The 51,814-nt window shown below is 49.7% G+C and carries 35 protein-coding genes, 17 tRNA genes and 3 rRNA genes (2 of these 55 running past the window's edge); 11 read left to right on the forward strand and 44 right to left on the reverse strand.

Annotation, left to right across the window (positions count from 1 at the left end):
- Positions 1–353, forward strand: partial view of a chromate transporter gene (locus ABXS70_RS24160; RefSeq protein ID WP_342553874.1) — the 3' portion only. 235 nt of this gene lie to the left of the window's left edge; 353 of the gene's 588 nt are visible here — the last part of the coding sequence; its start codon lies off the left edge, out of view; it ends in the stop codon at positions 351–353.
- Position 354: 1 nt separating this feature from the next.
- Complete coding sequence (locus tag ABXS70_RS24165) at positions 355–900, forward strand: chromate transporter (protein ID WP_342553873.1); 546 nt, start codon at positions 355–357, stop codon at positions 898–900.
- A gap of 212 nt (positions 901–1,112) precedes the next feature.
- Here ABXS70_RS24165 and ABXS70_RS24170 read toward each other — a convergent pair whose 3' ends face one another.
- On the reverse strand, positions 1,113–3,485 hold the full coding sequence (locus ABXS70_RS24170; RefSeq protein ID WP_366291474.1) for an Ig-like domain-containing protein: 2,373 nt from the start codon (positions 3,483–3,485) through the stop codon (positions 1,113–1,115).
- A 248-nt stretch (positions 3,486–3,733) separates the two neighbouring features.
- On the opposite strand from ABXS70_RS24170, the gene ABXS70_RS24175 reads away from it, so the two are divergent.
- Positions 3,734–4,339 carry a class I SAM-dependent methyltransferase gene (locus tag ABXS70_RS24175; RefSeq protein WP_366291477.1) on the forward strand — a complete coding sequence of 202 codons (606 nt, stop codon included), beginning with the start codon at positions 3,734–3,736 and terminating at the stop codon, positions 4,337–4,339.
- A gap of 237 nt (positions 4,340–4,576) precedes the next feature.
- On the opposite strand, the gene ABXS70_RS24180 is transcribed toward ABXS70_RS24175, so the two are convergent.
- From ABXS70_RS24180 to ABXS70_RS24210, 7 genes are all read right to left on the reverse strand, one after another.
- A complete protein-coding gene (locus ABXS70_RS24180; RefSeq protein WP_342553870.1) occupies positions 4,577–5,065 on the reverse strand; it encodes an NUDIX domain-containing protein in 489 nt (162 codons plus the stop codon).
- 29 nt (positions 5,066–5,094) lie between these two features.
- Complete coding sequence (locus tag ABXS70_RS24185) at positions 5,095–6,231, reverse strand: glycosyl hydrolase (protein ID WP_366291480.1); 1,137 nt, start codon at positions 6,229–6,231, stop codon at positions 5,095–5,097.
- A 58-nt stretch (positions 6,232–6,289) separates the two neighbouring features.
- Positions 6,290–8,263 carry a glycosyl hydrolase gene (locus ABXS70_RS24190; RefSeq protein WP_366291483.1) on the reverse strand — a complete coding sequence of 658 codons (1,974 nt, stop codon included), beginning with the start codon at positions 8,261–8,263 and terminating at the stop codon, positions 6,290–6,292.
- Positions 8,256–10,565, reverse strand: coding sequence for a heparinase II/III family protein (locus ABXS70_RS24195; protein WP_366291486.1), 2,310 nt, complete (start codon positions 10,563–10,565; stop codon positions 8,256–8,258). Before ABXS70_RS24195 ends, ABXS70_RS24190 begins: the two co-directional genes overlap by 8 nt.
- Positions 10,566–10,624: 59 nt before the next feature.
- Positions 10,625–11,281, reverse strand: coding sequence for an SGNH/GDSL hydrolase family protein (locus tag ABXS70_RS24200; protein ID WP_342553866.1), 657 nt, complete (start codon positions 11,279–11,281; stop codon positions 10,625–10,627).
- Positions 11,282–11,428: 147 nt separating this feature from the next.
- Positions 11,429–11,758, reverse strand: a complete 330-nt coding sequence (locus tag ABXS70_RS24205; RefSeq protein ID WP_342553865.1) for an AzlD domain-containing protein — start codon at positions 11,756–11,758, stop codon at positions 11,429–11,431.
- A complete protein-coding gene (locus ABXS70_RS24210) occupies positions 11,749–12,423 on the reverse strand; it encodes an AzlC family ABC transporter permease (RefSeq protein ID WP_342556200.1) in 675 nt (224 codons plus the stop codon). Before ABXS70_RS24210 ends, ABXS70_RS24205 begins: the two co-directional genes overlap by 10 nt.
- A 235-nt stretch (positions 12,424–12,658) precedes the next feature.
- On the opposite strand from ABXS70_RS24210, the gene ABXS70_RS24215 reads away from it, so the two are divergent.
- Positions 12,659–14,659: a methyl-accepting chemotaxis protein gene (locus tag ABXS70_RS24215; RefSeq protein ID WP_342553864.1), complete on the forward strand. Its 2,001-nt coding sequence runs from the start codon at positions 12,659–12,661 to the stop codon at positions 14,657–14,659.
- Positions 14,660–14,824: 165 nt separating this feature from the next.
- Here ABXS70_RS24215 and ABXS70_RS24220 read toward each other — a convergent pair whose 3' ends face one another.
- Complete coding sequence (locus ABXS70_RS24220) at positions 14,825–16,096, reverse strand: DUF2087 domain-containing protein (RefSeq protein WP_342553863.1); 1,272 nt, start codon at positions 16,094–16,096, stop codon at positions 14,825–14,827.
- Positions 16,097–16,319: 223 nt separating this feature from the next.
- Positions 16,320–18,323 (reverse strand): methyl-accepting chemotaxis protein, encoded by a 2,004-nt coding sequence (locus ABXS70_RS24225; RefSeq protein WP_366291491.1) that lies wholly within the window; start codon positions 18,321–18,323, stop codon positions 16,320–16,322.
- Between the two features lie 254 nt (positions 18,324–18,577).
- On the opposite strand from ABXS70_RS24225, the gene ABXS70_RS24230 reads away from it, so the two are divergent.
- Positions 18,578–19,981 (forward strand): serine hydrolase, encoded by a 1,404-nt coding sequence (locus tag ABXS70_RS24230; RefSeq protein WP_366291494.1) that lies wholly within the window; start codon positions 18,578–18,580, stop codon positions 19,979–19,981.
- Positions 19,982–20,800: 819 nt separating this feature from the next.
- Here the strand turns inward: ABXS70_RS24230 and nagZ are convergent.
- The 7 genes from nagZ to ABXS70_RS24265 form a co-directional block, all read right to left on the reverse strand.
- A complete protein-coding gene (gene nagZ / locus ABXS70_RS24235; RefSeq protein WP_342553860.1) occupies positions 20,801–22,525 on the reverse strand; it encodes a beta-N-acetylhexosaminidase in 1,725 nt (574 codons plus the stop codon).
- Positions 22,526–22,630: 105 nt separating this feature from the next.
- Positions 22,631–23,800 (reverse strand): DUF1343 domain-containing protein, encoded by a 1,170-nt coding sequence (locus ABXS70_RS24240; protein ID WP_342553859.1) that lies wholly within the window; start codon positions 23,798–23,800, stop codon positions 22,631–22,633.
- A complete protein-coding gene (locus ABXS70_RS24245; RefSeq protein WP_342553858.1) occupies positions 23,797–24,513 on the reverse strand; it encodes a hypothetical protein in 717 nt (238 codons plus the stop codon). Before ABXS70_RS24245 ends, ABXS70_RS24240 begins: the two co-directional genes overlap by 4 nt.
- Positions 24,514–24,544: 31 nt before the next feature.
- The gene (gene ugpC, locus ABXS70_RS24250; protein ID WP_342553857.1) at positions 24,545–25,654 is read right to left on the reverse strand and encodes a sn-glycerol-3-phosphate ABC transporter ATP-binding protein UgpC; all 1,110 of its coding nucleotides are present in this window, start codon (positions 25,652–25,654) and stop codon (positions 24,545–24,547) included.
- A gap of 135 nt (positions 25,655–25,789) precedes the next feature.
- Positions 25,790–26,623, reverse strand: a complete 834-nt coding sequence (locus tag ABXS70_RS24255) for a carbohydrate ABC transporter permease (protein WP_342553856.1) — start codon at positions 26,621–26,623, stop codon at positions 25,790–25,792.
- 46 nt (positions 26,624–26,669) lie between these two features.
- Complete coding sequence (locus ABXS70_RS24260) at positions 26,670–27,590, reverse strand: sugar ABC transporter permease (protein WP_342553855.1); 921 nt, start codon at positions 27,588–27,590, stop codon at positions 26,670–26,672.
- Positions 27,591–27,633: 43 nt separating this feature from the next.
- Entirely contained in the window at positions 27,634–28,986 is a 1,353-nt protein-coding gene (locus ABXS70_RS24265; RefSeq protein WP_366291501.1) for an extracellular solute-binding protein, read from the reverse strand.
- A 346-nt stretch (positions 28,987–29,332) separates the two neighbouring features.
- Between ABXS70_RS24265 and ABXS70_RS24270 the strand changes: the two genes are divergently transcribed.
- The gene (locus ABXS70_RS24270; protein ID WP_366291504.1) at positions 29,333–30,304 is read left to right on the forward strand and encodes a BadF/BadG/BcrA/BcrD ATPase family protein; all 972 of its coding nucleotides are present in this window, start codon (positions 29,333–29,335) and stop codon (positions 30,302–30,304) included.
- A 23-nt stretch (positions 30,305–30,327) separates the two neighbouring features.
- Positions 30,328–31,233, forward strand: coding sequence for an N-acetylmuramic acid 6-phosphate etherase (murQ, locus tag ABXS70_RS24275; protein WP_342553852.1), 906 nt, complete (start codon positions 30,328–30,330; stop codon positions 31,231–31,233).
- Positions 31,234–31,597: 364 nt separating this feature from the next.
- On the opposite strand, the gene ABXS70_RS24280 is transcribed toward murQ, so the two are convergent.
- The 3 genes from ABXS70_RS24280 to ABXS70_RS24290 form a co-directional block, all read right to left on the reverse strand.
- Positions 31,598–32,437: a MurR/RpiR family transcriptional regulator gene (locus ABXS70_RS24280; protein WP_366296760.1), complete on the reverse strand. Its 840-nt coding sequence runs from the start codon at positions 32,435–32,437 to the stop codon at positions 31,598–31,600.
- A 112-nt stretch (positions 32,438–32,549) separates the two neighbouring features.
- Positions 32,550–33,794, reverse strand: coding sequence for an anhydro-N-acetylmuramic acid kinase (locus tag ABXS70_RS24285; protein WP_366291508.1), 1,245 nt, complete (start codon positions 33,792–33,794; stop codon positions 32,550–32,552).
- Between the two features lie 490 nt (positions 33,795–34,284).
- Complete coding sequence (locus ABXS70_RS24290; RefSeq protein ID WP_366291511.1) at positions 34,285–35,049, reverse strand: YheC/YheD family protein; 765 nt, start codon at positions 35,047–35,049, stop codon at positions 34,285–34,287.
- 202 nt (positions 35,050–35,251) lie between these two features.
- On the opposite strand from ABXS70_RS24290, the gene ABXS70_RS24295 reads away from it, so the two are divergent.
- A complete protein-coding gene (locus tag ABXS70_RS24295; RefSeq protein WP_366291514.1) occupies positions 35,252–36,061 on the forward strand; it encodes a DUF6492 family protein in 810 nt (269 codons plus the stop codon).
- Between the two features lie 17 nt (positions 36,062–36,078).
- Positions 36,079–37,455, forward strand: coding sequence for a sugar phosphate nucleotidyltransferase (locus ABXS70_RS24300; protein WP_366291517.1), 1,377 nt, complete (start codon positions 36,079–36,081; stop codon positions 37,453–37,455).
- Positions 37,456–37,948: 493 nt separating this feature from the next.
- Here ABXS70_RS24300 and ABXS70_RS24305 read toward each other — a convergent pair whose 3' ends face one another.
- From ABXS70_RS24305 to ABXS70_RS24320, 4 genes are all read right to left on the reverse strand, one after another.
- On the reverse strand, positions 37,949–39,592 hold the full coding sequence (locus ABXS70_RS24305; RefSeq protein ID WP_366291520.1) for an MBL fold metallo-hydrolase: 1,644 nt from the start codon (positions 39,590–39,592) through the stop codon (positions 37,949–37,951).
- Positions 39,589–41,187 (reverse strand): iron ABC transporter permease, encoded by a 1,599-nt coding sequence (locus ABXS70_RS24310; protein WP_366296762.1) that lies wholly within the window; start codon positions 41,185–41,187, stop codon positions 39,589–39,591. The genes ABXS70_RS24305 and ABXS70_RS24310 overlap by 4 nt, the downstream gene beginning before the upstream one ends.
- A gap of 164 nt (positions 41,188–41,351) precedes the next feature.
- The gene (locus tag ABXS70_RS24315; protein WP_366291523.1) at positions 41,352–42,428 is read right to left on the reverse strand and encodes an ABC transporter substrate-binding protein; all 1,077 of its coding nucleotides are present in this window, start codon (positions 42,426–42,428) and stop codon (positions 41,352–41,354) included.
- 118 nt (positions 42,429–42,546) lie between these two features.
- Positions 42,547–43,608, reverse strand: a complete 1,062-nt coding sequence (locus ABXS70_RS24320) for an ABC transporter ATP-binding protein (protein ID WP_366291526.1) — start codon at positions 43,606–43,608, stop codon at positions 42,547–42,549.
- A 421-nt stretch (positions 43,609–44,029) separates the two neighbouring features.
- Here ABXS70_RS24320 and ABXS70_RS24325 point away from each other — a divergent pair, with 421 nt between their 5' ends.
- Complete coding sequence (locus ABXS70_RS24325; protein ID WP_366291529.1) at positions 44,030–44,953, forward strand: LysR family transcriptional regulator; 924 nt, start codon at positions 44,030–44,032, stop codon at positions 44,951–44,953.
- A gap of 138 nt (positions 44,954–45,091) precedes the next feature.
- The gene (locus ABXS70_RS24330; RefSeq protein WP_366291532.1) at positions 45,092–45,952 is read left to right on the forward strand and encodes a hypothetical protein; all 861 of its coding nucleotides are present in this window, start codon (positions 45,092–45,094) and stop codon (positions 45,950–45,952) included.
- 230 nt (positions 45,953–46,182) lie between these two features.
- Here ABXS70_RS24330 and ABXS70_RS24335 read toward each other — a convergent pair.
- The 20 genes from ABXS70_RS24335 to ABXS70_RS24430 all read right to left on the reverse strand — a co-directional run.
- Positions 46,183–46,253, reverse strand: a tRNA-Gly gene (locus ABXS70_RS24335).
- A gap of 11 nt (positions 46,254–46,264) precedes the next feature.
- Positions 46,265–46,338 (reverse strand) — tRNA-Pro (locus tag ABXS70_RS24340).
- Between the two features lie 16 nt (positions 46,339–46,354).
- Positions 46,355–46,431: transfer RNA gene (locus ABXS70_RS24345), tRNA-Arg, on the reverse strand.
- Positions 46,432–46,437: 6 nt separating this feature from the next.
- Positions 46,438–46,512: transfer RNA gene (locus ABXS70_RS24350), tRNA-Gly, on the reverse strand.
- A gap of 8 nt (positions 46,513–46,520) precedes the next feature.
- Positions 46,521–46,608: transfer RNA gene (locus ABXS70_RS24355), tRNA-Leu, on the reverse strand.
- A gap of 12 nt (positions 46,609–46,620) precedes the next feature.
- Positions 46,621–46,693, reverse strand: a tRNA-Lys gene (locus ABXS70_RS24360).
- 8 nt (positions 46,694–46,701) lie between these two features.
- Positions 46,702–46,776, reverse strand: a tRNA-Gln gene (locus tag ABXS70_RS24365).
- Positions 46,777–46,789: 13 nt separating this feature from the next.
- Positions 46,790–46,865: transfer RNA gene (locus tag ABXS70_RS24370), tRNA-His, on the reverse strand.
- 93 nt (positions 46,866–46,958) lie between these two features.
- Positions 46,959–47,034: transfer RNA gene (locus tag ABXS70_RS24375), tRNA-Thr, on the reverse strand.
- 20 nt (positions 47,035–47,054) lie between these two features.
- A tRNA-Asp gene (locus tag ABXS70_RS24380) sits at positions 47,055–47,132 on the reverse strand.
- Positions 47,133–47,160: 28 nt separating this feature from the next.
- Positions 47,161–47,234, reverse strand: a tRNA-Met gene (locus tag ABXS70_RS24385).
- Between the two features lie 17 nt (positions 47,235–47,251).
- Positions 47,252–47,327 (reverse strand) — tRNA-Val (locus ABXS70_RS24390).
- 7 nt (positions 47,328–47,334) lie between these two features.
- Positions 47,335–47,406, reverse strand: a tRNA-Glu gene (locus tag ABXS70_RS24395).
- 15 nt (positions 47,407–47,421) lie between these two features.
- Positions 47,422–47,513 (reverse strand) — tRNA-Ser (locus ABXS70_RS24400).
- A 1-nt stretch (position 47,514) separates the two neighbouring features.
- Positions 47,515–47,590, reverse strand: a tRNA-Asn gene (locus ABXS70_RS24405).
- Between the two features lies 1 nt (position 47,591).
- Positions 47,592–47,667, reverse strand: a tRNA-Ala gene (locus ABXS70_RS24410).
- 27 nt (positions 47,668–47,694) lie between these two features.
- Positions 47,695–47,768, reverse strand: a tRNA-Ile gene (locus tag ABXS70_RS24415).
- 57 nt (positions 47,769–47,825) lie between these two features.
- Positions 47,826–47,942 (reverse strand): 5S ribosomal RNA (gene rrf / locus ABXS70_RS24420).
- 150 nt (positions 47,943–48,092) lie between these two features.
- Positions 48,093–51,038 (reverse strand): 23S ribosomal RNA (locus ABXS70_RS24425).
- A gap of 390 nt (positions 51,039–51,428) precedes the next feature.
- Positions 51,429–51,814: ribosomal RNA gene (locus tag ABXS70_RS24430) — 16S ribosomal RNA — on the reverse strand; it runs 1,169 nt beyond the window's last position.
- The 16S, 23S and 5S rRNA genes sit together here with 17 tRNA genes alongside, the layout of an rRNA operon.

The raw sequence follows: 51,814 nt of genomic DNA on the forward strand, positions 1-51,814 counted from the left end.
CTATTGTGTCCGTACTCGCTCATATTTTGCCGACCAGCATAGCGATTATTGCTCTGCTCGGTTCAATGTACGCCCTGCGCGAATCCAAGATTGTCGCAGGGATGGTTGCTGCCGTACGGCCTGTCATTTTTGTAATGCTCGGCATGATGGCCTATGAATTTGCGATGAAAGCCTGGAAAGGGCTGGGTAAGTGGTTTGCCATATTATTCGGTTTGATTGCGTTTGCCGCACTGCAGCTGCTGAATATTCATCCCGGAATAGTCATTACGATTTTTCTTGCCTATGGCTTCTTCCATTTTGGTCTGGTGCAGCGTTTAAAATCCAAAGGCAGCTCCGACAAGGAGGTGTCCTAGGATGCTTCAGACATGGTGGGAATTATTTTGGGGATTTTTTGTGGCGAACATCCTCGGATATGGCGGCGGTCCCGCCTCCATTCCATTAATGCAGGAAGAGATTGTGAATCACTACCACTGGATGACAACCGAACAGTTCGGTGACGTGCTGGCCATCGGTAATGCGCTCCCGGGCCCGATTGCCACGAAAATCGCTGCCTTTGTCGGATATCATGTCGCAGGCTGGTTTGGTGCTGTAATCGCCAGCTTTGCAACGATTGTACCGTCAGCGGCCGCACTTATCTTGTTAATTCGTTTGTTAAACAAACACCGGACTTCACCTAAAGTCAGAGGCATGACCCTGCTAGTACAGCCGGTTATTGCAGTGCTCATGATTCTGCTCACATGGGAATTCGGCCAAGTATCTACGGACTCCATCGGGATCTGGCAGACGCTGATTATCGCAGGAATCTCGCTCTGGGTCATGACGAAGACGAAGCTGCATCCGGCTATTCTGATCATTATCGCTTTTGCTTACGGGGCATTGGTGCTGTCGCATACGATGTGATAATACTTTTCTCTTATCCCGTAATGGTCAAATACATCAAAAAGGATCTGAACAATGGTTCAGATCCTTTTTGCATCATGCTGTTAAACTAATCATCAGCATGAACCCTGCTGCCAATCTACCAGCCGTGAGCATAAGCCCATAAGCCATCCAGCTGTCGGCCTTTTCAACCATGTCATACGTGACTGTACATCTCGTCCACCATGAACTTATTACTTGGCTTCAACCACTACGGTGATCTTCGTTTTTACTCCTGCATAGGAGACCGTAATCGTTGCTTTACCTTTACCAGTTGCTTGAATCACACCATCTTTTACAGTAGCTGTTGCGATCCGAGAGGATGTCCAGAGAGCGGGCTTGGATACATCGGCCTCGCTTCCATCCATATATGTTGCGGTAGCTTTAACCGCTGCCTTGTCTCCCGTTTTCATGGTCAATGTAACTTTGTCTGTCTGCAAATACTTCAGGGTATCTACATCCAGTGCAATCGTAACGCTTTTACTGCCATACTTTGCTGTGATTTTGGCTTTTCCTGAGTTCAAAGCTTTCACTTTGCCTTTATTCACTTGAGCCACTTTGTAACTGCTTGTTTTCCATTCTGCTTTGTCCGTAATATCCCGTTCGCTGCCATCACTCAAAGTCGCCGTTACTTTCAGATCAAAGGAATCACCCGATTTCAGGGAAATGGCCGGCTCGGATGCTTCGATCCGGGAGATGACATCGACTTCAACCTGAATCGTAATTTTTTGGGAACCATATTCGGCTGTGATATTCGCTTTACCACTGCTGTTTCCTGTAATTACGCCTTTTTTCACATCCGCTACGCGGGCATTACTGGATTTCCAGGTGGCATCTGCTGTAACGTCTTTCGTGTTACCATCACTATCCGTACCTGTAAGGATAACGGTTTGGGTTTCTTTGGCCGAAAGCACGACAAAGTTGACATCCGCCTCAAGACCGCTCGCCATACCAACCTCAACCAAGAGAGTCAACGTTTTACCTTCAATTTTGGCCGTAATCGTTGCTTTTCCTGTCGCTACCCCTGTAATAACCCCTTTGCTGTCTACCTCAGCGATTTTCTCACTGCTGCTGCTCCAGTCTGCATTTTCAGAAACGTCCTTAGAAGTTTCGCCATACATTGCAAGCACTTTGGCAGTAGTCGTTCCGCCTACAGCGACGGCTGCTTTCTTCTTGTCCATCTCATATTTATCAGCAACATCTACGCTTACTGTGAATTTCACTGTTTTGCCGCCGTATGCTGCGGTAATGGTAGCTGTACCTGATTTATAAGCGATCAATTCACCGCCGCTGGATACAAATACAACATCTGCGTTGCTGGAAGCCCACGTCGCTTTGGACGTCACATCTTCTGTGCTCGCATCAATGTATTCTGCATTTACAGTCAATTTTTTCGTTCTGTTTTCCCCAGTAACACTCATGGCAAGCTTGTCGTTCACATCTTTGATATCCAGATATCTCGCTGTATCTACATCCACAGCAATTTCCACCATTTTGTCGTTATAGACGGCCTTGATTGTGGCTGATCCCGTGCTCACTGCTGTAATTTGACCTTTGAACACGGTTGCCACCTTCTCATTGCTGGACGTCCATACTGCCTGATCGGTTACGTTCACATCACTGCTGTTTGGATAGGAAGCCGTAACCACAACATTAGTCGTTTTAGTTCCGCTCAAGCGGAAGAAAACATTCTGTTTGTCTGCACTCAGCTTGCTGGTCAGATCCACATCCACGTCTACCGATACCGACTTGGTACCGTATTTCCCTGTGATTTTGGCAGACCCTCCGGAGTAACCTGTAATTTTACCCTTCAGCACATCTGCAACCTTCTCATTGCTGGATGTCCATTCCGCCAGATTGGTAACATCCTTCGTAGTCCCATCCGGATAAGTGGCCGTCAATACCACACTCTCACTTTTATTGAGAAGCAGGTTCACCTGCTTTTTGTCCACATCTACACGTTTGACCACTTCAACATTGACTTCTACCGTCACGCTCTGACTGCCCAGCTTCGCTGTAATCAATGCTGTTCCTGCGCTCTGACCGGTAACTTTCCCGTTTACTACAGTAGCAACCTTCTCATCACTGGTCGTCCATGCTGCTGTGGTGGAGGCTGCTGCATTGGTGGTGTTGTCACTATAAGTGGCAGTCAGCTCAATGTCTTTGGTCTCCCCCATACGCAGATCAAGGCTCTGGACATCTTTCGAAAGAGCTTTGACCTTCTTCGTTACTTTAACTTGAACGTCCTGAATCAGTCCCTTGTACGATGCCGTAAGGGTTGCTGTACCTTCTTCCTTCGCTGTAATCGAACCGTTATATGCAGTTGCTATCGAAGGATTATTGCTGCTCCAGGTTGTGCTGATTGTCACGTTAGCCGAGGTATTATCCGAATATACCCCCGTCACAGTCACTGCTCCGGATTCGCCGACTTCGAGCGACATTTCATTTTTGGAAACTACAATTTTGGACAGTTCCTTCTCTGCCGCAGCGGCCAAGCCTACGTTGGAAATACTCAGCATCACTACCAGCATCATCACCATGTACTTGGTCAATCTTGGCTTTAACATTATTTCCCTCCGATTATTATCATTTTATGCCTACTACTTAATGTCGGCAGAGACTTTCCAGATGTTTAGTCTTTCAGGAAATTTTCAGGTAATTATATGGAAAATCATTCCGCATCGTCATCTAACGGAGCTTATATGTGGGTGGAAACCTGTGCAGGCATCAGGTTCATTCATAACACAGCCTGCGGTGCATAATCTGAATAGAAGCGGGGTGCGAATCCCATTTTTCAGAATTGGGGGAAATTCGAGTGGATCAGCCATTTGATTATATTGAATACTGGGAACAGACCTATCGTTCAGGGGAGACTTCGGGCAGAGGTTCGTATGGCGTATTGGCTGAGTTCAAAGCGGAGATTGTTAATGGACTAATACAGCGAGAGAATATTCATCGGATCATTGAATTTGGCTGCGGGGATGGCAACCAGCTGAAATATATGAGTTATGACCAATATCTTGGCATGGATGTAGCGGCCTCCTCTATTAAACACTGCGCGTCGCTGTATGCTGATGATCCTTCCAAAAGCTTCATGCTGTATACACCTGGTCTATGGATTAATCGCGGATTTCTCCAAGCCGACCTGACGGTGTGCCTGGATGTGCTGTATCACATTACGGATGAGACAGACTTCCGCGCTACCCTCAGCGACGTTCTCCACGCTTCAACCAAGTGGGTTGTTATCTACACAAGGCTGAGAGAGGAAGGCAGCTCCGGCGTGCAGACGATACAGGATCGGAACCTGTTTCATTACCTGTTTGATTATCCCGAGTTCAAGGTACACGAGATTATTCGTCAGCGATATCCGGAGCAATCCTCCGCCGATTTCGTGATCCTGAAACGTTCGCCTGCAAAATGAACTGTCTGCGAACGATTAGCGAATTGCTAAACATACTGCTGCGGAACACACGGATAAACACAGAACATACAGGAATACAGGAAAGACAGCGAAGACAACAAAATAGAACCGCCCTGTAAGGGCGGCCTCTTATCATTCCCGTTCGATATGCAGGACTCTCCCCAGCAGCATAACCGCTCTTGGCATAAAATAGGATACTGCGTGCAGGGAGCCAGCTGCACACGATGCCGCGGAGATCTAGATATGCCTATGGAGTTTGACATCCAGCTCTGTCGATGCTGCCGTGACGTACTCCAGATAATTGACAGAGCCATTAAAGTTCAAATAAGCTTCATAACGCTTCCGAATCCCGGGTAGAGTGATCCAATCCAGCACTTGATCCTTAGGCACCCACCTGCACTCGCTCGTTTCTTCAGAAACCGTTAATTCTCCTCCTGCAGCTCTGCATACGAAGTCAAACATGACTTTTGTAGGGACATCCGTCTCACCGTCGTACCACTTATGAATGGCTGTATTCGATACAATACTGATTAAATGACTCACCGTCACGATGATGCCGCTCTCCTCCTGGATTTCACGGATCACACCATCAATCAGGTTCTCCCCAACTTCTGTAATCCCGCCCGGGTACACCCATCCATCATCATGAGCTTTAACTAAGAGAATATTCCCCTTCCCATCTTCTACAATGCCGCCTGCAGATACGATATGTGTTGGAAAAGACATGCCGGCACCTCCTGATAAAATCGTCTCTGTTAAAATAAACCTTCACTTCCGCGCAGCTTCGCCAGCGCCTCCATATAGAAGTAATCGCCGTATATAATCGGCACATTAATTCCCCGCCCTTCGGGGTAGTGCACCGTTCCCTTCATGATCAGCCCTTCCTCCGCTGCCGATTTACCGGCGCTGAAGTGCTCATACAAGCCGCGGACGATACGCTCTCCCGCGGCAGCATAGATTTGCCCGCGCGGCGACAGCTTCGCGAGCTCTAACAGGCCGCTCGCAGCAATTGCTGCAGCGGACGAGTCCCACGCCGCCCGGTGCTCCGTAGGCGCGCGGAAATCCCACACCGGCACGATGTCTTCGCCAAGCATGGCGAGGAAGAAATCGGCCGCCCGCTCCGCTGTCTCCAGATATCGGGCTTCGCCCGTATACCGGAAAGACAGCGCAAACCCGTGCAGCGCCCAGGCGGTACCCCGCGCCCAGGCGGACCCGGGAGCATGGCCTTGGCCCCCATGCTCCCGCAGCTTCTGCCCCGTGTATGGATCAAATTCCACCACGTGGCAGATGGACCCGTCTGCGCGGACGAACTCGCGCGCCACGGTGTCCGCATGCGCTTCCGCCAGCCAACGGAAGCGGGGATCGCCGCTCTGCTCGGATGCCCAGTAGAGCAGCGGCAGGTTCATCATGCTGTCAATGATGGCGACGCCGCGCGTATCCATCGTTGACGAGCTGAAGTTCCATGCGCGGATGAACTCACCGCGCACGTGAAAGCGGGCAGCGAGCAGGTTCGCGGCAAGCATGCCGCGGCGGCGCCCTTCCTCGCTGCCCATCTGGCGATAGCTGGCTATGCCGCTAAGCAGCCAGATGAAGCCCAGATCGTGATCCACCGAATCCGGATCACGCAGGCAGTCTTCGAGCTGCCGCTCACAGCTGTCAGCGATGCGACGCAGCTCCGCTGCCGCTTCGCTCTCTGGGGCATCTCTGTGCACCAGCCATAACAGGCCGGGCCAAAAACCGGCCGTCCACCATTCGGGATCATTGCTGTCGTACATCCCCTGCACCGAAGTATGAGGAAAGGTATCCTTGATTCGTTTCGCATTCTGAATCGTCCTGCTCGCCCCTTGCTGCCATGCTTTTTCCACCCATGATGCCGATACGGATGTATTCATTTCCTGTCCCTCCCGCTTCTGAGTGATGTAATCCTTCTTTGCTGGGTCTTTTTTCTTCTTACATACGTCCCAATTGAATAGTAAATGTCAGCTGCTGTGCACCGTGGACTTCTATTCTTGCTTTTTTCAGCAGACCATTGCGGGAGGATGTCTCCTGCTGATCCAGCCGGATTACCGCCCCTGCATCATGCGCCGTAGATTCAACGTATGCTCCGCGGTATTCCGTACGCACACCCTGTCCGGTTTGCGTAATTACGGCCTGTTCCTGACCATCGCTGTACATGAGGGGAATCAAAGCCCCCGCCGCCTCAATCTCACCTTCGAAAACATAGGTTACCGTCAGCTGATCTGCCCGCTGCACATATCGGGAACATACAGAACGTATTCCAGGTAAAGGCCCCATCCAAGTCATATCAAATGCATTCTCCACAGTGTCCCCCGCAGCACGATCACCAGCCTTCGCATCAGCCGCCGGCACGGTATCACCTGTTTTGTTCGCTGCCCTAACCTTATTCGTCGGAGCAGCTGATTCAAATACAACCGAACCGCCGCCGCTGGCTGGATCAATCCCTGCATCGCGGTCATATACACTGCCGGGCGGGATACCTTCCGCAAGACTGTGCCATATCCCGTCTGCTGTCTTCCAGGCGGGGCAGTAACTCAAGGGCTGCACGATCCCCTCTGCAAATTCGGTAAACCCGGCCTGTACATGACTGGCTGCAGACGGACCAATCAACCCCGGGAGTTCTGCCTGCTGTATTCGTACCAGTCCCGGAATCGTATATGGATCATTCAATGCGGTGTGCAGGACCAGCTGCTGGCCTGGCACGGAAGCCAGCACGGTTTCAAACCATCCATCCGCCTGCAGTACCCTGCTCCCAATCTCGGAAGGAAGACTGTACTGGATGATATCTTCGCCCGGATCACGAAGACAGGCATGAGCCAGTGCGGCTGCCGTCCACAGATTGTAGCAGGTATGATTGGTGTAAATTTCATATCCGTGGCGTTTCTCCGGTGCATATTCATTGCGCACGATTTTCAAACGCCCGTCAGGCATCAGCCAGCGCTCCACTGCTTCAAAACAACGGTCCGCCGCTCTTGCAAATGCTCCGGCAAGCACCGAATCCCCTGCCTGCATTGCCAGTGAAGCATGCAGTGAGCATACGTATGCCGCGGCAGCTTCATTCCATTGATGCTGAGAGCTTCGACCACGCGGCGGTATTTCTCCAAGGGGAGACAGCATCAGCAGCGTGCTGAATGCACCGCTGCGCAGCTTCTCGCGCAATGCGTCGGCGACTGCCCCTTCATATCCTGCATCAAGCATTACTCCAAGGTGATAGCGGGTAGCAATGTCATAGGAAAACGGACAATTAGGGCGGTCCAGTGGACCATCCTGATACAAACCAAGCGCGGTAAACCGCGGCAGATGATAAGCTTCCAGATAACGATCCATCCATGCTGTATCTTCACTCGCCAGCTGTTCACCCCACCTCAGATACTCACCTGAGATCATAATGGCGTTCCAGTTAATCATGCGATTTGGGTTATTCATTCGGGTCATTGTAAATACATAATCCTGCTCAGGATGAATGGTTTTGAGTGCCTCAGCCCAGATCGCTGCCTGCTCAGGCAGATGAGGCTTCAGCAGCATATACGCCCGCATCATCAGCACAGGGTAAAAATCAGGATGATTGTCCGGTGCACTTCCTTTCACCACAGCATCAATGCTCTGTGACAGAGCATTCGATGCGGAATCCAGCAGTTCCATGTGCCCTGCATCCACCAACACAGCTGCCGCCATCGCATAAGCTGGTGTGGAATAGTAGCGTTCTGTACCGGAGTATGGATCGATAATGGCCCCGTCACCATGCTGATGCTTTTTGTAAGCGCAAACAATTTGTTTGACAAGTGTCAGCTTGCGCTCTATATTCCAGCCATCCGCAGGTACGGGACCCGCCTGCACTGCCGCAGTGCGATATCGATCAAGCTCATTTCTCCATGGATACGTCGCTGCAGCTGTATAACTATTCACGGGGACTCACCTCGGTTTCTCCTATACGCGGTTCAACAATAAAATCGACTTGGCACACGATCTCCAGCGGGACAGAATTACCTGCTCCATCCGTCTCGACACCTGCAGGGTACACAGCATCTCCATGATTCCTGCTTTCCTTTTTCCCAAGAAGTTTAAAATGATCTGGAGTTTCCGTGTTCTCAAGTTTCAGAGATTTCAGGGGTTCTGATAATTCTAACTTCTCTGTTCCCCTTCCATTCTCGTACTTCGTTACGGTCTTTTCCGTTCCCTTCCATATAAGTGATGTACGATAAAAGGTGACAGGCATCTCATCGTGATCCACGGCATGCACAGACTCCACCTGCGCCTCCCACTGGACTGCATCATATGTCATGTACATGTTGGCGCGTGAAGCCCGCCATTGAACAAGTCCCTCCTCTTTCACAACCGGACATATCCGGCTGATCCAGCGCTCAACAACTGGTGAAGGGACAGCATACCGCTCATCCGCCGAGAACTTCACAGCATCAGCACCTGGGTTCATATCCCATTGAAACCTGTCTGTGATTCGTAATGCTGCGACGTCCACATCCGCATTGATGATCCCGTTCATGCCGATGAATCCGAATTCGTGAATCCCGGCGTCATTCGTTTCAGCCCTCCAACATAGATGACGTGTATATCGCTGCAGGGATACAGCCTCAGGGTATGCACGTGTCAGGTCCAGAATGGCCTGCATTTCACTTCCGTCTTCTGCAAGTCTGAACTCCAGCACTTTGGCTTCGGCCTCTCTGCCAGGGCTCTGCTCACACCCTTCAATCAGCGGCACGTTATGCCCGGAGGACGAAATATGAAACAGCTGCTCACGTCCGGGAGCAAAATAGGCCTGGGTGTACAATCCTGCTCCGGGGTCACACAGTATATTTTCGCCGCCGCAGTGGATAATCACTTGTCCCAGATCAAGATGGTTATGAGGCTCATCGTTATGACCGCCTTTGAATGAACAAGCCGCTTGAACCCATTTACTGCCCGAACGCGGATGGTCTGTCTCCTCACGTTCATCCAGCCTTTGGAGAGCACTCTTGGCAACCATCCAACCGAGCTGATGAAAAATACCCCCCCTACTCGCCTGCACAGCTGCTTCGCCCCGCCCATGTCCAACCACTGCCGGATCGCTCCACATCACGTTCCGCAGCAGATGGGCCCACCTGCGGCAGGGATCGTCTGTCAGCCGGGGAACTCGCAGCGGCAGCTCCATCTGCAGCCCGAACCGGGCGGCTAAGCGGGACAGCAGCCCTGATGGGATCTCTTCCTGCTCTGCACTGTCCGAGTAATTGACATATGTACCTTCCGACAGATGAATACGCAGCGGGAAGGCCGCTATTGCCGCCGCTTTGGAGTCCGTCAGCAGATTCAACGCTCCCTCGCTGTAATCCAATAACATCTCGGCATAATAGATGAAGTAACCGAATCCATATACCCAGTACCCGATGCCTTCAGCACAGCCGCCGTCCTCGCCATAACCGCTCAGAAACGCCTCCATACAGTGGATTGTCTGCCGAGTGGACTCGCGCAGAACAGCTTCATCTTTCACCAGCAGCAGGGCAGCCATGCCGCAGCATCCTCCGCAGACTGCGGACCAGTTATGATCTGCAGTCTGCCAGTGATATGCCCGCTGTTCCCGATATAACGGGGTAAAAATACGCCGCTCTGCCTCCATCCCAATTCGTTCGACAATCAGAGGGTCCAGATGCTGACCGTGAAGGGTGGCAATCTCAGCGAGCATATGGACTGTCTCTGCGGCGAAGAGATCAATATGAGCTTCTACCTGTTCCGCTTCTCCTGTTCCCAGATGGGCCGGGAGACACCACGTATATTCATCACATACAGCCCACAGCATCTCTTCAAGCACGTGAAGTACATCGGGGCTGTTGTCATCAAGAGCGAGCAGGGAAACTGCTGCTAATCTCCCACGTCGGTCGAAGTACACGCGCTCGTAGGATTTGCGGTTCCCAGTTTTGCTGAATTGTCGAAACAGGTTGAATGTTAGAGGCGGCATTGGTTCACTTACTGCCTGTTCTCCATAAGCATTCAGGTCCGCAAGCAGCTCTCTCCATTCCGGCCTGTGAAGCTTCTCCCGAAGTCGGTCAACCTTGAATACCTTGTTTTCTTGATTGTGGTACTGGTTGTTAATATGCAGCTGATGAATAAGCCGTTCATCCGGCCATTGAATTACCCGAGCATCGTCTTCAACACTGCTTGTATACAGATTCGTATGCTCATTTCCCATTTCGTGATTAGAGCCTTGCACAGGATTCACCACGTTCCCTTATGAAATGAATGATACAAGTTCAACAAAATGTGAACTCTCTGCTTTTTTTACTCAATAACAAGTGGAGATTGCTGTACAACAGACAGCCACTGACGTGCAATTAACTCATGGCCTGCGGCAGTTGGATGAACGCCATCCCATAACCAATACGAAGCATCCGCCTTCTGCAAAGCCGCATTGAACGTTTGCTGCAGCGGTACCCATACTGCCCCGAACTGCTCAGCCATGTCACGAACCTGTTCCTGATAATCTGTCATAAGCTTTTCCCATTCATCCCATTTATCCAGCGTCGCTCCGGTCTTCAGAATAAACGGTTCCATCAGCACCAGCCCGGTCTCCGGCACGACTTCTCGTGTCTCCTCCAGCAGGTGACGATATGCCCTCGCAAAACGATCCGTATACCCTTTAGCCTCACCATTCATGGAACGCCAGGCATCGTTAACTCCGATCAGGATACTGATCAGATCCGGCTGCAGACTCAACGTGTCTTCGTTCCAGCGTGCATACAGATCGGAAGCCCGATCCCCGCTGATCCCCCGGTTATAGAACTTTTTTTGTCTATCTGCCAGTTCCATGCCAAGTCTGCTTGAGATCAAATATGCATACCCGTGACCGAGAACATGATTCAGATCGTCATTGCGTGACCTTCCTCCGTCTGTAATGGAATCTCCTTGAAACAAGATCGTAGATGGACTTGGTTTCATCTTGAACATCATTCCCTTCTATCAGAATATACGATGAAATACCGCTTACTCTGTCTCTAGATTGGACTGCTGCATACTGCTGTTTCCATCTTATCCCTTTCTGCATCATTAGAAAATAGCACCTGCAAAGAAGCTGCATCTCTCTACCTATCCCATAAGGTAACGTAATATCATCATCGATACAATACCAACCAGCACCGTACCGAGCAGACTGCGTGTCCAGATAGCAACAACAGCTGTAGGCAGCGCGGCCCACAAGGCAGCATTCTCTGTAATGGGTACGAGGCGACTGCCTGACATAAACAATTCCTGACCAATGAGTGAGGCCATAACAGCAACCGGCACATATTCAAGCCAGCGCATCAGCCACACCGGAATCTGTATTTTACTGAAGAGCATAAGCGGCAGCACCCGCGGGATAAACGTGAGCAGCGCCGAGCCCATAATAATCCAGAATACATCCCATCTTACTTCCATCGTTCCATAAACACTCCCATCGTTGCTGCGACCACTGCTGCTATGATAATGCTTAGACTGCCGAGTGAAGCCATGCTTGCTAAGATGACACAAATGACCGCAATGATTGCCACATTGATATGTATTTTTTTGTTTTTGCGATGTACCAGTTGAAGTACGATCAGACCGATAAACATGGCTGGTAAAGCATAATCAAGACCAAAACGATCGGGGTCCGTTATCCAGCGTCCAAAGTAGGCCCCTGCCATGTTAGCGGCAAACCAGTTCAAGTATGCGGTAATATTCAGACCGTGCATCCAGCGTTCACTGAGTGTTTTTCTGCCTATGGCACGGGTCATTGCCACGCCGAATGACTCGTCTGTAAGCAGGGAGCCAATCCACATATTTTTAAGCGGTGTCAGATGCCTGAAATAAGGGGATACCGCTGCACTCAGCAGCAGATGGCGCAGATTCACAAAAAATATAGTGAAGATGATCGCTAATGCCGATCCATTGGAAGCCAGCATACCTGCTGCTATGAACTGCGCTGAACCTGCATACAAAACAAGACTCAGCAGCGCTGTTTCGGCAAAACTCAGACCTGCCGTCATCTCGATAACCCCTGCCGCAAAGCCAATACTTAAATATCCGAGCAGTGTAGGTACACAATCACGGACTCCCTGCATAAATGAGGCATCGTCCCGAATCTCTTCATTTTTTTCGTGTCCGGGTAATCTTATTGCATTTTGATTCAAATCGGGTGCAGCTCCTCTCTAATTTTAAACAATGCCAGCCGATATATATCGATACATACCATTCTGAATCAGAAACTTATTCCGAGTGCAGAATCGGTTCGCATTAACTTAGAAATATACCACATTTTATGTCAGTTCGGGAGAGCTGACAGGGGGAGATTGGATCATGGAGAAAATAAAGCAGCCAAAGGGGAAACGAACACTGCAGATGAGAGAGAAGCTGATACTGTCATTTGCTATCGTGCTGCTGATCCCGACGATCAGTTTAGGCATTATTTCATTCCAGACAGCAGCTGCCAAGGTCGAAGAGAAAATGTTTGAGAATGCTAACAGCAGTGTGAGCGTGCTGAATCAGACCATCGACCAGATCATCGGGGCTTCGCGTAAAAATGTCGATTTCCTGGCAAGCCAACTCGACGCTGGCAATGTCGGTCCTGTTCAAGGGGACGAAACGAAAACCATTCGTACCTTACTTGATGCATATAAGGACACCCACAGTGATGTGGAATTGGCTTCTGTCGGAACAGACAAAGGCATCTATATTAATTCCCCCATTACCGCTGTGAACAAGCCAGGGTATGATCCCCGTGAACGCCCTTGGTTTAAAGCTGCTTCCGAGAACAAAGACGTACCTACGGTAATTACACCTTATATCTCAAGCAATACGGGTAATGTCGTTGCTTCAGTCGCTCAGACAACCGGTGACGGTCATGGTGTCGTTTCGGTCAGCCTGTCCCTTGAGGCTCTTTCCCAGACGGTAAATTCCACGAAAATCGGGCAAAGAGGATATATCTATATTATTGATAATGCGAACAAAATCATCGTACATCCAACCGAGAAACCAGGTACTGAAGGCACGATGGAACCCTACAAACAAATTTTTGACCAAAAGAATGGTGATCTGCAGTATACGTTGAACGGAAAAAACGAGCATGCCTTCTTCGTTACCAATGAAACGACAGGCTGGACAGTCGTCGGTGTTATCGATAACGACGAAGTTACGCAAACCGTTCGTCCTATCCTGTACACTACTTTGATCGTGATCGCAGTTGCCATCGTCATCAGTTCCATCATTATTTACTGGATTGTACAAGCCATTACGAGACCGCTTAATCGACTTGTCAAAGCCTCCAACGAAATCAGCGATGGAAACCTGACGATTGAAGTTGCCGTGAACGGGCAGGATGAATTCGGTAAACTCAGCAACAGTTTTAATAAAATGAGTCAATCTCTGCGTACGGTTATTCAGGATGTGCGTCATACCGCTGACGAACTCACCTCCTCTTCCGCACAGCTTGCCATTAACTCATCAGAGACAACCAAAGCTACGGAGCAGGTAGCTCTCATTACGGAGCAGTCTGCAGCCGGAATTGAAAAACAGGCCAGCAGCCTGAAGCATACTGCACAGCAGATGAATGAACTTGCTGGAGGGGTTGGACAAGTAACCAACAGCACACAGCAAGTATCCGAAGCGGCTATGCAGGCCAGTGAACTTGCACAACAGGGGAATTCGACTATCAAAACGGCTGTATCCGAAATGAGTTCCATCCAGCATTTTGTACAGGGCATCGCAGAGACCGCTGCACGTCTTGATCAGCATTCCAGCTCGATCGGTGAGATGGTTTCTGTCATTACAGATATTGCAGCCCAAACCAATCTGCTTGCGCTTAATGCTTCTATAGAAGCAGCCCGTGCAGGTGAGCATGGACGCGGCTTCTCCGTCGTTGCAAGCGAAGTCCGCAAACTGGCGGAGCAATCCAGCGAGTCTGGTCAGAAGATCGTCGAGATGGTTGCATCCATCCAGAACGAAATCTCGAAGGCCAATGAGAATGTACGTCTGGGGCAAAAAGACGTGGATAACGGCATCCGGGCTGTGCAGTTTGCCGATGATGCGTTTGTGCAAATCAGCGAAGCTGTTGGCACGGTTAATCAGCAGCTTGAGAACATCGCAGCTGCTTCAGAGCAGATGTCTGCCAGCACTGCCGAAGTGGTGCAGTCAATTGACCAAATTCATACGATCTCGGAAACTAATGCAGACGGCACCGAGAATATCTCTGCGGCTACAGAAGAACAGGTAGCCTCGATGCAGGAAATCTCCTCCTCTGCTGACTCCCTTGCTCATTTGGCTCACAAGCTGCAGAAGCTGGTCGAACAATTTAAGCTGTAGCCGATACAAAGTACCAAATTACTCGCCTGAATCGGACGATTCACGCGGGTGCACCACAATGAAAAGTCCCTTTGCCAACTCTTTGGCAAAGGGACTTTTCATTTGGTTCGGTTTGGTTTGGTTTTGATCCCACAGATCAATCAGGATCGGGAGCAGGGTTCTTTTCTATTCGCCAGATGGTTTTGGGTCTCCATGATAACCACGATCTCCATAAGGTTCAAGCTTCTCAAACCAGCGATTCAGACATTTGGCGAGTGCATCTTTCGCATTAAAGAAAGGATTATCCTCTTTTTTCAATATCTCCAACACCTCGATTACAAAGGCACTCTCACCGTATTCATTCCACTCCGCCTGCAAACGGCGGTTCAAATGGCTTCCCATCTGCAGCATAAACTGCTGTCCGTTAATTGTTTTTAAATTCAGCGTACTATCAATATACACTTTGCCATTACGTTCGTTACGTATTTGATAGACCCCCGCTTCGGTTTTGACCTCTTTGGCCTGCTCCTGTAACTCTTTGCGCCGATTCATATTCTTCTCTCCTTTATCTGCGTTTCCGATCAGATCCTGCTGTTTCACTTCCTGCCCTGTTTTCCGCTCCGCCAAAGATTGCCGGACGGATTCTTCTGTCTGCTCCTCCTGCTTGTGGCCGTTACCCTGTTCCGCAGCAGCACTGCCCAACCAGTATCGGCTTCCATCCTCATCCCGTTCTAACAGACCGTAATCGACCAGGTACCTTCGGATTTCCACATAGTCATCATGTACTTTTTCCAAAATGGTGTTCACCTGTTTTTCGGTATAATGACGCTGTGGTTCGAATCGTTTGGCGATCTCCGTGAGCACGATGTACTTATGCTTTTGCTGCATATGGAACGTAGTCATAGGCCCGCTTGTACCTTCCGGGAAATATTTCTGCAGTACGATTTCCCGTTCCTCTTCCGATATATCGAATGATTGATGATGAATCGTATGCCCTTGTTTCATGACCGGCGATACCCATGCTGCCGGAGCATGAAGGTCCTTATTCTTCAACAGCTCCATTAAAGCCAAAAAAATCTTGGCCTGCCTCTCCTTTTCCTTCAATACAAACCGGTGGTTTCGAATGGTGGATGCACTGCCGATGCCGAGCGCCTTTTGTACTTCCGCATCCTTCTTCCCTTCATAGAACTGGGCCAGCAGGCCTCGCTGCACATCGGACAGTCCTGTCACACTTTTGTCCAGCTCCAGCAAATATTCAAATACGGACCCATGCACCTTTTCAATATGGACACGCATGTAACGGACAGCCTCATAAAGAACGCCCTCTTCGGGATAAATTATCCCCCCTTCCGTCGTATACCCGCAGCAGATGCACGTATAGACCGTGCCTTCCTCCACATATCCGCGTTTGATCTCTTCCAGGGAAGCTGTCTGAAGTCTTGAATCCGAAGTTTTCATGATTTAATCTCCTTTTGGTATTCGTCCAATCCGCATGGGATAAACCGCATCTTAAACATTATGTTTATTTATTTATAGATATTTTATTATTTTGTTTGTTTATTGTCAAACCGCTTGACTGTGTTTGTAATTAAACATTATGTAAGATACATAAAATGCATATCTTTGAGCAAAAGAAAAAGACTGCGGGTTCACTAACCCGACAGTCCTCCTATATACACCGTTACAGTTTAAAACGTTCAATTATGTGCTGCAGATCCTCTGCCATCTGCGATAAAGCCGCCGAAGACGCGGCAACTTCTTCCATTGCTGCAAGCTGCTCCTGAGCGGCAGCCGAGCCATCCTCGGTTCCGGCAGCAATCCGGTTGGATAGTACCATCGTATCGTTTACCGCTTTGTTCACATACCCCATGCCTTGATCGATCTGACGGGAAGCTGAAGCAGCTTCTTCGGCTTGTGCCGCTACCATCTGTACCGCATCACGGATCGTCTGGAAGGCTTCTCCTGCCTCCGTGATCATCTGTGAACTTTTTATCATACCTTCACCTGTGCGTGCAAAGGTAGACTCTACCGCATGCGTCTTCTCATACATCTCCCGCATCAGCTCATTAATTCGCTCCGCCGAAGCCCCTGAACTGTTCGCAAGCGATTTGACTTCATTTGCCACCACAGCAAATCCTCGCCCATGCTCCCCTGCTCTGGAAGCCTCGATCGAGGCATTCAATGCCAGAATGTTGGTCTGTTTGGCGATGGCTGTAATCTCCGCCACGATCTCCAGAATCTCTTCATTTTTTGCACGCAGATCGTCGATCACAGTTTCCATTGCCCTGCTCTCTTCATTCACCTGCTGAATATGGGATACGGCCTCCTGCATGGTTACCATTCCCGCTTCCGATTTCGTAGATGCTTCGATCGCAATACGCTCCGCTTCTCCTGCTCTTGAAGAAATCTCTTTAACTCCAACTGACATCTCACCAACAAGCTGCTCAGTCGCAGCCAGACTTTCATTCTGCATGGTCGTTCCTGCGGCTGCATCCTGCATCAGTTCAGCCACCTGCTCGGTGGCTTTCGAGGTCTGCTCGGAGCTTGCCATCAGCTCTTCCGATGAGGCTGCCAGCTGGCTGGATGTATCATGTACCTCGCCAAGCACATTGCGCAGTGAAGTTGTCATTGTATCAAAGCTCTCTCCAAGCTGACCGAACTCATCCTTACGCTGCAGCCCTACACGAACCGTTAGGTCTCCTGCGCTTACTTGCGATGCAGCCTGTGTTAACTGCTGTAATGGCCGATGAATGCTGCGGATAATAAAGATCAGCAGTATGATCCCTACAACTACCGCTACCCCTACAAGCGTAATCGCACGGATCATGATCGGCTGTACAGCCTCCGCTGCTTCGCCAGGAATCATCTCACCCACAATTTTCCAGCCTGTTGCAGGATTGGTGTAGAACACAGCCTCCATTGTCTGACCATCATATGTATACTTCACTGTTCCTCGATCCTTCGTATACATTTCGTTAATGTAACTTTGATCGGACTGTGTACCGGATTCAATCTTATAATGGAATAAAAATTTCCCGCCATTATCCAACATATACAGTTTTCCCGCCTTACCGATATGTATCTGGTCCACTGTTTCCTTCAAATGATTCAGACTTACATTGGCGCCAAAAACACCATTCCCATCTGCCAGTTTGGCTGCTGCCGTTACGACCCACTCTCCTGTGGTTACAGACTGGAAGGTATCCGAGATGATCGGTTCGGATTGTGACATCGCCATTTTATACCATGTGCGTTCACGAGGATCATAGATCTGGTTCCCAGGATCGGGAGATTTCATCCAGCTGCCGTCTTCGGCTCCGGCAGTAAGGATACCCAGCTCTTTATGGTTCTGTGACATCCGATCCAGCTGTGCTTGAAGTGCAGGAGATTTGTTAATGATCTCCTCTGAAGTAATGCCCGCCGCCATCTGCGCAGCGTTATCCTTCTCCATACTAAGCATCTGATCAATCTGCAGACTAAGCATTTCCGTTTTGGCCTGTGCAGAACGAACAATCTCCAGTTTAACCTGATCTGCCGCCTTGAGATACGCCAGCCACCCTACACTGAGACTGGGTACAATCAGGAATAAAAGCAATGCGGCAATCAGCCGTTTTTTTACCGTCAACGTAAACCAGCTCTGCAATTTTGTCTTCACTCTAGATTCTGTTCGAGACTTTTTCTTCATCAGCTACCTATCCCCCATCATCAAGTTCAACTCTTTTTATCGGAAAATGGTTCTCGAATCATTATGTAAACAATCTAAATAATCGCAATTTTAATAATCTGATCTTCTTCCGTGAGGGGGCGCGGTTTTGACCCCCCAGTTGAGATCGTTTACAATGCTCATATGCTGGTTTTACATGAAACACTTGGAAGGAGAGGGTTCAGATCTTACGCAAGGCCCCTACGCAGCAAACTATTTCTACGGTTAACTCATCCATGCTTCGCATCCTTTTGGCACTTATTCTATGTGCTGGCGCGGTTTTCGGGCTGGCTGGCAGTTTCACAGCTTCTGCAGCGCAGCATACGCAAACCGTCCACATTGAAGTCAATGGGGAGCAGCAATTCTGGCAGCATGCTCCGCTTAATTTTAAAGGCACCACGTATGTTCCCTTACGGGATGTTGTTCAATCTGTCAAAGGAAATCTGAAATGGGACGCACGCAGCAAAACAGCCACCATTATTGTTGGCAGGGACACGCTGGTGCATCAAGCCGGCAGTGACACCATCCGAGTAAATCAGGTCTCTCTATCTATTCCTGCAAGTTCACGCACCGTAAATGGTACATTGATGGTTCCGGTACGGGCTGTGGCGAACGCGCTAAAAGCTGATATCAAGGTGGAGCGGACTGCTTCAGGCCAGATGAATGTCGGTATACTTACGGATCAAGTAAGTGTTCTGCGTCCTGAAGCTTCTGTTGTTGATACATATCTGCGCGAGATCAACTATCCCGGTATGGCTCTGATTGCACGAGATGGGAAAGTAGTACTAAAGCAGGGTTATGGCCTTGCCGATAAACAGACACTGAATCGTCCGGATCAGAAGACCCGTATTGCCTCCTTGAGCAAATCATTCACAGCAGCTTCCATTCTGAGCTTGGCAGAAGCAGGCAAGCTGGATGTGCAGGACCCGATCTCCAAGTATATTTCGGGCATTCCAAAGGGGGACGAAATTACACTGCATATGCTGTTGTCCCAGACTTCGGGGCTGCCTTCAGCCTTTGGCCGTGGTGAAGGCGCTGCACTTGAAGAGACGGTGGAAGAAATTCGCCACAAAACGTTGAAGTTTGATCCCGGCAGTGCATATCTTTACAGCAACAGCGGTTATGTTTTACTTGCCTACGTCGTGGAGCAGGTGTCCGGCATGAGCTATGCCGATTATGTGCAGCAGACTATTCTGGAGCCGCTCGGCATGAAAGACTCGGGAGAAGCATCTCGCAAAGTGCATACGAACAGCGGTTTTGTTCAACAGGGTAAAGGATGGGAACCTGCACCTTACTATGTTTCACAATCCGGGTCTGGAACGATCTATTCTACCGTGGATGATCTGCTCAAATGGGATCGTGCGTTATACACGGACCAGATTCTAAGTCAGGAAACGATTGAAACGATGTATAAGCCTTACTCTGATAAAAATTACGGTTATGCCTGGATTCTCAAGGAAAACGGAACAAAACGCACCGTCTTCCATAACGGAAGCGGCGGGGGTTTTGCTACAGCATTCTCACGTAATCTGTCCGACGATGTGACCATTATTCTACTCGGCAACCATGCAGGCATGGATATGACCTCGCTTCTGAATGAGGTAGAGGCTCGTACAGCCAAAGCTTTGAACCTGCAATGATCTCGGGGTGTGAGGATACTCGGTTTGGCGGTCACCCAGAGCATGGTGACTTAAGTTGGTGGACTGAGCGGAGGTTGCGGTGGCGACTTAGGTTGGAGGACTGAGCTGGGGCTGCAGTGGTAACTTGAGTTGGAGGACTGAGCGGAGGTTGCAGTGGCGACTTAGGTTGGAGGTTGGTTTCGATGTAAAGTTTTAAGCGTTCCTCCATCTCCTATTTATTCTAACGATCTCAGATGAGCTTATTTGAGCGATATAACGCTCTCTGGAATTGTAACGATCCCCAGAAACCTTATTTCGCTTAAAACATAAGTTCAACACCTATTCTCACTTAAAATACCCTAAATAAGGTCCCCTGAGATCGTTAAAAAATAAAACTAAGTGATATGACCCAAATAGCGTTTGTGGGAATCGTTAGAAAAGCATTCAGCTGAATTAAGGGAGCCTTACAGGCTTGCGGCTGAAATGAAGCTGCATGACTTTCAAATGTGTTCGTCAGCATCACTCTGGATCGTTGGCATCATCTGTGTTCGTCAGCATCATCCTGAATTGTTGTCACCAATTAAATAGTTATCAATATCAACACTCTCTACACGCGCAGCAATGAGCGTGTAAAAGAACACAAAGGGACAAAGCATAATAAGCTTTGTCCCTTTTGTTCCTTATACCCATTTGCTGATTCTTTCTCAGCCTATGACATATTGTTATCATTCGTACAACCACTGCACTGCATCACACTATGCCGTGCCACACCACTTTATATCATATCGAGCTGAACCATCGTCATCCCCGATGCTGCCGTTTTATAATGTTACTTTATATTCAATCGACCTCAAGGGAAACGGGAAGCTTGCCCTTAAATGTGATCTGTCCCATCATCGCTTTTGCCACACTGTTCATGGCAAGCGGCCGACTTTCATATGCTGCGATATAGGTCTGCACATTGGGAAGCTTCAGAAGGTCATAGGGGCTGCGGAGTGCGGCCACAGCCAGGGGTTTGCCAAGCTGCTGAAGCCAACCGATTAGTCGGCACTGCGGATCACCCGAGGGACTACCTGCATTATACGTGCCGATCACGATCTGTTTAATGTCCTCCGCTTCTGCAGCCTGGAGCAGACGGGCTGAGGAAATAGCAACCTCGTCCGCTGCGACCACCAGATCAACGACATCCAGACCTTGAGCCAACAAAGCGGCTCCAAGTGCTGCGCCGTCCAACTGCTCATCTGCAATACTTGTCACTGCTGCCCCAACGGTGATTACAAGTGTCCGCTCTCTTTTCAAAGGCAGCATATGCTGCGTGTCCCTGACCAATGTAATGCTCTTCTCGCTAATCCGCCGGGCTGTCTTCTGATGCAGCGGACTGTTACGCTGAAACAGAACAGTTGATGGCTCGATAGCGTTCATAGCAGTCGGAATAGCGGGATCTATGCTGCGACCCTCCGCACCAAACCTCCCGCTTATGCTGACAGATTCCCCTTCTGCCGCGCCGCTCTCTACTTCCATCTCCATCAGTCCACGTTTTACTTTATACATCAGCAGACGTTTAACCGATTCGTCGATCCTCCGTTCACTGATGCGCCCACTGCTCACAGCATTCATTAATGCTTCAAAAGCTTCCTTCTGCAGCTGTGCCGTATGACTGATCAGCACTAGATCTGCTCCAGCCTCAACCGCCATGACAGCAGCCTGAACCGTGCCGTAGTGATTCGCGATAGCCTTCATCTCCATGCAATCGGTCACGATCATGCCTTCATATCCAAGTTCTTTCCGCAGCAGCCCGGTCAGCACGGAATGGGATAACGTTACGGGAAGACGCTCTGTCTCCAGTGCCGGAAAATAAATATGAGCAGACATCACGGCATCCACGCCTGCTGCTATAGCTGCACGAAACGGTACAAGTTCAATCTGATTGACCCGCGCTCTGTCATGAGGGATCACGGGAAGATCCAGATGGGAATCTGTATCCGTATCGCCATGGCCAGGGAAATGTTTGGCAGTAGCCGCAATGCCCGCATTCTGAAATCCGGTAATTGCTGCTGTACCGAATTCGGCAGCGGATTCCGGGGATTCTCCGAAGGAACGTACACCGATAACCGGATTGTTTGCGTTGTTGTTTACATCGAGCACGGGTGCAAAGTTCATATTGATGCCCATTGATTTTAGTTCCATTCCACTGATGCGTGCTGCATCATAAGCATCCTGCACCGACCCTGCTGCTGCAGTGGCCATCTGTCCCGGCATCAGCGTAACACCCTGCGTAATCCGGGCCACCATGCCGCCTTCCTGATCAATCGCAATCCACAGCGGCACGTTACCGCCTGCTCGTGCAGTATGCTGCAGTCCATCCGACAGCCGCTCCACCTGCTCAGGTGAAACGACATTTCTTGTGAAATAAATGACGCCGCCAACCGGATAATCCCGAAGCAGCGTCTGTACCTCACCCTCCGGCTCGGTTCCGTGGAACCCGCATAACAGCATCTGTCCAATCTTGTCTCGCAGACTCATCCGCCCAAGTCTCTGCTTCACCCTGTCTTTCAAGCTGCGCATACATTCCCTCCTCCCACAAACATCAAATCTTCACCTCAAGCAGCAGCATGGTTGTACACATTGTTTTTCCCTCTTCCATCCCTGCTCGTACCCTTAATCCATTCATTAATCATACATCAAAAAGGAGCTGCGCCGTTCCTGCCACTCCTGCTCCTGCTCACGCCAAATCTCCATTAAACCGGACAAGCGGTCGCCATCACCAATGACTTTGCGAACCTCCACACTGCCAGTGAGCAAATCAATAAAATATCTGGATCCTTTACGCGGAGGCTCAAGCCACTTAAAATGCTCAGGATATGCAGCAGCTGCTTCGTGCAAAAGCAGCAAACCTGTTTCCACCGAACGAAATTCCTTCTCATTCGTCACAAAAATTCGCACCCCCCCGCACAGCTCACCTGCGTATTTCGAGAAGGATGGCGTCATATATACCGGGTGAAAACGAACTCCGCGCAATCCATGTGCCTGCATCGCTTCTGCCAACTGCTCGCCGTTGATCCATGGAGCACCAATCCATTCAAAGGGCCTCGTCGTACCGCGGCCTTCCGACACATTGGTGCCTTCAAACAGACAGGTTCCCGCATATGCCCGCACAGTATCTACGGTTGGCATATTCGGTGAAGGCATCATCCAGGGCAGTCCGGTTTCTGAAAACGCCATGCTGCGCTGCCATCCTACCATAGCAATCACTTCTAATGAACAGGATACGGGAGACTCGGCATTGACGAGCAGGGCCAGCTCACCAATGGTCATACCCGTGCGGATGGGGGTAGTCCAGGCACCTACGAAAGATTTAAATCCCTCATGCAGCAAACCACCCTCTACCTCCTTACCGCCAAGCGGATTGGGCCGATCCAGCACCAGCAGACGTTTCCCCGCTTCGCCGCACGCCTCTATCATCTGAAATAACGTTGAAGCATACGTATAATACCGCACACCCACATCCTGAATATCAAAAACGATCGTATCCACCTCGGCCAGCATGAAAGGCAGCGGCTTTTTATGTGCACCGTACAGGCTGTATACCGGTATGCCGTACTTGGGATGTACTGAATCCGCAAAAGCTGCACCTGCCTGCAGTTCTCCAGTCAGCCCATGCTCACATGCGAACAGTGCTGTAAGCCGTGTATCCGCAAGACCAGCACATACATCCACCGTAGACACGAAATCTGATGTGATCCCTGTCGGATTCGTCACCAAGCCAATGCGTGCACCACCGGATAACCAGGGATGAGCGCCTCCCCCAGCCAGCACATCCGCTCCCGTTTTCACTTTCATGACACATGACCCTCGCTCAGCCAGCCCGTCTGCTGGTGATCGTTCCCGCTGGACGACGAAACAGCTTCCTCCTCAGGTTCGATCAGATTGAGTGTGACCTTATGCTGATAGATGGCAAACATGCCTGCAAATAGAGCACCGAAACCCACGACCGTCAGCATCAGCAGTGCCATAAAACACAACGCCTGGAAACAGGCAGCGATTGTATACCCCGGATAACGGAAGAACAGCTTCACACTTTCACCCATCGCCTGAAGGATACCCATCCCCTTTTGCAGGATAAGCTGCCAGGTGTAGAACTGCGAGATCACCGCCAAGATGACAAAGAACGTTTGGAACATGCCTACCGCCATGCCCGTCATGCTGCCTTGTCCGCCGTAATACCACCAGGTCGACCAGAGGATGAAACCGAGCAGCGCAAACAGCAGCCCCGTGACACCACCCGGAAGCAGTCCCTTTAACGCACCTTCCCACAGATCACGCAGCCCATTCCGGCGCTCTTTCCGCTCCAGCCGGTGATGTACTGCATAACAAACACCGAACAAAAGCGGCATATAGATGACGGCAAGCAGCAGTACGGCCACCGGTATCGGTGCAAACATGAGAATCGGAATGAGCAGCACGGAGCTGCCTGCACTGAACAGCGCCACCGGAATAATATCCCGGTAGATCTCCACCCCTGACTTGACCAGCACTTCACTCAGTTTACGCATCGGTGTTGTTCTCCCTTCTGTCATTCAGCATCTATTCTCGTCCAATCGCCATCTCCGTCTCCGGGTCAAAAAAATGCGCTTTGCGCATATCCAGCACAAAGGTCTTATCCATACCGACATATGCATGGGTCTCAGGATGAACCTTGGCTGTTACGGTTCGGCTTCCCAGATGGAAGTAAATCAGGTTCTCCGACCCGAGGTGTTCCACCACCTGAACACGCGCCTGAAGCATGTGATCTTTCGGAATATTAAAGGCTGCATCGTCGCCAAAAATATGTTCCGGACGCAGTCCGAGAATGACTCGTTTACCCTGATATGCACTTAACCGGCGCAGCGCATCATCAGGCAGCGTAAAGGAGGCACCTTCCACCTTAACTTCTGTGCCTTCAATATGAGCATCAATAAAGTTCATGGCAGGCGAGCCAATAAATCCGGCTACAAACATATTGCGCGGGCTGGCATACAGCTCCTTCGGTGATGCAACCTGCTGGATATCCCCATGATTCATAACAACGATCCGTTCCCCAAGCGTCATGGCCTCCACCTGATCATGCGTAACATAAACGATCGTTGCACCCAACCTTTTATGCAGCTCACCCAGCTCTACACGCATCTGTACACGCAGCTTCGCATCCAGGTTCGAGAGCGGCTCATCGAACAGAAACACCTGCGGATCACGGACAATCGCCCGTCCTACGGCGACACGCTGGCGCTGTCCTCCGGACAATTCACGCGGCTTACGCTCCAGCATGGCCTCAAGACCCAGAATGGAGGCAGCGTTCTGTACCTGCTCATCGATATAGCTCTTCGGTTTCTTCAGATTCTTCAGGCCGAAGGACAGATTTTCCCGAATGGTCATATGCGGATATAAGGCATAATCCTGAAAGACCATAGCGATATCGCGATCCTTGGGATGCAGATCATTCACGATCCGATCCCCGATAACGATATCTCCGCTGGTTTGTTTCTCAAGCCCTGCGATCATGCGCAGTGAGGTTGTTTTACCGCAGCCCGAAGGACCGACAAACACGACAAATTCCTTATCCTCTATAACAAAGTCCGAACCGGCGACTGCCGTGAACGTTCCTTTATGGTCGTCTTTGAACTCTTTGCGCACTTGGCGAAACTCCACGCGTGCCATAGGTTGATCCCCCTTTACATTGTCACTTTCCCAGAAAGGCATGCACTATATAAGTTGAACTAAAGATTTTACACAATCCACTCCGATGACATAACAACCTACCAATCACCGTGATTCCCGTTACCCCTTCTGCCTTTACCCCTTCACCGCACCAATCGTAATACCTTGAAGGAAGTAACGCTGCAGCGAGAAGAACAATATGATCATCGGTAATGCACCAATGGTAGCCCCTGCCATCATGGCACCGAAGTCGGTGGATTCAGCAAAAACAAAGGATGCCAGTCCAACCTGAACCGTACGCATTTCATTGGAATTGGTAATCAGGAAAGGCCAGAAAAACTCATTCCACGAGGCGACAAAAGTGAAAATCGCCAGCACCGCGATTCCCGGTTTTGCCATCGGCAGAATCACCTTCCAGAAGATGCCGAACTCACTGCAGGCATCAATTCGGGCAGCATGAATGAGTGAGGTCGGCAGCGTGGACATGAATTGTTTCATCAGAAAAATATTGCCCACACTCACCGCCGCTGGCAGAATAATCGCCGTATACGTATCTCCGAGATCAAAAACGTTGACCATCAAAATGTAAAGCGGGATCAATGTCACTTGTGCCGGAATCATCATCGTTCCAAGCAGCACCCAGAATACAGCCTGGCTGCCGGGGAATTTTAATTTAGCAAATGCATATCCCGCCAGAGAGGCGAAGAACACATTGGTTACCGTCAAAATAACGGAGATCAGCAGCGAATTGTAGAGCCAGCGCCATGCATCCGTTTTGGCAAAAAATCGCTCATACGGCGACATCGACAGCTGCTCTGGAATCATCTGTGGTTTGAACGAAGCCGACATTGTTGTATCCTGAACGGACCCCACCAGCATCCAGTACATCGGAATAATGGTGATCAGCGCCCAACCTGCCAATAGAACGGATGCGGTCACGAGCAGCATCTTTTTTCGTGTTGATTTCATACGTTGCATTCACCCCCGGATGCCTAATGAAAGCCTTGGTTAATACCTAATACTCGATATCGCTGGAGAAATATTTGAATTGAATAACGGAGATGACGATAATAATGACCGCGAGTACAAAGGACTGCGCCGAAGCAAGTCCAAACTCGTAGAACTTGAAGGCCGTCTCATAGATCAGGTAAGCAATCGTTGTGGTTGCAAAGTTTGGTCCGCCCTGTGTCATCAGATATACGGAGATAAACACCTGAAAGGACGTTATGACTCCAGTCACAAGCAGATAGAGCGTGGTTGGCTTTAGGAGGGGCCACGTAATCCTGCTAAACTGTGTCCATCCGCTTGCGTGGTCGATATCTGCAGCCTCATACAATGACTTCGGGATCCCCCCCATAGCCGCGAGATACAGAATAATGCCCGCACCGTGCGACCCGAGCCAGTTCATCAGAATCAGTGAAAAAAGGGCCGTGCCCGACTGGCCAAGCCAGATGACGGGGTCAAGACCGAAGAAACCGAGGAAGCGATTAAGCAGGCCTGAATCCGTCGGATCAAAGATCGCCAGCCATACGATCGAGATCGTCACTCCCGATGCTACCGCAGGCAGATAAAGTGTGGCCTTGAAGAACGTCTGCCATTTGCTTTTCATCTGAAAGATGAAATACGAGAGCACAAACGTAATCAGGATGTTAACCGGCACTGTTCCCACCGTGAAAATGACCGTATTTTTGATCGACTTCCAGAAGGTTTCGTCCTTCACCAGGCGTTCGTAATTATCCAGCCCCACCCACGTGGAGTTCATAATGTTGTATTTTTGGAAACTCATCACAAGAGCCGTCAATACGGGATACAGTGTGAAAATGAGAAACAGCAGGACAGGCGCCAAAATAAACAAATACGCCCACCCGTAATCTCGCCAGAACCGGACAACCCGGGAATGCCGGGGCGCAGGCTCCGGCGCAAGGGCGGTCTGCATGGCGAATCCTCCTCTCCGAATCAATGTGTCACTGCGTAGTTGGTTATTGTCCGAACATCTGCTGACCTTTGCCTTTAAAATCTTCCGCAATCTGCTCCGGTGTCTTCTCACCCGAGAACAGAGCCTGAATGTTAGGTTTCACGACCTGTTCCTTGAACTGTTTCTGCTGTGAAGCCTTGTCGATATCCAGCTTGAGCACGACTGGCATTGCGATGTGCTTCGCCATCTCTTTGGCTGCATCCAGATTGACCTGCTGTCCCAGTTCCTTGCCTTTGAACAGATCGGCTTGAGATTGTCTTACAAAAGGAAGCGCCAGCTCATTAGCCGAGTTACCCGCTTTGGCACCACTCAGTGCCTCCATCACGAGGAAGGTATTTTTGGCATGCTGCTCACCTTTGTCCTTCTTCTGTTTGAAAGCCACATAACCCTCGCCACCCATAGTCGTGGCCGCAGGTTGATTGTCATTGTGCGGTACAGGCAGCAGTACAAAATCAATTTTCTCCCCCTGCACCTTACCGTCGTCAATATCTTTGTTGCGGTTCTGGATCATGACATCATAATAAGGAATCGCCTTCGAGATCATTGCCGTTTCACCTGCATAGAACATGTCTGTACGCTTGGCCGGAGCAAGTGCAGCCGTTTCCTTCGGCATATATCCCTGATCCATCAGATTTTTGATAAAAGAGAGCGTGTCCAGAATGCGCCCATCGTTCCACTGGAACTTTCCGGTTTCGTCCAGCACATCAATCATGCCATTGTTACGGGACAGCATTTCGATAAAATCAAGCGAAGTACCGTCTGTCACCAAGGCATATTGTTTACTCCCGTTATCCAGCGCTTTCGTCAACTTGGCAGCGGCTTCGTTAAACTCGGACCAGGTCCAGCCATTCTTCTGGATGGTCTTCCAATCAATGCCCGCTTCATCGAGAATACGTTTGTTACCGCCCCATGCCCACTGGAATTGATAGAGAGGCAGTCCGTATTGTTTCCCTTGAATCTGCCCCAGTTCCAATGTGCCAGGCAGATAGTCATCTTTGATCTCAGGAGTCAGATAACTGTCCAGTTCCAGTGCCAGTCCGGTATTCACATACGTACCGTCCACACTATGGAAGTACAGATCCGGCGGATTACCTGCGTTCAAAGCCACATCGAACTTTTTGGGGCCCTCGGCCCAGGAGAGCATTTCCGTTTTCACGGTAATATTCGGGTGTTCCTTATTGAAATCGGCAATCAAGTCCTTCAGTTCATCCTCATACGTGCCATGCACCGGATATGTCCACACCGTTACTGTGTCATTCGCATTGGGATCATTCGATGCCGCTCCGCCGCTATTGCCGCAGGCTGTGATCCAGACCATCATTAAAACCACTGCCAAAACTAGACCCTTCCTCTTCATACCCTTCATCTCCTTTGCGTGTCGTCTTCTCTCATTCCATGACCCCTGCCTTAAAAGTGGAACTAAAGGTTATACAAAGTCCAATCTGATGACACGAATCCGAAATCCGCCCCCTTTAAAGATCGACCTGCTTGGCAAGGCCTAATCTTATTGAATGCAACGTTGACGTTAGCTTAAATAACATCAATCGTATCGAATCCTTCCAAAATTGTTGATTGAATTCATTATATGAGGTGTAAAATAAAAATTCAACAATAATTTTTGTTATAAAATTTAATTTTACTTTTTCATTTTCAGCCTCTATACTATGAAAAAAAGAAAATAAGTCCTAACGAGGTGAGCACGCTTGCGAGTATACGCAGGAATTGATGGAGGCGGTACCAAAACTGATGCAGCAATCATTTCTGAATTCGGGGACATTCTCGGAACAGCCCACGGCGGTGCAACGAACCCACATAGCGTGCCGCCTCAAGAAGCTGTAACGGAGTTAAAACGCATCTTGGATCTTCTATTTTCATCCAACATGAATTTTTTGTCGTATTGTGAAGGTATATGTCTTGGTATGTCAGGTATTGCCGATGATCAAGAGCGGCAGTGGATTGCTTCTCACGTTCACGACTATATGAGAAATAAGAAATATAAGTTGGACTCCAGCAGTAATGCTTGTGCGGTCTGGGTTGTCACGGAGGGTGAGATCGCGCTGATGGCTTCAATCGGGCAGCCGCACGGACTACTTGCCATTTCAGGAACCGGCTCCATCATATATGGCATCACGCCGGAAGGTGAAGTGTACAGAGCAGGCGGGTGGGGACATCTGCTCGGAGACGAGGGGAGCGGCTATCGGATCGGTCAGCGAACACTGCAGGCAATCATGCAGAGTTATGATGGCGTACTGCCTCCGACGATGCTGACCTCGCTCGTGCAGCAGGAGCTTCATGTAAAGCATGCACCTGACTTGAAACAGCTTGTCTATAAGCCTGACTGGACCAAATCCAGCACCGCTGCAATTGCTCGCCTGACTATAGAAGCCGCTTCCGCAGGGGATGAAGCGGCCCGTGTACTTCTTATGGATGAAGCTCGGCTGCTGGCAGATGCAGCCAAAGCACTCATTCGGCGGCATGTTTCATTTACCAATGCACCTATGGCACTCTCGGGGTCCATCTTCCGCTTCTCTTCCCTGTTTCGGGATACGTATGTGCGCCACCTTACCGAAATATACAACCCACAGCGGATCATTTTCCAGGAAAACACTCCTGCTCCGGCAGTGGGTGCGGCACAGCTGGCAGCACAAAAATGCCGTCTGGCGGAATCATGCTAAACAAGAAAAAGGAGGGCTCACGGATGAATCATACGCTTAACTCGTTAGTAACGGAACAGCCTAACCCCCAGACAGACCATATCGATCAGCTGCCTTCAGCAGAGATCATGGAACTCATTAACCGCGAGGACCGGCGGATTGGCGAACTTATTCAGCCGCTGATTCCAGTCATTGCCCAAGCGGCCGATCTCATTGTAGCCCGTTTTCAATCCGGTGGAAGATTGTTTTATGTAGGTGCAGGCACAAGCGGTCGTCTGGGCATTCTCGATGCTTCGGAGTGCCCGCCTACCTATGGCACCCCGCCTTCTATGGTGCAGGGTATTATCGCGGGAGGATTTCGGGCAGTCAAAGATCCGGTAGAAGGAGCGGAAGACAGTGAGCAGGCCGGAGGAACCGATCTGGAGAATCATGGACTGAATGCTAACGACGTTGTGGTCGGCATTGCAGCCAGCGGGCGTACCCCATATGTCATTGGAGCCATGAAGTATGCTCGTCAGATTGGGGCTGTAGTGATTGGGCTGAGCAACAATTCAGATACGCCTATGAGCTCACTGTCGAATGTGAGCATTGAAGCGGTCATGGGACCGGAAGTGGTGATGGGGTCTACCCGCATGAAAGCGGGCACCGCACAAAAAATGATTCTGAACATGCTGACAACCACGGCAATGATTCGCCTAGGCAAAGTCTACCGTAATTTCATGGTAGACTTGAATCCATCCAATGAAAAGCTTGTGCACCGCGCAAAACGCATGATCCAACTGGCAACCGGAGCGAAGGAAAACGAGATTGAACAAGCCTTCACCGAAGCCGATGGCCATGTCAAAACAGCCATCGTCATGCTGATGGCTGATGTCGATGCAGCAGAAGCAGCGCGACGCCTGGAGCAGGCAGACGGTTTTGTCCGCCATGCAATCACCGGCTCAGGCTGATAAATCGCCAGCACGTATGTATATGTAGGTTATGTATGCATGTGGGTGTGGGTTAAGAATTGCACATAATAAGCCTGTAAGACAATCCTGCTGGCAGACAGCGGTAAGCATGGATAACGAATGCGACTGTCCAGCAGGATGAATAGATAAAAATGGCTTGGACGGACGTAACGATTATCGAGCGCCGACAAGCTGCATTCAGTATAGAATGAGAGGGGCCACGCCAGAAGGCAGGGCTTCTCTTTGTTTTATTTTCCTATATTAATTCTGTGATTCTCATCAAAAAAATCCCTATGCTTGTAACCGCAAGGGATTCTCATCATTTTAAGTTTATGCATAGCACAAGTAACAAGTAACCCGGCACTCATTTATGCTCCAGAATAGCCTGTCTGCTCTTCTCCAGATACTGCACCGAATGTTTATAATCCCGGCTCGCAATCGCCAGATACAGAATATCAATAACATTGAGCTGCGCAATTCGTGAAGAGGTGGCTCCGCTGCGAATATCACTCTCGGTGGACGTAATCATCAAAGGAACATCCGCGAGACTGCTGAGCGTATTGCTGCCCCACTTGGTAATACTGATGGTCGCTGCGCCGCCTTCACGAGCATGCTTCAGGCAGGAAATCACATTGGAGGTCTCACCCGAATACGAGATGCAGACGACTGCATCATCCTCCCGAAGAGTCGTTGCAGAAGAGATCTGCATATGAGGATCGGCGAATGAAAAGCTGGTACGGTTAATCCGCATGAACTTGTAGTGTGCATCGAGTGCAATCAGATTAGACGCCCCCACGCCGTAAAAAAAGATCCGTTTGGCCTCATGCAGCAGGTTAACTGCCTGTTCCACAAGCCTCGGGTCCAAAATATGAACCGTGTCCTTAATCGATTGTATATTGTTAGTGGACACATGCTGGATAATACTCTCTACCGAGTCCTGAGGGCGAATCTCCGTATATTGATACGGGTCATTCGTCTGTAAATCTCCGGCAATCTTAAGCTTCAGCTCCTGAAACCCTGCTACGCCAAGTGATTTGCACAGACGAATGATAGCCGCCGGACTGCCCCCGCTTCGCTCGGACAGCTGGGCAACGGACGACTGCACCGTTTCTTGGGGATGTTCAAGAATGTAAGCTCCGATCTTTCGTTCCGACGGAGTCAGATCATCCAGTAATGCGCGTAAACGTACAAGTCCACCTTTCATGCCTTCCATCCGCTCCTCCTTTCCGTACTGTTATCTTGTACAAGCATTTTATCACTATATTTCCTGCCGCGTCTAATCTGAAATACGGCTTAAATGGGCAATTCAATAGCCACTACAGGGTCAGATGGCCCGAGATCACCGCGTGTTTCGCCCCGGTTACCCCAGAAAGTGTATTCGTTCTTCCCATCAATGCCTCATGTCCAAGCAGGGCAAATCCCATCGCTTCTCTCGCATCATCCGGAACACCGTAGTCTGCTGTACGCTCCAGGCGAATGGATTCAGGCAGTCTCTGCCGGATCATCCTCATTAGTGTGTCATTAGACGTACCGCCACCGCAGGTAAGCATTGCCGAAATTGACGTTCGGGGCAGTATAAAATCCTCCACAGCACGCACAATCGTCTCGGCTGTGAGCCAGGTTGCGGAAGCCAGCATATCTTCCAGCGGAAGAGAACGAGCTGCCGCAAATTCCATAAGCCGCTTGGCATAATCCGCACCATAGACTTCACGTCCGGTGCTCTTGGGAGGCTGCCGCCGGAAATATTCATCATTCAGACCGTATTCCACCAGCTCCGGGTGCACGGTTCCCTTGGCAGCCATGCTTCCCTCTGGATCATAGTGCTGTCTTCCTTCAGTGGCATGCCGAACCAGCGCATCGATCACCATGTTCCCCGGTCCTGTGTCAAAAGCCGACACCCCGGCCTCCGATGATCCTGCCGGGAGCACGGTTACATTGCCAATACCGCCGATATTCTGCACCAGACGTCCTTCTGTATCACTGCGGAACATCAATGCATCTGCGTAAGGAGTCAGCGGGGCGCCTTCCCCACCTGCTGCCATATCCCGTGCACGCAGATTACCAATTACCGGAAGACCGGTGCGTTCTCTCACCACAGCACTTTCGCCAATCTGCAGGGTAGAGCTTACATTCCAATTTCCGCTACCAGACGGGCTTGGAAAAGCAGAAGGTACAGGAGCATGCCAGATCGTCTGTCCGTGCATGCTGATCACATCCACCTGCTGAGGGGATATACCAGCCGAATCCAGCAGCTGCCTTACACTGTGTGCGTACCATTCCGATACACCGAAATGGGCTGTTGTCAGCTCATCTACACGTGCTGTTTCAGGGGAGCACAGACGAATCAGCACCTCTTTAAGCTCATTCGTATATGGAGTACAGATAAAATCAATCAGTTCCATCCGCTGCAACGCTCCGTGCGCATCTGTCTGTATATGTACCAGCGCAGCATCCGTTCCATCCAGCGATGTGCCGGACATTAATCCGACCACCAGATGCTCCCGTTTCGAACGGTACCTCTCCCACATCGGAAAACTGCCGATATCCCTACGTGTATCCATACGGTTACTCCCCCCTAGAACGGATGCTTTTCCAGCCCATCCTGTCCATATTTCAATCAGTATATGATATAAAATTTCACAAGTCAATTATATTATGAAACTTAATTACAAAACCATATACATCCCCTACCTCGAAATGCGTCAGATTTAATCCACTACATCCCGAAGCCTTACAAATAATCCAGCAAATTGAAAATGAGCATAAGTCCTGTAATGCACAAGACCTAGGACAGCACAGATCCGAAATGCTCAGCCTTCTTTAATCACGTAGAGAGTATCCATCGTTGGAATCAGGACTTCTGTACGTTGATACCTATCAATCCATGTGGAGAATAATGCTGATATATAACTACATAACATAACGTCGAATAAAAACAAATAGTTAATTCACTGTTAAATTATTAAAATAAAACGTAAAAAAAGTCGCCACATTGGCGACTTTTGGTCTGGTAATATTCCCCAGCCAATTTCTCATGAAAAATCCGTTCTGTTATTTCGTTTGTTTTTTCGCAGCATGACGGTGATATCGTATTACTTTGCGATACATCGTCTTGTCCTTTAATTGATTGAATATGAAGGGGTCAGGTTTGACATTCACCTCAATAATCCAGGGTTTTAAACTGTGGTCCAGTCCGATATCTACACCAATTTGATTAAGATACGGGTACTTTTTCTTCATATGACGAGCTATGCGCAGGCTAAGTTCGTTCATCTCCTGAACCAGTTCATTCCTGCGTTTTGTGGATGCATGAGAGTTTAGCAGTTTGTGAATATCCATCGGTGTACCACCACTATGATAATTGGTTACGATTTTCTTTGGATGACCCAGTCGGCCGATGACTCCGGTAGCTTCCCACTGCTTGTTCGGGCTCAGCTGTATCATGACTCGGATGTCAAAACGTCTCTTGTTGTGCTTAAGAAGATGGATCCCTCTCTGAATCAGATAGCTTCTTTTATGCACCAAACGTGTCAGACTGGTATAGAACGATTCAAAGCTGTTAAAAGTCAGACGTTTTTGATCATGCTGATAGACAAAATGTTGATGATCTTCCATCTCGGCCTTAATGACACCCATCCCGAAAGTACCTCTCTCGGGTTTGACATAGACCATTCCATATTTGCTTATCATGGATTTCAGATTCGCTTTGTTATATTTCTGTGTGTCTGGGATAAACGGTTTAATAGATTCATTATTAATGATCAATTTTGTTTTTAACCACTTGCTTCTTAATGGCTGCAATTTATCAAATCCCATGTCGTACATTCTCCCTTCAGCAACCGTATCAAAGCCTGCTGTTTGATCAAGATCCTGCATGCATTATATGTAATACCGATATAGGAACCCTCTACAAAAGCCCCTATTCGTAAAAAATGTATATTAGCACATGCCCTGACCAAAACACTTTTGCACACATACCATGAAGAAGTCATAACGATTTGTGCAAGGAGTTGAGAAGATGTCCATTCAGCGTGGAATGCAGTTGAATACTGCGACAAAGATTGATGTTCTTATACCAGCGATCGAGAAAGATCTGGCTACCCTCCCCCACGTCATTGATAACATTCGCCGTTATGTAACACATCCCATCGGAAGCATATATATTGTTTCTCCGGTCAGCACCAAAATCAGAAAACTTTGCTCCCGTAAAAACTGCATTTTTGTTAATGAGCGATCCGTCCTGCCTCTAACCAAAAACGAGATACACTACCAGTCCTCCCGTTGGAATCGCTCAGGCTGGTTATATCAGCAACTGCTCAAAATGAACGGAGATTCCATTGTGAAGGCAAAGTACTTTCTAGTCATGGATGCGGATACTGTACTGATTAAACCTCATTCATTTATTGTAGAAGGCAAAACGGTATTTTACTGCCGTGATTGGAGCCAGCCAGAATATTTCAATACCTACCGTAAGTTGTTAGGCATGAAAGCTCCGCGTCCCCGTTCTTTTGTCACCCATTATATGCTGTTCGAAAAATCGAAACTCTCTGCCCTAAAACAGAAAATTGAAGCGGTTCATAAGATGCCATGGTACAAAGCGATCATCTCCAGTATCAATAAGAAGAAACAGTTTGGTTTCTCCGAGTATGAAACGTATGCCAATTTTATGTATACGAAGAACCCGGGCAGCTTGGTCCTTAGAAGTTCGATGAATAAAAGTCTGAATATGAATGCTTCTTCGCTAAAAGAGCAACAAATCCGTAATCTGGCTCTTAAATATCGTTCTCTTTCCTTTCATAAACGTAAAATCTATAGTAAAGCTCCCTGAGCTTAAGGAGGAAGCCCATGCATATCGTACTGCTGTGCGGCGGCTCTGGCAAAAGGCTCTGGCCGTTATCCAATGAGCTCCGCTCCAAGCTGTTCGTAGATATACTTCCATCACCCGCTGGAGGTAGGGAATCCATGATCAGCAGAGTATGCCGCCAGCTTGAAAGTTCATGCTTAACGGATTCAACGCTCATTATTTCACATCAGGATCAGGCTAACATTACGGCTCGACATACTCAAGGCAAAATACCAGTCATCGGGGAACCTTATAAGCGAGGTACTTTTACTGCCGCAGCCTTAGCAACTTTATATCTTCGATCCTTTCGAATGGCTAAAAATGACGATGTAATCTGTATCGCGCCTGCCGATGTGTTCGCAGGTGAAGATTTTTTCAGCAACTTTCAATTACTGCCGGACATATTGAAACAGTCTCAAGCCGATATTGCTTTAATTGGGACAAGGCCTACACATGCATCAGACCAGTATGGATACATCCTGCCGGGTAGGGAAGAACGTAATGCTTATGCGCCAATAACACAATTTATAGAAAAACCCGAAACCGCCATTGCTGAAACTCTACTACAGCGTGGGGCACTATGGAACTGCGGCGTATACGCGTTCACCGTCGAATTTATGATATCCCATATTCAAAAAATGGGACTTCCCGTTCATTATGACCAATTGTCATCCCTGTATGAAGTACTGCCTGAACGAAGTTTTGACAAGCATGTTGCAGAAAAGGCGCAGCGGGCCGTAGTAATGCCTTATAAGGGAATATGGCAGGATATCGGAAGCTGGGATACGCTATGCGCTCAGTTAGGTTCCCATGTATTCGGACATGGTGGAATCTCGGGATCTTCCTTCGATTCCTATATTATTAATGAGCTTCCCTACCCCGTGCAAATCATTGGTGTGCCAGGTATTATCGCTGCCGCAAGTCCTGACGGCATTCTCATTGCCAACAAAAATAATTCAAATGAAATTAAAGCACAATTAGGCAGCTTGCCACTAAAACCAATGTATGGCGAAGCATTCTGGGGCAGTTATCGTGTCATAGAGAGCTCGACAGAAGATGAAAATACAACCGTAACCACACTGAACACAACGGTTCTACCGGGCAAACATATCGGACTGCACTGGCACCGGGCAGGATGTAGAGCGTGGACGGTACTAGCAGGCAGCGGTCACTTGCTTATCAACGGACAGGTCACTCAGGTGACAATCGGCAATCAGTTCAAGATCACCTCGGAGAGCGTCTATTCTATTCTCGCTGAAACCAGAATGGTCATCCTTGAAGTGCGGATCGGCAAACCCGAGGATGAAAACAACATCCTTTTTGAGAATGAAGATTGGAATATAATTGTAGAACGTGCAGGATCGTACGAAACCAAATAGGAATCATCTCAACTCAATCTAAAATTCTGACTGTAGGCTCGGGAACAACAAGTGAAACCCGATCACATAAAAAAGAGGTTCTTGCGTTCAGGCAAGGACCTCTTCAATTTCATGTGGAGATAGATGCTGAAATGGTCCTTGTGACTTGGAACATCAACAACTGTATATTCATTCACCTTGCTGTCACGCGCTTTGCAGCACCCGATTAGATAAGGGAGGGTCGTATTGGTTGTGAATGGATAGAATCGAATGCAAAGACAGCTCCACGTTCTTACTGTGATCTGGAACATGAATCTCCAGCAGCATGGAAAGTGCGGCTTGTTCAATGCTGCAGGCCGGGAGAGACGGAACTGGCTAATTGAGGTATAGTTAATTGATGCTGCACTGCGGCTAAATCTCAAAAACGAATACGCTAAAAGGCCTACTAAGTGCCATTTTCACTCAGTTCGAACTATCCATGCAGCAAAGTGGGCGTTATTTTTCAAGCCACCCTTCAAAAGATTAATTCATCACCAGGAGACAGAAGATCAATATCTGCTTCTGGTCGAAAAAGTCCACCCAGCAGACCCTGCCTCAGCCGTTCTGTCTCGGCCAGATCTGTATGCACAAGCACGCTATGCCGGGCAGATATCTGATTAAACATGTGCTCAACATTCTGCCAGCCTTGATGCACCTTATAACGAACCTTTTCCACCCTGCATACACCGTATTGCTCCGGGGTTTCGAGCAGTTGATAGGCAAATGTGCCAGCCGAAGTATGCCCGGTGAGCAGAATCAGATTGTTCGCATCAGATGCCCACACTTTGTAATACCATTGTGCCAGTGAAGACTGCATCATTCCGTCTGGAATAAACCAGAGCGAAGCTTCATATTTTGTGAGCAACCTTGTTCGCTCTTCGGTTGTACCAACTCTTTCCCAACCTTCCCCGCTCAGAAATCTTGCAATACTGTCAGCAGGCGTACGCTTGAGGATCTCACCCTCCTGCTCTCTAAGCCAGAAGGGTGCGCGGTTCAATTGCCCCATACCTTCCGCTAGTTTCTGCTCCACAATCAGCGGCATATCTGGAAAGCACTGCTGTGCCCACAGAATCAGCTCCTGTCCTCGGCCTACTGCAGGCATCGGCAAAAGCACCTTGCCACCGCAGCCAAGCGCCTTACTGATGGCATGCTCCAACTGCTGCAGCTTGTCTGCCTGTGTGTCCCTATCCGTTCCATATGCGGCATCTATGATTGCCAGATCAAGGCTGACTCTCGTTGGAGAAGGTATAACCGTGTTTTCTTTCGTTCGTTCACCCCTGGGCCTCTGGTCTGCAATGGCTTTGTCATCCGTGGACACGGAGGGATATAGACGTGATTCCGTCTTCAAACCAAGAGAAGCAGCGAGAGAACCTACAGAAGAATCAACCATTGCTTCTTCAGCTCTGGTAGCCCCAAGAGCATGAGCCTGAACATATGCTGCCTGTTGAATCATTTTTTTATCAGCCACATTATACTTCTCTTGTAGACCTTGAGTCCCCCCTATCGAAATCGGAATGGACTCCGCCCACGTTCTATGCTGACGCTCCAGATCTGCACGCTGGAACCCATCGTTCACATCATCTGCCTGCAGCAGCATAGACTCTGATGTGTAATCACCGGAGTATAGAATTCGCTTCCCTTCCATCTCAATCCCGAGCCAGACGGATCCAGCCAGATGTCCGCTTCGACCCCAGATCACTGACACACCAGGCAGCAGTTCAAACCAGCATTCACGCTCGGCTTCATCCTCCAAAAACCGATAGCGAATAAGCCGCTCATCCGCTTCACCATAGGGCAGGGGTTGACCTGCATGTTCCATGTTACGACGCCAAGCTTTAAAATACGTTGTTAACTGCTCCTTTGTCTCGCGTGTTGTCCACACTTCCCCTGTATACCCCAGCTTGTAGAGCAGCGGAATGGCAGCAGAGTGATCCTCATGCGCATGGGACAACAGCAGGGCATCCAGCTGCGGCACGACCTCCGGTTCGATGAGCGGATACTCGCCGCTTCCCTCTTTTTTCACACCACAATCCAGCAGTAAACGCTGACGGCTCCCGCTAAGTAGATAGGCGGAACGTCCGTGCTCGCCCGCACCGCCCCATACATTCAGTTTGATCATGAAGCATTCCACTTTCTCTTTGAATTCAGCATCTCTATCCCCAGCAGCATCAGCACTGTCATCCCGACGGTTACCACAGCCATTGCCATTCCAAGCGATACCTGGCCCTGTTCAAATTGGGCAAAAATATACGTCGCCGACGTCTGCATCGACGGCGGAAGAATAAGCAGCGAGCCGACCAATTCCCTAGTCGCAATCGTAAATGTCATCATCCAGCCGGCCAGCATGCCGGGCAGGATCAGTGGCACAAGGATACGCCGCAAAATGTACAGCGGCCTGCCGCCAAACACCTGACCCGCCTGAAACAGCGTGCCGTCGATCTGGGTAAAGCTTGATTTAACATACTGCACGGTGTACGGCAGGAACAGTACAACATAGGTGAGCACCACCATACCGTAGGTGTTGTACAGCGTCATAGGCATCCACGGGGAGTTCCAGAACAGAATCAGACCAACCACCATAACGATACCTGGCACGGTGTTTGGCAGTAGACTGAACAGGTCGATAACCCGCTGCATGAACGAAGATGATTTGCCAATTGCCAGCGCAAACCCGGTGCCTATGATGACTGCCACCGTAGAAGCCGCCAGCGACAATCCCAGACTGTTCCCGATCGCCTTCATACTCACAGAACCCCAGGATAACAATTCCCGGTAGTGCTCCAATGTCAGATTATCCAGAGCCAGTCCGGTTCCCCGCAGCTTCATCGTGGAAGCCGCGATGATCGAAAAGTATGGAATGCCGATCGATAGAATCAACAGGATGGCCAGATATGTACCGCACAACCATCCTGCCCAGCCTCGCAGGGAGTAACGCTTCGAGCGCTGTCCTCTGCCACCTACGAGACGATACGTGAACTTCCGGCTGATCGCGGACTGCATATACCACATCACCAGGCAGACGGACAGCAGCACAGATGCCAGCGAAGTCGCCTTCCCGAAATCAATGGGCCAGCTGGAGATGTATTTATGGATTTCAGAGGTCATGACATAATATCCGATCTTGCGTCCAAAAGTCGCGGGTGTGCCGAATTCTGCAATCGTCTTGACAAAAACAAGCATAATCCCCATCCCGTAAGACGACAGCAGCAGGGGTAAAATAATACGTCTGAACCGATATCCTGCACGTGCACCGTGCACGGCTCCCGCTTCTTCCAGATTGCCCCCGATGCGAATCAATGCATCCCGCAGCAGCAAATACAGGAATGGGAACAGGTGCAGACTCATGATCATCACCATGCCCCAAAAGCTGAAGAACAGCTCACTCCAGTTTGCAGATGAGGGCGCCCACTGCTGGAGGTATCCCCCTTTTTGCATAAACAGAATCCAGCCCATCGAGCCGATATACGGCGGGGTCATGAATGGAATCATCAGAATGACATCGACCCAGCGATGCTCACCCATTCCGGTTTTGGCCATCATCCAGGCGAGCGGCAGTGCGAGCAGCGTTGTTAACGCCACCACGCAGATGCCCAGCCATACTGAATTCAGCAGCACACCGGACAGATGATGACCGGTAATTGTTCGAATCGGAGCCATCCAGTCCCACTGCCCATTCGGGTATACACTTTGCCAGAAGATCAGCAAGAGCGGCATCCCAATACTGATTGTCAGCAGAAAGAGGGCCAGCACCACGCCCACTCTCCGAAAAATACGGTTGTTATCCGTTACAACAGGTTTCACTACGCTCACCTCACATGAATTTCCACGTCAAGACAGCAGCATCTCCTGTTGTCCACCGTTTCTGTATTTGTGTTCACTTATTTAAAAGTTTCGGAGAAACGGGCTGCGGTCTCATCCCCATGCTCGCTCATCCATGTCCAATCCACTTTCAACTGCGGGATATCCTTTACGTTGGCGCGGTTCGCTGCTTCAATGTCTTCGCGGCCTGGAATCAGATATGCATCTGCAACCAGCTTTTGTGCCTCATCCGATAACAGGTAATCGATAAATGCTTTGGCATTCTCTACATTAGGACTGGATTTCAGAATGGCTGCCGGTCTTGGGCTAATCACTGTACCTTCTTCAGGGTAGACGATATCGAGTGGTTCGCCTTTGGCTTTGGCGGAATAGGCCATGTAGTCTACACCTGCTGCTACAATGCTTTTTGCGCCCGTAATCACTGGATCAAGGGCTTCCTGATTGGCTCCTGCCATAGCGACACCGTTTGCTTTATAGGCATTCAGCAGATCCCATCCTTTTTCACCATTGGCACTCAGGTAACCTGTGATGAAATCAAGTGCGGAGCCTGACAATGTCGGATCAGGAATATTCACCGCATCTTTCCATGCTGGTGCTGCCAGGTCAGCCCAGCTCTTTGGCGGTGCAGTTACCAGCTTGCTGTTATACACAATGCCCAGTGCAGAAGCACTGCTGCTGAAATAGTTACCCTCTGCATCCGACCAATCTTTGTTCAGCTTGTCCGCATGAGCTGCTTCCGGATACGGCAGGGTGAGTCCATCTGCTTTCAGTGCTTGTGCCGAAGGCAAGGAAGCCAGAATAACAACGTCTGCGACTGGATTCGCTTTCTCTGCTTCCATACGAGCGAGAATTTTACCTGTCGTGCCTTGGAACATCTCCACTTCAATACCTGTCTTGGCTGTAAATCCATTCACGATATTGTCTGCCAGCTTCTGCGGCCCTGCACTGTACAAGACCAGTTTGCCACCTGCTGCCTTGCTCGCCGTGTCCGCTGCGGCTGCTGCATTTCCTTCTCCCGCGGGCTTCGCTGCATTTCCAGTTGTTGTGTTCCCGGTGCTGCATCCGAACAGACTCAGACTCATCACTGCTGTTAATAGAAGTGCTGCGCTCTTTTTACGTGTTTTCATACCGAACATATCATGACATCTCCCTTAGATTAGTATAAGAACAACTGCTAATGTTGTTTCTATATAAGTTGAACTATAGTTTGTATACATTCCATTCCGATGACAAAGTTCGTTTCGGCGATACCGTCTAGTTGGCGGCGGCGATCACTTCCCGCTGCTTTCTACCCGGCTTTTGATCCAAATGCTGCCCATTCAGCCCAGAATGGCTATCGCTCTCCTGCTGATCAAACATCCGGCAGATTCGGTCCGGCGATACATAGAGCTGTACTCTCTCGCCAATGCTTACTCTTTGGTTCGCATATGCCGTCCACACGTCCAGCCCTTCCATCTGCACACGTACCTCGTAGCGTTCTCCTACATAACTGACGCTGCGGATGATTCCGGGATAGCCCAAATCGTCATGCTCTGTTTTGCTCCAGGTCACATGTTCCGGACGAACCATGGATTCATTCGGCGTAAGCCAGTTAGACTTTCCGATAAACGACGCGACATAAGGGCCACTTGGTGCGGAGTAGATCGTTTCCGGGGTACCTTTTTGCAAAATCCGCCCCTTCTGCATCACCACAATCTCATCCGACATTGACATTGCCTCGATCTGATCATGCGTCACATACAGGGCAGTTAGCCCCATATCACGCACCAGTGACATCATCTCAATCCGCATCTCTTCCCGAAGCACCGCATCCAGTGCGCTCAGCGGCTCATCAAACAAGATAACACCCGGCTTCACGGCTACCGCTCTGGCAAAAGCAACCCGCTGCTGCTGTCCACCCGACAGCTGATGTGGGTACCGATCCTCCATGCCTTGCAGGCGAACCATGCCGAGGGCTTCATTCACCTTTTGCCGCAGATCAGACTTCTGTTTGCCGGCTTTCAGACCAAAAGCCACGTTCTCATATACCGTCATATGCGGCCATAGTGCAAAATCCTGAAACACCATCCCCAGATTGCGCTTGTGTGTCGGTGTATCGATCCGCTTGGCTGCAGAGTAGATATATTCACCATCTGCACGAATCTCCCCCGCATCCGGCTGTTCCAGCCCGGCAATCATGCGGAGCAGCGTCGTTTTACCGCAGCCCGAAGGGCCGAGCAGCGTTGTGAATTTTCCATGTTCAAGCGTCAGATCAGTGGGCAGTAGTGCAGGAATTTGATGAAATGATTTTTGAACTCCCGTTAACTCCAGTTTCATGAGCATCCCTGCCTGTCTTTTGTACTTATCTTCTGTGTTAAATCTTTGTACTTATTTCTTGGATTGATCTCTTGTGCTTATTTCAGATGGTTTCTTGATATATTGACCTCTCGCGTTCCTCTTTTGCACTGGTCTCGTTAGGCTGCCTGACCTATTTAGGCTTATTCCCTGTGTACTTCTCTGGTACTGAACAGCTTCCTTTCTGCTTCTTTCCTGCATTCTTTGCTGTACTGTTCTCAGTCTAACGCTCGCCTTCGAGAGTTGTTTGTTATGTTTGTAAAATGGGAATTAACTTTTTGGATGAATTCTGTTGATCTTCATAGATTAAATCTATAGATATGACATCATTTTTTCTCATCGAAAGCATCGTATTGTCATGAACACCAAAGAGGTGTATGGAAACGAGAGGAGTGCGGAGAGGTTGAATCTGATTAAATTGCAAATTGTCGAGCTGATCGACAAGCATCATCATATGACAAGTGTGGCAGAATTACTGGGGATTAAACAGCCGACCGTCACCTTTCATATGAAGTCGCTGGAGGAAGAGATGGGAGTACGTTTATTCGAATCACGTAGTGGAAAGACATTTCTAACCGAGGCTGGACAAGCTTTGCTTCATTATTCTGTCAAAATCAATGCACTGACCCAGGAGGCACGCCGTGTAGTCAAAGAATACGGCAGTCTGTACCGGGGTACGCTCCATATTGGAGCAAGTTATGTACCCGCTACGTATCTGCTTCCTGCGATGCTGCATTCCTTCTCTCAGGTGTTTCCCGGCATTGGATTGGTGTTGTCGATTAAACCGGCCCCGGTCATCCGCGAGATGGTCATCCGACATCAGCTTGATCTCGGTATCATCTCGTCAGAGCCGTTTGTTGGACCCACATTACACTCAGAGACGCTGTGTGAGGATGATCTCGTGCTTATCTGCTCTCCCAAGCATGGGTTAGCGCATAAAGAATTGCTGCATCCTGAAGATATCGTACAAGTCCCCTTCGCGTTACATGGTGATGAGTCAAGTACACGAAAGCTGACCAACCAATGGCTTGAACAGCATGATATCCGGCTGCGGAGTACAGTTGAGATGGATTCTCTGGAGGCGATCAAACAGCTCGTATTAATCGGTGGTCATATCTCGTTCATGTCACGGATGGCAGTACAGTGGGAAGAACGACAAGGAATCATTCACGTGCTCCCTATTCCGGGAGAGCAGGCACCGCGTCATATCTATATGATACATAACAAGGACCGCCATCCTTCTGTTCAAGTCGATCGCTTCCAAACCGTGCTGCGCGAGGTTATCGGTATGAGGACCGCTGCTATGCCGTCTGAGCCTGTCAGTTGAACCGTTATAAACTATGGCTGACCATTCATGAAATCTATGCAGGGTTAACGTAATGTGCGCTTCCCTTTAATCGCCCTCACATTCTCTGACGTTAAAGTGAGGACTGTACGTTAATTCCGATTAGGAGAGTGATTGGTCTTGAAAAAATGGAAAAAGGCAGCCGTCTCTTTGATGCTGAGCATTGTCACTATGGGAAGTGGACTGACATTTCTGGAAACGCCGCAGGCTTCCGCCGCTGCCAACGCCGTTCCCGCATATGAAGTGAAGTTTCTAGCGAAGCCGGAGCTTGTATTAAATAACGACGGGACACCCCGAAGTGAAACCATTCAGACCCTTGGGCTGAATGCTGCACCACGACATATCAATGTAGAATACTTTGATACCCATGCTCTCGGATTGGATGCAGAAGGCTGGAATGTCCGTTTTCGCAAAAAGGATGATAAAAACAACTACGAGTTAACCTATAAAAAGCGTTATCCTGTCATTAACGGGGACATCGATGCAGCGTTGACACTTGCAAACCAGGAAGGTTTTGATTCATCAGATGATAACTATGAGGCAGAGATTGACTGGGGATATGGCAAACAGACCTTGAGCTTCTCCAATACAAAGAAAGTAGATAGCAGAATAACTGGCACACAGCTGCCTTCCGAGAAAGATGCCCTGAACCTGCTGCTGGACAAACTCCCCGGTAAATTGAAAAACTGGTCTGCCTCTAACTGGGGCAAACAACAGCTGACACAGGCCCGTGCTTTTGGCCCCATCACCTTCCAGCGGTATGAAGGCACATGGAACGGTCAGGAGCTTACCCTGGAGGTATGGCCAATCCGCAGCGTCACAGGCACAGGTACGGAGAATATCGTCGAGGTTTCATTCAAAACAGACGACCCGGCAGCCGTCACTGGTCTACGCAGCCAGCTGCTGCAATTGCTTCAAAACAAGAATTGGTTAATCCCTGCCGATGGGCTGAAGACGCAGACCATTCTGGAAAGATATTAAAGTTGTATGAAACTGGATTGAATCGTAAACAGATTTCAGGATCTAATCCATAATGAGAGCTCCTTTCCTGTGCGTACTGATGCAGGAAAAGGAGCTCTTTTTTTATAATCTCATTATGAATTTAATTCGAGACATTTTATGCCAGGCGGGAGGTAAGCTGTGACCATATGCATATCCAACTACAACAAAAAAACACCTGCAATCTGCAGGTGTTCCTTATTAAAGAAGAAAGCGGGTGATGGGAATCGAACCCACGCTATTAGCTTGGAAGGCTAAAGTTCTACCATTGAACTACACCCGCATAAACAAAAATCGGGATGACACGATTTGAACATGCGACCCCCTGGTCCCAAACCAGGTGCTCTACCAAGCTGAGCTACATCCCGATATGAAAGGAAATAATGGCGCGCCCTGAGAGATTCGAACTCCCGGCCTTTTGATTCGTAGTCAAACGCTCTATCCAGCTGAGCTAAGGGCGCAAATATTGGAGCGGAAGACGGGAATCGAACCCGCGACCCTCGCCTTGGCAAGGCGATGCTCTACCGCTGAGCCACTTCCGCAAAACAATTGGTGCGGTCGAGAGGACTCGAACCTCCACGGGGGGTTAGCCCACACGGACCTGAACCGTGCGCGTCTGCCAATTCCGCCACGACCGCATAATATGAAAGTGAGTCATGAAGGATTCGAACCTTCGACACCCTGATTAAAAGTCAGGTGCTCTACCAGCTGAGCTAATGACTCATAGTAAATGGCTGGGGATATAGGATTTGAACCTATGCATGACGGAGTCAAAGTCCGTTGCCTTACCGCTTGGCTAATCCCCATTAAGAAAATTGATGGGGCGATCGAGGGGAATTGAACCCCCGAATGCCGGATCCACAAACCGGTGCGTTAACCACTTCGCCACGATCGCCATAACAGTTAAACATCATTGCATGAGTTTTTAGTATTACCCTCAGAATATATATTATACTCTTTATAACCTTCTGAATGCAAAATACTAAAATGGTGCCGGCGAGAGGACTTGAACCCCCAACCTACTGATTACAAGTCAGTTGCTCTACCAGTTGAGCTACACCGGCACGGTGTAAAAAATTAAAGATGGCGGAACCGACGGGATTCGAACCCGCGATCTCCTGCGTGACAGGCAGGCATGTTAGGCCAACTACACCACGGTTCCAGATCACTTTCGGTTAGGAAAGCTGCAATTGCGGGGGCAGGATTTGAACCTGCGGCCTTCGGGTTATGAGCCCGACGAGCTACCGGGCTGCTCCACCCCGCGTCATTAATAAAAATATATGGTGGAGGCTGAGGGGATCGAACCCCCGACCCTCTGCTTGTAAGGCAGATGCTCTCCCAGCTGAGCTAAGCCTCCATATATATGACCCGTAGGGGATTCGAACCCCTGTTACCTCCGTGAAAGGGAGGTGTCTTAACCCCTTGACCAACGGGCCCTGCTAAAATAATTGTGGCGGAGAGAGAGGGATTCGAACCCTCGAGACGCTTGTGACGCCTACACGATTTCCAATCGTGCTCCTTCGGCCAGCTCGGACACCTCTCCATGGCTCCCCGAACAGGACTCGAACCTGTGACAACTCGATTAACAGTCGAGTGCTCTACCAACTGAGCTATCAGGGAATGGTGGAGCCAAGCGGGATCGAACCGCTGACCTCCTGCTTGCAAGGCAGGCGCTCTCCCAGCTGAGCTATGGCCCCATTCATGTACTTCTTATTTAGTTACTATGGGCCTTGGTGGACTCGAACCACCGGCCTCACCCTTATCAGAGGTGCGCTCTAACCAACTGAGCTAAAGGCCCGCATGTTTATCCCATTTCCCTAACAAGGGAGGCAAAAAAAATATCCCAAAGGGAATCGCTTGGCGGCGTCCTACTCTCCCAGGACCCTGCGGTCCAAGTACCATCGGCGCTAGAGGGCTTAACGGTCGTGTTCGGGATGGGTACGTGTGGAACCCCTCCGCCATCGCCACCAAACGCGATTGGATCGAAGTTGTACTTCTTTCCATTCAGTTGAAACTGAAAACCAACCACACCTTAAGGGATGTACCGATTTTCATGTCATTCAGAGTGTTGTTCTCTGAAAACTAGATTCGAAACGAAACTCACGCGACTTAAAACCTGCTATTGGATAAGCCCTCGACCGATTAGTACTGGTCAGCTCCATGCATTGCTGCACTTCCACCCCCAGCCTATCTACCTCGTCGTCTTCAAGGGGTCTTACATACTGGGAAATCTCATCTTGAGGGGGGCTTCACGCTTAGATGCTTTCAGCGCTTATCCCGTCCGTACATAGCTACCCAGCGGTGCTCCTGGCGGAACAACTGGTACACCAGCGGTACGTCCATCCCGGTCCTCTCGTACTAAGGACAGCTCCTCTCAAATTTCCTACGCCCACGACAGATAGGGACCGAACTGTCTCACGACGTTCTGAACCCAGCTCGCGTACCGCTTTAATGGGCGAACAGCCCAACCCTTGGGACCTACTTCAGCCCCAGGATGCGATGAGCCGACATCGAGGTGCCAAACCTCCCCGTCGATGTGGACTCTTGGGGGAGATAAGCCTGTTATCCCCAGGGTAGCTTTTATCCGTTGAGCGATGGCCCTTCCATGCGGTACCACCGGATCACTAAGCCCGACTTTCGTCCCTGCTCGACTTGTAGGTCTCGCAGTCAAGCTCCCTTATGCCTTTGCACTCTTCGAATGATTTCCAACCATTCTGAGGGAACCTTTGGGCGCCTCCGTTACTCTTTAGGAGGCGACCGCCCCAGTCAAACTGCCCACCTGACACTGTCCCCGTACCCGCTAAGGGCACCAGGTTAGAACCTAGATACGATCAGGGTGGTATCCCAACGGTGCCTCCACACAAGCTGGCGCTCATGCTTCAAAGGCTCCCACCTATCCTGTACAGATCGTACCCAAATTCAATATCAAGCTGCAGTAAAGCTCCATGGGGTCTTTCCGTCTTGTCGCGGGTAACCTGCATCTTCACAGGTATTAAAATTTCACCGGATCTCTCGTTGAGACAGCGCCCAAGTCGTTACGCCATTCGTGCGGGTCAGAATTTACCTGACAAGGAATTTCGCTACCTTAGGACCGTTATAGTTACGGCCGCCGTTTACTGGGGCTTCGGTTCACAGCTTCGGGATTACTCCCTAACCACTCCCCTTAACCTTCCAGCACCGGGCAGGCGTCAGCCCGTATACTTCGCCTTACGGCTTCGCACAGACCTGTGTTTTTGCTAAACAGTCGCTTGGGCCTTTTCACTGCGGCCCCCTCGTGCTATTCACACTACCGGGGCACCCCTTCTCCCGAAGTTACGGGGTCATTTTGCCGAGTTCCTTAACGAGAGTTCTTCCGCGCGCCTTAGAATTCTCTTCTCGCCTACCTGTGTCGGTTTGCGGTACGGGCACCTTCATCTGGCTAGAGGCTTTTCTTGGCAGTGTGAGATCATGACCTTCGCTACTGTAATTTTCACTCCCCATCACAGCTCAGCCTTATGATGTGCGGATTTGCCTACACATCAGCCTTACTGCTTGGACAGGCATCCATCAGCCTGCGTCACTACCCTACTGCGTCCCCCCATCGCTCGTAACGATTTACGGTGGTACAGGAATTTCGACCTGTTGTCCTTCGACTACGCCTTTCGGCCTCGCCTTAGGTCCCGACTTACCCTGAGCGGACGAGCCTTCCTCAGGAACCCTTAGGCTTTCGGCGGATCAGATTCTCACTGATCTTTTCGTTACTCATACCGGCATTCTCACTTGTATAATGTCCAGCGCTCCTTACGGTACACCTTCAACCCTTATACAACGCTCCCCTACCCCTGATGCAAAGCATCAAGCCATAGCTTCGGTGGTGTGTTTAGCCCCGTTACATTTTCGGCGCAGAGTCACTCGACCAGTGAGCTATTACGCACTCTTTCAATGATGGCTGCTTCTAAGCCAACATCCTGGTTGTCTGTGCAACTCCACATCCTTTCCCACTTAACACACACTTGGGGACCTTAGCTGATGGTCTGGGCTGTTTCCCTTTTGACAATGGATCTTAGCACTCACTGTCTGACTCCCGGAAGTAAGTCTATGGCATTCGGAGTTTGACTGAGCTTGGTAACCCTTGCGGGCCCCGCACCCAATCAGTGCTCTACCTCCACGACTCTGTTTTCCGAGGCTAGCCCTAAAGCTATTTCGGGGAGAACCAGCTATCTCCGAGTTCGATTGGAATTTCTCCGCTACCCCCACCTCATCCCCGCACTTTTCAACGTGCGTGGGTTCGGGCCTCCAGTGCGTGTTACCGCACCTTCACCCTGGACAGGGGTAGATCACCCGGTTTCGGGTCTACGTCCACGTACTACATCGCCCTATTCAGACTCGCTTTCGCTGCGGCTCCGGCTCTTCACCTTAACCTTGCACGGGAACGTAACTCGCCGGTTCATTCTACAAAAGGCACGCCATCACCCTGTTGACGAACAAGTTCGCAACATAGGGCTCTGACTTTTTGTAAGCACACGGTTTCAGGTTCTATTTCACTCCCCTTCCGGGGTGCTTTTCACCTTTCCCTCACGGTACTGCTTCACTATCGGTCGCTAGGAAGTATTTAGCCTTGGCAGATGGTCCTGCCGGATTCATACGGGGTTTCACGTGCCCCGCACTACTCGGGATCCGTCTCGGAGGGAACAGACTTTCAATTACAGGGCTTTTACCTTCTTTGGCGGGCCTTTCCAGACCTCTTCGCTTAACCGGTTCCTTTGTAACTCCATGTGAGACGTCCCACAACCCCAAAGAGCAAGCTCTTTGGTTTGGGCTTCTCCGCGTTCGCTCGCCGCTACTGACGGAATCACTATTGTTTTCTCTTCCTCAGGGTACTTAGATGTTTCAGTTCCCCTGGTATGCCTCTGCACAACCTATGTATTCAGTTGTGAGTAACTGGATATTACCCCAGCTGGGTTTCCCCATTCGGACATCCCCGGATCAAAGCTTGCTTACAGCTCCCCGAGGCAGTATCGTTGTTCGCCACGTCCTTCATCGGCTCCTAGCGCCTAGGCATCCTCCGTGTGCTCTTAGCAGCTTAACCAGTTCGCTCGTGTTCGAGCTGTCGCTTCCCTTGTTTTGAACTTCGTTCAAAGCCAAAAGTCGCTCCATTTCGATCACTCGCTCCAGCAATCTACCTTATAAACACTTCACTTGTTGACACAAGTTCAGCTCGGATGATTGTTGTTCGGTTACTTGAACCGAGCCAGCATTCATCCTTAAAAGGAATGTTCTAATTCGCGTTTGTTTCGTTTCGATATCTAGTTTTCAAAGAACAAATCGGTTTCTTCGGTCCGTTCACCATAAGTGTCGGTCGAAAAAATGAGATGATTGAGAGTTTGAGCTCTCAAAACTGAGCAACGAGTGAGCAACTAGCCGACCTGGCTAGATTTTAGTTTTGAATGTCTTCATTGCAGAAGACGATTCTCCATAGAAAGGAGGTGATCCAGCCGCACCTTCCGATACGGCTACCTTGTTACGACTTCACCCCAATCATCTATCCCACCTTCGGCGGCTGGCTCCTTGCGGTTACCCCACCGACTTCGGGTGTTATAAACTCTCGTGGTGTGACGGGCGGTGTGTACAAGACCCGGGAACGTATTCACCGCGGCATGCTGATCCGCGATTACTAGCAATTCCGACTTCATGCAGGCGAGTTGCAGCCTGCAATCCGAACTGAGACCGGCTTTTTAGGATTGGTTCCACCTCGCGGCTTCACTGCCCGTTGTACCGGCCATTGTAGTACGTGTGTAGCCCAGGTCATAAGGGGCATGATGATTTGACGTCATCCCCACCTTCCTCCGGTTTGTCACCGGCAGT

The sequence above is a fragment of the Paenibacillus sp. AN1007 genome, from assembly GCF_040702995.1.
Taxonomy (GTDB): Bacteria; Bacillota; Bacilli; order Paenibacillales; family Paenibacillaceae; genus Paenibacillus.

Coding starts and splice junctions, on each gene's coding strand:
- ABXS70_RS24315 (WP_366291523.1), bottom strand. CDS start 42,428: ATGTTCGGTATGAAAACACGTAAAAAGAGCGCAGCACTTCTATTAACA.
- ABXS70_RS24320 (WP_366291526.1), bottom strand. CDS start 43,608: ATGAAACTGGAGTTAACGGGAGTTCAAAAATCATTTCATCAAATTCCT.
- ABXS70_RS24305 (WP_366291520.1), bottom strand. CDS start 39,592: ATGATCAAACTGAATGTATGGGGCGGTGCGGGCGAGCACGGACGTTCC.
- ABXS70_RS24200 (WP_342553866.1), bottom strand. CDS start 11,281: ATGAAACCAAGTCCATCTACGATCTTGTTTCAAGGAGATTCCATTACA.
- ABXS70_RS24280 (WP_366296760.1), bottom strand. CDS start 32,437: ATGAAAGGTGGACTTGTACGTTTACGCGCATTACTGGATGATCTGACT.
- ABXS70_RS24285 (WP_366291508.1), bottom strand. CDS start 33,794: ATGGATACACGTAGGGATATCGGCAGTTTTCCGATGTGGGAGAGGTAC.
- ABXS70_RS24185 (WP_366291480.1), bottom strand. CDS start 6,231: ATGAATACATCCGTATCGGCATCATGGGTGGAAAAAGCATGGCAGCAA.
- ABXS70_RS24180 (WP_342553870.1), bottom strand. CDS start 5,065: ATGTCTTTTCCAACACATATCGTATCTGCAGGCGGCATTGTAGAAGAT.
- ABXS70_RS24295 (WP_366291514.1), top strand. CDS start 35,252: ATGTCCATTCAGCGTGGAATGCAGTTGAATACTGCGACAAAGATTGAT.
- ABXS70_RS24210 (WP_342556200.1), bottom strand. CDS start 12,423: ATGCAGGGAGTCCGTGATTGTGTACCTACACTGCTCGGATATTTAAGT.
- ugpC (WP_342553857.1), bottom strand. CDS start 25,654: ATGGCACGCGTGGAGTTTCGCCAAGTGCGCAAAGAGTTCAAAGACGAC.
- ABXS70_RS24205 (WP_342553865.1), bottom strand. CDS start 11,758: ATGGAAGTAAGATGGGATGTATTCTGGATTATTATGGGCTCGGCGCTG.
- nagZ (WP_342553860.1), bottom strand. CDS start 22,525: ATGCGCAGCTTGAAAGACAGGGTGAAGCAGAGACTTGGGCGGATGAGT.
- ABXS70_RS24165 (WP_342553873.1), top strand. CDS start 355: ATGCTTCAGACATGGTGGGAATTATTTTGGGGATTTTTTGTGGCGAAC.
- ABXS70_RS24170 (WP_366291474.1), bottom strand. CDS start 3,485: ATGTTAAAGCCAAGATTGACCAAGTACATGGTGATGATGCTGGTAGTG.
- ABXS70_RS24300 (WP_366291517.1), top strand. CDS start 36,079: ATGCATATCGTACTGCTGTGCGGCGGCTCTGGCAAAAGGCTCTGGCCG.
- ABXS70_RS24225 (WP_366291491.1), bottom strand. CDS start 18,323: ATGAAGAAAAAGTCTCGAACAGAATCTAGAGTGAAGACAAAATTGCAG.
- murQ (WP_342553852.1), top strand. CDS start 30,328: ATGAATCATACGCTTAACTCGTTAGTAACGGAACAGCCTAACCCCCAG.
- ABXS70_RS24255 (WP_342553856.1), bottom strand. CDS start 26,623: ATGAAATCAACACGAAAAAAGATGCTGCTCGTGACCGCATCCGTTCTA.
- ABXS70_RS24220 (WP_342553863.1), bottom strand. CDS start 16,096: ATGAAAACTTCGGATTCAAGACTTCAGACAGCTTCCCTGGAAGAGATC.
- ABXS70_RS24230 (WP_366291494.1), top strand. CDS start 18,578: ATGCTTCGCATCCTTTTGGCACTTATTCTATGTGCTGGCGCGGTTTTC.
- ABXS70_RS24290 (WP_366291511.1), bottom strand. CDS start 35,049: ATGGGATTTGATAAATTGCAGCCATTAAGAAGCAAGTGGTTAAAAACA.
- ABXS70_RS24240 (WP_342553859.1), bottom strand. CDS start 23,800: ATGAAAGTGAAAACGGGAGCGGATGTGCTGGCTGGGGGAGGCGCTCAT.
- ABXS70_RS24215 (WP_342553864.1), top strand. CDS start 12,659: ATGGAGAAAATAAAGCAGCCAAAGGGGAAACGAACACTGCAGATGAGA.
- ABXS70_RS24310 (WP_366296762.1), bottom strand. CDS start 41,187: ATGCCGCTCTTGCTGATCTTCTGGCAAAGTGTATACCCGAATGGGCAG.
- ABXS70_RS24245 (WP_342553858.1), bottom strand. CDS start 24,513: ATGCGTAAACTGAGTGAAGTGCTGGTCAAGTCAGGGGTGGAGATCTAC.
- ABXS70_RS24260 (WP_342553855.1), bottom strand. CDS start 27,590: ATGCAGACCGCCCTTGCGCCGGAGCCTGCGCCCCGGCATTCCCGGGTT.
- ABXS70_RS24265 (WP_366291501.1), bottom strand. CDS start 28,986: ATGAAGAGGAAGGGTCTAGTTTTGGCAGTGGTTTTAATGATGGTCTGG.